57 protein-coding genes, 1 tRNA gene and 1 pseudogene (1 of these 59 running past the window's edge) are annotated in these 56594 nt (G+C 64.8%); 38 read left to right on the top strand and 21 right to left on the bottom strand.

The window, feature by feature from the left end; translation table 11 throughout:
• Positions 1-105 precede the first annotated feature (105 nt).
• Positions 106-1914 carry a 2-isopropylmalate synthase gene (gene leuA / locus ACFWO3_RS17315; protein ID WP_378579944.1) on the bottom strand — a complete coding sequence of 603 codons (1809 nt, stop codon included), beginning with the start codon at positions 1912-1914 and terminating at the stop codon, positions 106-108.
• A 217-nt stretch (positions 1915-2131) separates the two neighbouring features.
• Here leuA and ACFWO3_RS17320 point away from each other — a divergent pair, with 217 nt between their 5' ends.
• Genes ACFWO3_RS17320 through ACFWO3_RS17330 form a run of 3 tightly spaced genes read left to right on the top strand, consistent with a single transcriptional unit; the run spans position 2132 to position 4042 of the window.
• On the top strand, positions 2132-3121 hold the full coding sequence (locus ACFWO3_RS17320; protein ID WP_378579946.1) for a hypothetical protein: 990 nt from the start codon (positions 2132-2134) through the stop codon (positions 3119-3121).
• 1 nt (position 3122) lies between these two features.
• Positions 3123-3494, top strand: coding sequence for a hypothetical protein (locus tag ACFWO3_RS17325; protein ID WP_378579948.1), 372 nt, complete (start codon positions 3123-3125; stop codon positions 3492-3494).
• Positions 3495-3532: 38 nt separating this feature from the next.
• Positions 3533-4042, top strand: a complete 510-nt coding sequence (locus tag ACFWO3_RS17330) for a hotdog fold domain-containing protein (protein ID WP_378579950.1) — start codon at positions 3533-3535, stop codon at positions 4040-4042.
• Here the strand turns inward: ACFWO3_RS17330 and ACFWO3_RS17335 are convergent.
• From ACFWO3_RS17335 to ACFWO3_RS17350, 4 genes are read right to left on the bottom strand one after another with little or no spacing between them, the layout of a single operon-like run.
• A complete protein-coding gene (locus tag ACFWO3_RS17335) occupies positions 3990-4451 on the bottom strand; it encodes a carboxymuconolactone decarboxylase family protein (RefSeq protein ID WP_378579952.1) in 462 nt (153 codons plus the stop codon). The genes ACFWO3_RS17330 and ACFWO3_RS17335 overlap by 53 nt on opposite strands.
• Positions 4448-4765, bottom strand: coding sequence for a GNAT family N-acetyltransferase (locus ACFWO3_RS17340; protein WP_378579954.1), 318 nt, complete (start codon positions 4763-4765; stop codon positions 4448-4450). Before ACFWO3_RS17340 ends, ACFWO3_RS17335 begins: the two co-directional genes overlap by 4 nt.
• Positions 4766-4786: 21 nt before the next feature.
• A complete protein-coding gene (locus ACFWO3_RS17345) occupies positions 4787-6424 on the bottom strand; it encodes an acyl-CoA dehydrogenase family protein (protein ID WP_378579956.1) in 1638 nt (545 codons plus the stop codon).
• Positions 6421-7032 carry a TetR/AcrR family transcriptional regulator gene (locus tag ACFWO3_RS17350; protein WP_378579958.1) on the bottom strand — a complete coding sequence of 204 codons (612 nt, stop codon included), beginning with the start codon at positions 7030-7032 and terminating at the stop codon, positions 6421-6423. Before ACFWO3_RS17350 ends, ACFWO3_RS17345 begins: the two co-directional genes overlap by 4 nt.
• A 90-nt stretch (positions 7033-7122) precedes the next feature.
• On the opposite strand from ACFWO3_RS17350, the gene ACFWO3_RS17355 reads away from it, so the two are divergent.
• From ACFWO3_RS17355 to ACFWO3_RS17375, 5 genes are all read left to right on the top strand, one after another.
• Positions 7123-8079, top strand: coding sequence for an oxidoreductase (locus ACFWO3_RS17355; RefSeq protein ID WP_378579960.1), 957 nt, complete (start codon positions 7123-7125; stop codon positions 8077-8079).
• A 30-nt stretch (positions 8080-8109) separates the two neighbouring features.
• Positions 8110-9075 (top strand): hypothetical protein, encoded by a 966-nt coding sequence (locus tag ACFWO3_RS17360; protein ID WP_378579962.1) that lies wholly within the window; start codon positions 8110-8112, stop codon positions 9073-9075.
• A gap of 96 nt (positions 9076-9171) precedes the next feature.
• A complete protein-coding gene (locus tag ACFWO3_RS17365; RefSeq protein WP_378579964.1) occupies positions 9172-10437 on the top strand; it encodes an aspartate kinase in 1266 nt (421 codons plus the stop codon).
• Between the two features lie 6 nt (positions 10438-10443).
• Positions 10444-11475: an aspartate-semialdehyde dehydrogenase gene (locus ACFWO3_RS17370; RefSeq protein WP_378579966.1), complete on the top strand. Its 1032-nt coding sequence runs from the start codon at positions 10444-10446 to the stop codon at positions 11473-11475.
• Positions 11476-11594: 119 nt separating this feature from the next.
• Positions 11595-13358 (top strand): multicopper oxidase family protein, encoded by a 1764-nt coding sequence (locus ACFWO3_RS17375; RefSeq protein ID WP_378579968.1) that lies wholly within the window; start codon positions 11595-11597, stop codon positions 13356-13358.
• Here the strand turns inward: ACFWO3_RS17375 and ACFWO3_RS17380 are convergent.
• Positions 13336-13830: an SRPBCC family protein gene (locus tag ACFWO3_RS17380; protein WP_378579970.1), complete on the bottom strand. Its 495-nt coding sequence runs from the start codon at positions 13828-13830 to the stop codon at positions 13336-13338. The genes ACFWO3_RS17375 and ACFWO3_RS17380 overlap by 23 nt on opposite strands.
• A gap of 62 nt (positions 13831-13892) precedes the next feature.
• On the opposite strand from ACFWO3_RS17380, the gene ACFWO3_RS17385 reads away from it, so the two are divergent.
• From ACFWO3_RS17385 to ACFWO3_RS17415, 7 genes and pseudogenes are all read left to right on the top strand, one after another.
• Positions 13893-14528 (top strand): TetR/AcrR family transcriptional regulator, encoded by a 636-nt coding sequence (locus ACFWO3_RS17385; protein ID WP_378579972.1) that lies wholly within the window; start codon positions 13893-13895, stop codon positions 14526-14528.
• On the top strand, positions 14525-15736 hold the full coding sequence (locus tag ACFWO3_RS17390; RefSeq protein WP_378579974.1) for a CaiB/BaiF CoA transferase family protein: 1212 nt from the start codon (positions 14525-14527) through the stop codon (positions 15734-15736). Before ACFWO3_RS17385 ends, ACFWO3_RS17390 begins: the two co-directional genes overlap by 4 nt.
• Complete coding sequence (locus tag ACFWO3_RS17395) at positions 15737-16642, top strand: hydroxymethylglutaryl-CoA lyase (protein ID WP_378579976.1); 906 nt, start codon at positions 15737-15739, stop codon at positions 16640-16642.
• 46 nt (positions 16643-16688) lie between these two features.
• Positions 16689-17291: a TetR/AcrR family transcriptional regulator gene (locus tag ACFWO3_RS17400; RefSeq protein WP_378579978.1), complete on the top strand. Its 603-nt coding sequence runs from the start codon at positions 16689-16691 to the stop codon at positions 17289-17291.
• Positions 17288-18778, top strand: a complete 1491-nt coding sequence (locus ACFWO3_RS17405) for a flavin-containing monooxygenase (protein WP_378579979.1) — start codon at positions 17288-17290, stop codon at positions 18776-18778. Before ACFWO3_RS17400 ends, ACFWO3_RS17405 begins: the two co-directional genes overlap by 4 nt.
• A pseudogene (locus tag ACFWO3_RS17410) lies at positions 18779-19192 on the top strand (GMC oxidoreductase); the annotation flags it as partial. It abuts the gene before it with no gap.
• The gene (locus ACFWO3_RS17415; protein ID WP_378579981.1) at positions 19176-19886 is read left to right on the top strand and encodes a hypothetical protein; all 711 of its coding nucleotides are present in this window, start codon (positions 19176-19178) and stop codon (positions 19884-19886) included. The pseudogene ACFWO3_RS17410 and the gene ACFWO3_RS17415, both read left to right, overlap by 17 nt.
• Positions 19887-19934: 48 nt before the next feature.
• Here the strand turns inward: ACFWO3_RS17415 and ACFWO3_RS17420 are convergent, their stop codons facing one another.
• On the bottom strand, positions 19935-20300 hold the full coding sequence (locus ACFWO3_RS17420; protein ID WP_378579989.1) for a winged helix-turn-helix transcriptional regulator: 366 nt from the start codon (positions 20298-20300) through the stop codon (positions 19935-19937).
• Between the two features lie 107 nt (positions 20301-20407).
• Here ACFWO3_RS17420 and ACFWO3_RS17425 point away from each other — a divergent pair, with 107 nt between their 5' ends.
• The 6 genes from ACFWO3_RS17425 to ACFWO3_RS17450 all read left to right on the top strand — a co-directional run bounded on the left by ACFWO3_RS17425 (position 20408) and on the right by ACFWO3_RS17450 (position 26454).
• On the top strand, positions 20408-21721 hold the full coding sequence (locus tag ACFWO3_RS17425; RefSeq protein ID WP_378579991.1) for an MFS transporter: 1314 nt from the start codon (positions 20408-20410) through the stop codon (positions 21719-21721).
• A 31-nt stretch (positions 21722-21752) separates the two neighbouring features.
• Positions 21753-22190, top strand: coding sequence for a Fur family transcriptional regulator (locus ACFWO3_RS17430; RefSeq protein WP_378579993.1), 438 nt, complete (start codon positions 21753-21755; stop codon positions 22188-22190).
• 46 nt (positions 22191-22236) lie between these two features.
• Complete coding sequence (locus ACFWO3_RS17435) at positions 22237-23700, top strand: catalase (protein ID WP_378579995.1); 1464 nt, start codon at positions 22237-22239, stop codon at positions 23698-23700.
• Between the two features lie 221 nt (positions 23701-23921).
• The gene (locus tag ACFWO3_RS17440) at positions 23922-24395 is read left to right on the top strand and encodes a Dps family protein (protein ID WP_378579997.1); all 474 of its coding nucleotides are present in this window, start codon (positions 23922-23924) and stop codon (positions 24393-24395) included.
• 141 nt (positions 24396-24536) lie between these two features.
• Positions 24537-25526: an LLM class F420-dependent oxidoreductase gene (locus ACFWO3_RS17445; protein WP_378580000.1), complete on the top strand. Its 990-nt coding sequence runs from the start codon at positions 24537-24539 to the stop codon at positions 25524-25526.
• A gap of 124 nt (positions 25527-25650) precedes the next feature.
• Positions 25651-26454 carry a metal-dependent hydrolase gene (locus tag ACFWO3_RS17450; protein WP_378580002.1) on the top strand — a complete coding sequence of 268 codons (804 nt, stop codon included), beginning with the start codon at positions 25651-25653 and terminating at the stop codon, positions 26452-26454.
• On the opposite strand, the gene ACFWO3_RS17455 is transcribed toward ACFWO3_RS17450, so the two are convergent.
• The 4 genes from ACFWO3_RS17455 to ACFWO3_RS17470 form a co-directional block, all read right to left on the bottom strand.
• Positions 26366-27304, bottom strand: a complete 939-nt coding sequence (locus ACFWO3_RS17455) for an ABC transporter substrate-binding protein (protein ID WP_378580091.1) — start codon at positions 27302-27304, stop codon at positions 26366-26368. The genes ACFWO3_RS17450 and ACFWO3_RS17455 overlap by 89 nt on opposite strands.
• Positions 27305-27325: 21 nt before the next feature.
• The gene (locus tag ACFWO3_RS17460) at positions 27326-28015 is read right to left on the bottom strand and encodes a haloacid dehalogenase type II (RefSeq protein WP_378580004.1); all 690 of its coding nucleotides are present in this window, start codon (positions 28013-28015) and stop codon (positions 27326-27328) included.
• Positions 28016-28100: 85 nt separating this feature from the next.
• A tRNA-Pro gene (locus ACFWO3_RS17465) sits at positions 28101-28174 on the bottom strand.
• Between the two features lie 54 nt (positions 28175-28228).
• Positions 28229-29200, bottom strand: a complete 972-nt coding sequence (locus ACFWO3_RS17470) for a metallophosphoesterase (protein ID WP_378580006.1) — start codon at positions 29198-29200, stop codon at positions 28229-28231.
• 67 nt (positions 29201-29267) lie between these two features.
• Between ACFWO3_RS17470 and ACFWO3_RS17475 the strand changes: the two genes are divergently transcribed.
• Entirely contained in the window at positions 29268-29735 is a 468-nt protein-coding gene (locus tag ACFWO3_RS17475; protein WP_378580008.1) for a GatB/YqeY domain-containing protein, read from the top strand.
• Positions 29736-29761: 26 nt separating this feature from the next.
• Here ACFWO3_RS17475 and ACFWO3_RS17480 read toward each other — a convergent pair whose 3' ends face one another.
• Entirely contained in the window at positions 29762-32116 is a 2355-nt protein-coding gene (locus ACFWO3_RS17480; protein WP_378580093.1) for a penicillin-binding protein, read from the bottom strand.
• A gap of 303 nt (positions 32117-32419) precedes the next feature.
• Between ACFWO3_RS17480 and ACFWO3_RS17485 the strand changes: the two genes are divergently transcribed.
• Complete coding sequence (locus ACFWO3_RS17485) at positions 32420-32743, top strand: WhiB family transcriptional regulator (RefSeq protein ID WP_378580010.1); 324 nt, start codon at positions 32420-32422, stop codon at positions 32741-32743.
• Between the two features lie 15 nt (positions 32744-32758).
• Here the strand turns inward: ACFWO3_RS17485 and ACFWO3_RS17490 are convergent, their stop codons facing one another.
• Positions 32759-33898: an ArsA family ATPase gene (locus ACFWO3_RS17490; RefSeq protein ID WP_378580012.1), complete on the bottom strand. Its 1140-nt coding sequence runs from the start codon at positions 33896-33898 to the stop codon at positions 32759-32761.
• Positions 33895-34911 (bottom strand): ArsA-related P-loop ATPase, encoded by a 1017-nt coding sequence (locus ACFWO3_RS17495; protein WP_378580014.1) that lies wholly within the window; start codon positions 34909-34911, stop codon positions 33895-33897. Before ACFWO3_RS17495 ends, ACFWO3_RS17490 begins: the two co-directional genes overlap by 4 nt.
• 54 nt (positions 34912-34965) lie before the next feature.
• Here ACFWO3_RS17495 and ACFWO3_RS17500 point away from each other — a divergent pair, with 54 nt between their 5' ends.
• Genes ACFWO3_RS17500 through ACFWO3_RS17515 form a run of 4 tightly spaced genes read left to right on the top strand, consistent with a single transcriptional unit; the run spans position 34966 to position 36677 of the window.
• A complete protein-coding gene (locus ACFWO3_RS17500; protein WP_378580016.1) occupies positions 34966-35130 on the top strand; it encodes a hypothetical protein in 165 nt (54 codons plus the stop codon).
• Between the two features lie 5 nt (positions 35131-35135).
• Positions 35136-35606, top strand: coding sequence for a RidA family protein (locus ACFWO3_RS17505; RefSeq protein ID WP_378580018.1), 471 nt, complete (start codon positions 35136-35138; stop codon positions 35604-35606).
• Position 35607: 1 nt separating this feature from the next.
• Positions 35608-36408 (top strand): MBL fold metallo-hydrolase, encoded by an 801-nt coding sequence (locus ACFWO3_RS17510; RefSeq protein ID WP_378580020.1) that lies wholly within the window; start codon positions 35608-35610, stop codon positions 36406-36408.
• Complete coding sequence (locus ACFWO3_RS17515; RefSeq protein WP_378580022.1) at positions 36348-36677, top strand: winged helix-turn-helix transcriptional regulator; 330 nt, start codon at positions 36348-36350, stop codon at positions 36675-36677. Before ACFWO3_RS17510 ends, ACFWO3_RS17515 begins: the two co-directional genes overlap by 61 nt.
• Positions 36678-36731: 54 nt before the next feature.
• On the opposite strand, the gene ACFWO3_RS17520 is transcribed toward ACFWO3_RS17515, so the two are convergent.
• Entirely contained in the window at positions 36732-37406 is a 675-nt protein-coding gene (locus ACFWO3_RS17520) for a Crp/Fnr family transcriptional regulator (protein WP_378580024.1), read from the bottom strand.
• Positions 37407-37605: 199 nt separating this feature from the next.
• A complete protein-coding gene (locus ACFWO3_RS17525; protein WP_378580026.1) occupies positions 37606-37878 on the bottom strand; it encodes a hypothetical protein in 273 nt (90 codons plus the stop codon).
• A 30-nt stretch (positions 37879-37908) separates the two neighbouring features.
• Between ACFWO3_RS17525 and nth the strand changes: the two genes are divergently transcribed.
• Genes nth through ACFWO3_RS17545 form a run of 4 tightly spaced genes read left to right on the top strand, consistent with a single transcriptional unit; the run spans position 37909 to position 41323 of the window.
• Complete coding sequence (gene nth, locus ACFWO3_RS17530; RefSeq protein ID WP_378580028.1) at positions 37909-38745, top strand: endonuclease III; 837 nt, start codon at positions 37909-37911, stop codon at positions 38743-38745.
• Between the two features lie 12 nt (positions 38746-38757).
• The gene (locus tag ACFWO3_RS17535; RefSeq protein ID WP_378580030.1) at positions 38758-39408 is read left to right on the top strand and encodes a TlpA family protein disulfide reductase; all 651 of its coding nucleotides are present in this window, start codon (positions 38758-38760) and stop codon (positions 39406-39408) included.
• A complete protein-coding gene (locus ACFWO3_RS17540; protein WP_378580032.1) occupies positions 39405-40136 on the top strand; it encodes an NUDIX hydrolase in 732 nt (243 codons plus the stop codon). Before ACFWO3_RS17535 ends, ACFWO3_RS17540 begins: the two co-directional genes overlap by 4 nt.
• On the top strand, positions 40133-41323 hold the full coding sequence (locus tag ACFWO3_RS17545) for a MarP family serine protease (RefSeq protein WP_378580034.1): 1191 nt from the start codon (positions 40133-40135) through the stop codon (positions 41321-41323). The genes ACFWO3_RS17540 and ACFWO3_RS17545 overlap by 4 nt, the downstream gene beginning before the upstream one ends.
• Positions 41324-41333: 10 nt before the next feature.
• Here ACFWO3_RS17545 and ACFWO3_RS17550 read toward each other — a convergent pair whose 3' ends face one another.
• From ACFWO3_RS17550 to nhaA, 3 genes are all read right to left on the bottom strand, one after another.
• Positions 41334-42266 carry an alpha/beta fold hydrolase gene (locus ACFWO3_RS17550; protein ID WP_378580036.1) on the bottom strand — a complete coding sequence of 311 codons (933 nt, stop codon included), beginning with the start codon at positions 42264-42266 and terminating at the stop codon, positions 41334-41336.
• Between the two features lie 16 nt (positions 42267-42282).
• On the bottom strand, positions 42283-42840 hold the full coding sequence (locus tag ACFWO3_RS17555) for a phage holin family protein (protein ID WP_378580037.1): 558 nt from the start codon (positions 42838-42840) through the stop codon (positions 42283-42285).
• Between the two features lie 100 nt (positions 42841-42940).
• Positions 42941-44134: a Na+/H+ antiporter NhaA gene (nhaA, locus tag ACFWO3_RS17560; protein ID WP_378580039.1), complete on the bottom strand. Its 1194-nt coding sequence runs from the start codon at positions 44132-44134 to the stop codon at positions 42941-42943.
• A 179-nt stretch (positions 44135-44313) separates the two neighbouring features.
• Here nhaA and ACFWO3_RS17565 point away from each other — a divergent pair, with 179 nt between their 5' ends.
• On the top strand, positions 44314-45699 hold the full coding sequence (locus ACFWO3_RS17565) for an MFS transporter (protein ID WP_378580041.1): 1386 nt from the start codon (positions 44314-44316) through the stop codon (positions 45697-45699).
• A 47-nt stretch (positions 45700-45746) separates the two neighbouring features.
• On the opposite strand, the gene acs is transcribed toward ACFWO3_RS17565, so the two are convergent.
• Positions 45747-47681, bottom strand: coding sequence for an acetate--CoA ligase (gene acs, locus ACFWO3_RS17570; protein WP_378580043.1), 1935 nt, complete (start codon positions 47679-47681; stop codon positions 45747-45749).
• Positions 47682-48066: 385 nt separating this feature from the next.
• Between acs and ACFWO3_RS17575 the strand changes: the two genes are divergently transcribed.
• The 5 genes from ACFWO3_RS17575 (at position 48067) to ACFWO3_RS17595 (ending at position 54188) form a co-directional block, all read left to right on the top strand.
• The gene (locus ACFWO3_RS17575) at positions 48067-49680 is read left to right on the top strand and encodes an ABC transporter substrate-binding protein (RefSeq protein ID WP_378580045.1); all 1614 of its coding nucleotides are present in this window, start codon (positions 48067-48069) and stop codon (positions 49678-49680) included.
• Between the two features lie 119 nt (positions 49681-49799).
• Entirely contained in the window at positions 49800-50726 is a 927-nt protein-coding gene (locus ACFWO3_RS17580) for an ABC transporter permease (RefSeq protein WP_378580047.1), read from the top strand.
• Complete coding sequence (locus ACFWO3_RS17585; protein ID WP_378580049.1) at positions 50719-51672, top strand: ABC transporter permease; 954 nt, start codon at positions 50719-50721, stop codon at positions 51670-51672. The genes ACFWO3_RS17580 and ACFWO3_RS17585 overlap by 8 nt, the downstream gene beginning before the upstream one ends.
• Positions 51673-51677: 5 nt before the next feature.
• Positions 51678-53378, top strand: a complete 1701-nt coding sequence (locus ACFWO3_RS17590) for a dipeptide ABC transporter ATP-binding protein (protein WP_378580051.1) — start codon at positions 51678-51680, stop codon at positions 53376-53378.
• Between the two features lie 57 nt (positions 53379-53435).
• Positions 53436-54188 carry an oxidoreductase gene (locus tag ACFWO3_RS17595; RefSeq protein WP_378580053.1) on the top strand — a complete coding sequence of 251 codons (753 nt, stop codon included), beginning with the start codon at positions 53436-53438 and terminating at the stop codon, positions 54186-54188.
• 412 nt (positions 54189-54600) lie between these two features.
• Here ACFWO3_RS17595 and ACFWO3_RS17600 read toward each other — a convergent pair whose 3' ends face one another.
• On the bottom strand, positions 54601-55437 hold the full coding sequence (locus ACFWO3_RS17600) for an HAD family hydrolase (RefSeq protein WP_378580055.1): 837 nt from the start codon (positions 55435-55437) through the stop codon (positions 54601-54603).
• Positions 55438-55783: 346 nt separating this feature from the next.
• On the opposite strand from ACFWO3_RS17600, the gene ssd reads away from it, so the two are divergent.
• A protein-coding gene (gene ssd / locus ACFWO3_RS17605) for a septum site-determining protein Ssd (RefSeq protein ID WP_378580057.1) crosses the window boundary here: on the top strand, positions 55784-56594 show its 5' portion. Its footprint extends 329 nt past the window's final position; 811 of the gene's 1140 nt are visible here — the first part of the coding sequence; it begins with the start codon at positions 55784-55786; its stop codon lies off the right edge, out of view.

Consider the following 56594-nt stretch of genomic DNA (forward strand, 5'->3'; position numbering starts at 1 on the left):
CGGACGCCCCACCCGGCCGCCCTAGCGCACATGCCCCCGGCCGGCGGCGCGTGGGTGTGGTTTGCGCGTCTCGGCCCTCCCACACCACTCACAGGGCCTGCGGCGCTAATGTGCGCGGTTGACCGCGGACACCACGGCGCGCAGTGACGCGGTGGTGATCGAGGTGGCGATTCCCACGCCCCACACGACCTTGGTTTCGCCCTCGGGCATCGTGACCGCGCATTCCACGTAGGCCGCGGCCTGCGCGTCGTCACCGGCGGACATCGCGTGCTCGGAGTAGTCCAGTACACGGACATCGAGGTCGATGGCGGACAACGCGTCGACGAACGCTGCGAGTGGGCCGTTCCCGGCGCCCGATATCTCGTGCTCCTTGCCGTCGAGCTTGACCGTGGCCACGATCGAGTCGGTGCCACCGTCCTCCTCGGCAGCGGTGACCGTCTGCTTCATCCGCTCGAGCGGGCGGATCGGCGCCAGGTACTCCTCGTGGAAGACGTCCCACATCTCCTTGGGCGACACTTCGCCGCCCTCGCCGTCCGTGATCTTCTGAACGGCCTGCGAGAACTCGATCTGCAAGCGACGCGGCAGCGCGAGCCCGTGATCGGCCTTCATGATGTATGCGACGCCGCCCTTACCGGACTGCGAGTTGACGCGGATGACAGCCTCGTACGTACGGCCGACATCCTTGGGGTCGATCGGCAGATACGGGACCGCCCACGCAATGTCGTCGACGTCCGAGTCCTGCGAGTCGGCGTCCACCTTCATGGCGTCGAGGCCCTTGTTGATGGCGTCCTGGTGGCTTCCGGAAAACGCGGTGTAGACCAGGTCGCCGCCGTACGGGTGGCGCTCGTGGACGGGCAACTGGTTGCAGTACTCGACGGTGCGGCGGATCTCGTCGATGTTCGAGAAATCGATCTGCGGGTCGACGCCGCGGGTGAACATGTTGAGTCCCAGCGTCACCAGGCACACGTTGCCGGTGCGCTCACCGTTACCGAACAGGCAGCCCTCGATGCGGTCCGCGCCCGCCTGGTACCCCAGTTCGGCGGCGGCGACGCCGGTGCCACGGTCGTTGTGCGGGTGCAGGGACAAAATCACGCCCTCGCGGCGAGCCAGGTTGCGGTGCATCCACTCGATGGAGTCGGCGTAGACGTTGGGGGTGGCCATCTCGACGGTGGCCGGCAGGTTGAGGATCACCGGCTGGTCGGGGGTAGCGCCCAGGATCTCGGTGACCGCGTCGCACACCTCCTTGGCGTATTCGAGTTCGGTGCCCGTGTAGGACTCGGGGGAGTACTCCCAACGCCATTCGGTGTCGGGGTACTTCTTCGATTCGGCCAGTGCGTACGACGCGGCGTCGGTGGCGATCTTCTTGATCGCATCACGATCGGCTTTGAACACGACGCGGCGCTGCAGGATCGACGTGGAGTTGTAGAAGTGGACGATGACCTTGTTGGCGCCCTCGCAGGCCTGGAAGGTGCGCTCGATCAGTTCCTGACGAGACTGGGTGAGCACCTGGATCGTGACGTCGTCCGGGATGGCGCCGTCCTCGATGATCTCGCGAACGAAATCGAAATCGGTCTGGCTGGCGGACGGGAAGCCGACCTCGATTTCCTTGTAGCCCATACGAACCAGCAGTTCGAACATGCGGCGCTTGCGCGCCGGGCTCATCGGGTCGATCAGTGCCTGATTGCCGTCTCGGAGATCGACGGCACACCACTGCGGTGCACGGTCGATGGTCTTGTCCGGCCAGGTGCGCTCCGGCAGCGACACCGGTTCGACCTCTTCGGAGAACGGGCGGTAGCGGAACGAGGGCATCGACGAGTTCTTCTGCGTGTTCCAGGCCGGTTGGTCGGCGGGCGCAGGCTTCGTCGGCGGCGTGATTGTGCGCGTTCCGGATGTGTAAGCGTCGGCGGGGGACATGGGATTGATCTCCAGGTTCGGTTTGGACTTCGTGAGTCCTGCGGCTGATTCGACCGGCGCACGAAAAACCCCGCGACGGGAAGCCAGTCTGGATCAGACCCCGTCGCGGCAACCAAGGAGGAGTGCGCGCTGCATGAAATGCACTCTACTCCTGATGACGATCTTTGCGTGTCGGGGTCGATTTCCGTGACATCATGCGTCGACGGATCGGGGAGTGATGACACATCGAAGAACGGCCGCCGGCTGTGCTCTTGCGGTCTTCGCTGCCCTGGTCAGCGGGTGTGCGTCGGTTATCGACGGATCTCCACGAGTGGTGGGCGAGGGCCCTCCGATTCACGGTGAGCCGGTCAGTTCCCTCGACCGCGCGGAGTGGGAGTCGGCGGACGCCACGCGGATGATCGACCCCTGTCTCGCGTTGGACCCGGTACCGCTCGACGGATTCGGTGACGTGATCGCTCACGGCCCCGTCGGCGACCTCTCCACCTGCCGTGCGGAGATCGTGCCGCCCGGCGGATCGTCGGAGACGCCTGCCTGGGTGGAGGTGAACATCGGCGTTCTCGAGCCCTCGGCCGAGTTGGGGGCGGCGGAGGAGATCGCAGGAAAGCAGGTGCGGGGTTCGGCGGTGACGCTGCCGGGCAGTTGCGCGCTGTACTTCCCGCTCGCCCCGTATCTGGCTCTCGGGCAGCAACTTCCGGATACCTCGGAGCGGTGGGGGTATGTGTCCTACCTGGACAGCGGCGCTTCCGACTGCGTGGCGGCCCGCAGGGTCACCGCGTCGGTTCTGGGCAAACTCGAGCGGGGTGAAACTGTGGCCGGGGCCAGGGGTATTCCACTGGCGCAGCAGGATCCGTGCCGGGTTGTGGAGGAGTTGCACGGTCGAGTGGAGACGTTCGGCCCTGGTAGCCGACCGTTCGAGTGCCGGATCGGACTGAAAGGTGCCGTATCCGCATCGGTGGCCTTCTCGTTGACCCCGCCGCCCGAGACTCGGGACAACGGGCTGGACGAAGTCGTGCTCGGAGACCGCCGCTTCATGCACTTTCAGGACGCCATGGCGTGCAACTACTACTTCTATCCGGGTGAGGTGGTCGAGACCGGGCGGCCGGACGAGGATGTGCTGCCTCTGACTGCAGCTGTCACCGCTTCCGCTGCGAACTGCGAGGATGCGGAAGTTGTGGCCAGTGTCGCCGCTGCCATGTTCGACTATTGAGATGAATCCCCGAGTCGATGTCGCACAGGCCTATCTGGACGCACTGCTGAGCCATGATGGCAACACGGTGCCGATCGCGCCGGGGGCGGTGAGGTACGAGGTCGGCCTCAAGACGGCACTCTCCGGGAATCACCTTCGGCGCAGTCTTTCCGGCGGCCCGCAGTACCACCTGGTTCGCGCGATCCGTGACGTCACCTGGACCGAGGACGGTGACCACGTCACTGCCGAGTATCTGCTGGACGCGGGCCTCTTCGGGCGGACGTTGACGACAGTTCGAGTCACCGAGACATTCCACATTCCGGCGGACGATCTGCGTATCCACCGGATCGACGCCTCGATCCGGCCGGGTGGTAAGCGGCCGTCGGTCGAGTAGCTGTGTACTTCGAACTTACTCGAGAGTAAGTTGCCGGTATGAATGCTGAACAGCCGGTACCCAAGACACTTGAGCTGTGGCGAAAGCTGTCCGGCAACCCCGTCGGTCGACTCGCCTTCTCGGTTGGCCTGTGGGCACGGGCTCCGTATTTCGCCACGGTGCTGCCGACGGTCCAGAGCGCAGAACCCGGCAAGGCCGTGGTCGCCGCCCCAAAGTGGTTCGGGGTGCACAACCACATCGGCACGTTCCACGCGATCGCCGCGTGCAACCTGGCGGAGACCGCAATGGGGATGGTGATGGAGGCGTCGACGCCGCACACCCATCAGTGGATCCCCAAGGGTATGGACGTCCAGTACCTCGGTAAGGCCGTCTCGAGTCTCCGTGCCGTGGCCACTCTCGATCTCGACATCGCGTCGATCATCGCAGGCCGCGACGTGCCCGTCGACATCGCGATCTACGACACCGACGGCAAAGAAGTGGTGCACGCGCAGATCGTCACCTGGGTGCGGCCGAAACAGGATGTCCACTCAGGATCGACACGCGGTTGAACGCATTGATCGTGATCGCCGCCCAGATCAGCACCGAGATCTGATCGTCGGACAGCGCGGAACGCGCAGCGCCGTAGGTGTCGTCGTCGATGTGTTCGGTGGCGACTTTCGTGACCGCTTCCGCGATCTCGAGCGCGGCGCGTTCCTGTTCGCTGAAAAGCGTGGATTCCCGCCAGGCCGGCAGGACGGCGATCCGTTGGTTGGATTCGCCAGCCTCCACTGCGCGGCGTGAGTGCAGGTCGAGGCAGAACAGGCACTGGTTGATCTGGGAGACCCGAACGTTGACCAATTCCATGATCACCCGGCCCAGCTCGACGTCGGTTGCGCGTGCGGCGATTTCGAGGGCGACGCCGTTCATCGCCTTGAACACCGACGGGGTGCCCTTGTCGACGTAGACCCGCTTCGTCACGACCGTTCCTTCACAGCCTGTTCTGTCTCGGGAGTGACGGCATCGACGCTGTCGGCGAAATCGTCGTGCTTGCCGACGTAGCGTGCGACGAAGGAGCAGATCGGAACGATACGGAGCCCGGCAGAGACCGCGTCCGTCAGCGCCTCCCGGATGAGAGTGCTGGCCAGGCCGCGCCCGCCGAACTCCTCACCGATCTCCGTGTGGAAGAAGATTCGTTGCCCGCCCTTGTCGACGTACTCGGTGAAGCCGGCGAGCGTGCCGTCCTCTTCGATCTCGTAGCGATGCAGGTCGGTGGCATTACGCACGGAAGTCATACGACCACCATATGTGCGAAATCAGGAGCTCACCTTGGGAGTGGCGCGATCGATGATCGCGGCCGTGTCGATGCCGGTCGGAAGGGTTCCGAACACGCTTCCCCAGTTGCCCGCCAAGCGGGTGGACGTGAAGGCGTCGGCGACGGCGGGGTGTCCGAAGCGAACCAGCAGTGATCCCTGTAGGGCCAGCGCCATGTCTCCGACGATGGTGCGGGCTCGGTGTTCGAGGGAATCCATGTCCGCGAAGTGCGCCTTCACGCGAGCTACCGCGGTGTCGAGTTCGGCGTCTGCGCCGGCGCTGCGATCGAGTTCTTCGAAGAACACCTGCAACGACTCCGGTTGCTTCGCTATCGCACGCAGGGTGTCCAGCGCCGCCACGTTTCCGGAGCCTTCCCACACGGACAGCAGGGGTGCCTCCCGGTACAGCCGGGGCATCCGAGATTCTTCTACGTACCCGTTGCCGCCCAGGCATTCCAATGCTTCGGCGGCGTGGATCGGTCCGCGTTTGCACACGAAGTACTTGCTCACCGCGAGGGAGATTCGGCGAAGGGCGATTGCCTGCTCGTCGCCGGACGTTGCCCGGTCCGTGAGTGCGGCCAGCCACATCGCCACCGTGGTGGACGCCTCCGACTCCACCGCCAGATCGGCGAGGACGTTGCGCATCAACGGTTGATCGACGAGATGCTTGCCGAACGCGCTGCGATGAACGGCGTGGTGGGTGGCCTGCGCGGTTCCGGCGCGCATCCCGATGCTCGTGCCGATCGTGCAGTCGAGCCGCGTCATGTTGACCATTTCGATGATGGTGGGAACACCTCGCCCTTCTTCGCCGACCATCCAAGCGACTGCCTCGTCGTATTCGACTTCGCTGCTCGCGTTGGAGTGATTTCCGAGCTTGTCCTTGAGCCGCTGCAGGTGCATGCGGTTGAGGGTGTCGTCGGGCAGAACCCTGGGGAGGAAGAAGCAGGAAAGCCCGGATTCGGTCTGCGCGAGTACGAGAAAGATGTCCGACATCGGCGCCGAGGTGAACCACTTGTGGCCGGTGAGGACGTAGCTGCCGTCGGCCTGCGGGACGGCGCGGGTGGTGCCGGCCCGAACGTCCGAGCCGCCCTGCTTCTCCGTCATGGACATTCCGGCGATCAGTCCGGGCTTGGTCAACGGTGCGCGGAGTTTCGGGTCGTAGGTGCGTGTGGCGAGTAGGGGCTCGTACTGCGCGGACAGTTCGGGGTTGTGGCGTAGGGCCGGGACGACGGCGTAGGTCATCGAGATGGGGCACTGGTGACCCGCATCGACCTGGCCCCACACGGCGAGCTTCGCGGCGCGAATCAGGTGCGAGTGCGGGTTCGGGTCCGTCCACGGTGCGCCGTGCAGGCCGAGTTCGACGGCGGTCGACATCAGCTGGTGGTAGGCGGGGTCGTAGTCCACCTCGTCGATGCGGTGCCCGTACCGATCATGGGTGCGCAGCACCGGCGGATGCTCCTCGGCGAGGTCGCCCCACTTCTGAGCTTCTTCGCTTCCGGCCATCCGGCCGACGCGGTGCACCTCTTCCAGTGCGTCGTGCGCGCCCTCGCGTTGCAGTGCCTCGAGGATGGGAGCGAACTCCGCGGCGTCGTAATCCACCAGTGGTGGAACCTGATTGAAGACTTCGTGGGTTGCGCTCATGACGGACTTCCTAGCGATCGGAGGGTGAACGTGCGAAGTGCGGGAAGAATTCTCGGGTCTGCCGTTCCTCGAGCGAGTGGACGCACGAGTGCTTCGGCGATGGCGCCGACGAGGCAGGCTGCCGTCACTTCGGAGTCCTGTTCGGGGATCTCGCCGGCGGCAACGGCTGCGGAGACGGCGACTGCGAGTGCGTCGCGAAACGACTCGCGGAAGAGCAGCCTCTCGGTGTCGACTGCGGGATCGACCGGTTCCGCGAGAAGCGCGTAGGCCATGGTCGGGGCCCGCAGGGCGCGCTCAGCGAAGGTGATGACGAGGGCTGAGACAGCCTCGACGTTGTTGCCGCCCGCGTCCTTGGCGCGGTTGCCGGCATCGACGGCTGCATTCACCTCACGACTGCAACTGATGCGAAAGACCTCTGCGAACAGCTCGCCCTTGTTCGCGAAGTGGCGGTAGACGGTGCCCGTGCCGACGTCGGCATCCGCGGCGACTGCCGCAATGGAGCAGCCTGCATAACCGTGCCGACCGACCAGGTCCGTTGCGGAGGCGATCAGCCGCGCACGCAATGCGTCGAGGCGATCTTGGACGGCCGGAGTTCTCCGATAGGCCACACCAAGAACTGAACACCGATTCCGTTCTTGTGTCAACGGCACCTACTCGACGTGGATACTGGGTGCGGACAGCCATCACCGTTCTCAGGAGTGTTCACCGTGTCGGATCGAAAGAACTTCGATGTCTCATCCATTCCGGATCAATCGGGGAAGTCGATTCTGATCACGGGAGCGAACAACGGTCTGGGACTGCGATCGGCCACCGAACTGGCTCGCGCCGGTGCGCGAATTCTGCTGGCTTGCCGCAACCAGGACAAAGCGGCAACCGCGCTCGAGAAGGTCGTCGCAGTGTCACCCGGAAACGCGGACCACCGCGTCATCGCGCTCGACCTTTCGGATCTGTCCTCGGTGCGAGACGCCGCCGAGCGTGCCCGCGACACCGCACCCGTTCTCGACGTGCTCGTCAACAACGCCGGTCTGATGGCCATACCTTTCGCCCGCACGGTGGATGGCTTCGAGATGCAACTCGGCACCAACCACTTCGGGCACTTCGCGTTGACGGACGCGCTTCTTCCCTCCCTCATGGCGGCACCTGCACCGCGGGTCGTGAGCCTGGCGAGCGTCGCGCACCGCCGCGGCAGCGTGGACCTGGACGACCTGAACTACGAACACCGCGAGTACGACCGCATGGGCGCATACGCTCAGTCGAAGCTCGCAAACCTACTGTTCAGTGGCGAGCTCGCGCGACGTAGCGAACGAGCAGGCGGGCATCTGACGGCTGTCGCCGCGCACCCCGGAATTGCGGCAACGAACCTGTTCGACTCGATGGTCCCGCCGATTCCAGGTGCGCTCGCACTCACACACCTCGGCTTGAAGATCTTCGGCAACGACGAACTCGGCGGCGCGCTCAGTCAGCTCTACGCCGCCACGATGCCCGACGTTCGTAACGACGACTACCTGGGGCCCAACGAGTTCGGCGGCGCGCGCGGTCCGGTGCGCAGGTCCCCGAGAACCAAGGCGGCGGCCGACACGGAGCTGGCTGCCGGCCTGTGGGAGAAATCGGTGGCGGCGACGGGCGCGACGTATGAAGGACTCTCGTCGCTGTAGGGTCGCGCGGAACGTCGGGGGGAGGAATCCGTGATTCGGTTCGGTGGTGGGGTGCGAGCGGCCGCCCTGTGCGTGTCGGTGGCGGCCTTGGCTGCGTGTGGCGGAGTGGACGGCGCGCCGGCGGCGCAGCCCGACAAACCACTGAGCCCCGCCCAGTCGCTGCACGTCGAAGTGGAGGACGCACTTCGCGCAGCGGACCCGTGCGGTCTTCTCGACGAAGCATCCCTGCCAGGTGCTGTGCTGCAGTACGGATCCGCTGTGCAGGCGTCCGTGTGCTCGGCCCTCATACGTGGAGACGACAACGAACTCACTTCGGTGGACGTGTCGTTGTTGCCGTCGATGCTGTCCGATTCCGCGAAGACGAATCGCACCGAGGTCGGTGGCGTCACGGTGTTTCGGGGCACGGGCCCGGATCTGGGGCGTGGAACCTGCGAGCGGGTGTTCGCATTGAATCTGGGTGGTCTCGACGCACTGCAGTACGCGACCGTTCGGACGGGTGCGAACGCCGGTCAGGATTCGTGCCCGCTCGCGGACGATGTCGTCGCCGCCGCGATCGAACGGATGAGGCCCGGTCTTCCGCTGCGGGTCGACGCCTCGCCGTGGGCGGTCGACCTCGTCGGCGCAAACGCCTGCGATGTTCTGACCGCGATTCCGGAAGGCGTCCGCGTCGTCGACCCGAAACAGCCGCCGACCCCGTTCGACTGCACCTTCCACCCGGACGGGGTCGAGACACGGGGAAACGAGGTCTCCGTGACCCTCTCGGTGAAGGCATCCGGAGGCCCGGACCAGAACGCCGAGAACGGGCCGAAACAGGTCGGCGATCGATGCCGATGGGAAGCTCGAACCGGCGAAGAGATCGACGTCACACGTCCAGGAGCGGAGGTCGACGAGTACGCCCGAACACTCGGACGCGCTCGCGGTGTCGTCACTGTTCACGGTCCGGACTGCGACTCCGTGCGGAAAGTCGCGGACACGGCCCGCCTGGTGTTCGGCTGACGGCCTCCAGCCCCCGGTGGCTGGGGTTTCGGACACCTCCTCGGTAGGCTCGTCACCTGGATAAGTTCATTTTTGTCGACCTGGAGGTAGAAACGCGTGGCTCTCGTCGTCCAGAAGTACGGCGGATCCTCGGTGTCATCAGCCGAGCGGATCCGACGAGTCGCGGAACGAATCGTAGAGACCAAGAAGGCCGGCAACGATGTCGTCGTCGTGGTATCGGCGATGGGCGACACCACCGATGAGTTGCTCGATCTCGCGCAACAGGTGTGTCCGTCCCCGCCCGCCCGTGAAATGGACATGCTCCTCACTTCCGGTGAGCGCATCTCCAACTCTTTGGTAGCTATGGCCATCCACTCCCTCGGAGCGGAGGCCCGTTCCTTCACTGGTTCGCAGGCAGGTGTCATCACCACCGGCAGCCACGGTAAGGCCAAGATCATCGACGTCACCCCCGGTCGTGTGCAGGATGCACTCGACGAGGGTTCGATCGTTCTCGTTGCAGGATTTCAGGGTGTCAGTCAGGACAGCAAAGACATCACCACCCTCGGTCGTGGCGGCTCCGACACGACCGCCGTGGCGTTGGCCGCTGCACTGAACGCCGACGTCTGCGAGATCTACACGGACGTGGACGGCATCTACAGTGCCGACCCACGCATCGTGAAGGATGCTCAGCGTCTGGAGAAGGTGTCCTTCGAGGAAATGCTCGAACTGGCCGCCTGCGGCGCGAAGGTTCTCATGCTGCGGTGCGTCGAATACGCCCGCCGCTACAACGTGCCCGTGCACGTTCGCTCGTCGTACACCGCCAAGCCCGGCACGATCGTGTCCGGATCGATGGAGGATATTCCCGTGGAAGAGGCCCTGATCACCGGTGTCGCGCACGATCGCGGCGAGTCCAAGGTCACCGTTGTCGGCATACCCGACACTCCTGGCTACGCAGCGCGGATCTTCCGTGCCGTTGCGGACTCCGAGATCAACATCGACATGGTGCTGCAGAACATCTCGAAGATCGACACCGGCCGCACGGACATCACGTTCACCCTGCCGACCTCGGACGGCCCGCGTGCCGTCGAGATGCTGACCAAGCTGCAGGAGGACATCGGGTTCACGCAGGTCCTCTTCGACGACCACATCGGCAAGGTGTCGCTCGTCGGTGCCGGCATGCGCAGCCACCCGGGTGTCACGGCCACGTTCTGCGAGGCGCTGTCCGAGGCAGGCATCAACATCGACCTGATCTCGACGTCGGAGATCCGCATCTCGGTTCTCGTCGACGACGACGAACTCGACGACGCAGTTCGGGCGATCCACAACGCATTCGATCTCGGCGGCGATCAGGAAGCTGTCGTGCATGCGGGAACAGGGCGGTAGATTCTCATGACCACCATTGCTGTAGTAGGTGCCACCGGTCAGGTGGGCATCGTGATGCGCACCCTGCTCGAGGAGCGCAATTTCCCCGCCGACAAGGTCCGGTTCTTCGCCTCCGCGCGTTCGGCGGGCAAGAAGCTGTCGTTCCGCGGTGAGGAGATCGTCGTCGAGGACGCGGAAGCGACGTCCGACGAGGATCTGAAGGGCATCGACATCGCCCTGTTCTCCGCCGGTGCCACGCTGTCCCGTGCGCAGGCTCCGCGTTTCGCGGCCGCCGGTGCGACGGTTGTCGACAACTCTTCGGCATGGCGCAAGGACCCCGAGGTTCCCCTCGTGGTCAGCGAGGTCAACCCGGAAGCCACCAAGAACCTGGTGAAGGGGATCATCGCGAACCCCAACTGCACCACGATGGCCGCGATGCCGGTGCTCAAGGCGCTGCACGACGAAGCCGAGCTGAAGCGTCTCGTGGTGTCGAGCTACCAGGCCGTGTCCGGCAGTGGTGTGGCCGGTGTCGAGGAACTCCTCGGCCAGGTCAGGGCGGTCGTCGACGACGCCGAGAAGCTGGTGCACGACGGTAGTGCCGTCGATTTCCCGGCTCCGAACAAGTACGTCGCGCCCATCGCGTTCAACGTGCTCCCGATGGCCGGTGCGATCGTCGACGACGGCAGCGGCGAGACCGACGAGGACCAGAAGCTGCGTAACGAGAGCCGCAAGATTCTCGGGCTTCCCGAACTCTTGGTCTCCGGCACGTGTGTGCGCGTTCCGGTCGTCACCGGACACTCGCTGTCGATCAACGCGGAGTTCGCGAACCCGCTGTCGGTGGAGCGTGCCCAGGAAATCCTGAAGGGCGCACCCGGCGTGAAGCTCGCGGACGTCCCGACTCCGCTGGGCGCAGCGGGCGGCGACGAGTCGCTGGTCGGCCGCATCCGTCAGGATCCGGGTGCACCGGAGGGGCGTGGACTCGCGCTCTTCGTGACGGGTGACAACCTGCGCAAGGGTGCAGCACTCAACACCATTCAGATCGCGGAATTGCTCGTCTAGCAGTCGGCTTCGCCGCCCGTGAGTGGTTGACGAGTCCAGGGACTCCTTAACCACTCACGGGCCTTGGCGTCTCGGAGTAGGGTCCCGAACGGACGACACACTCCGGGGCAGGGGAGCCGATGAGCGGACGCGTATCGCGGCGGACCATGATGCGGGGGCTGGCGATCGGGGCCGGCCTCGGCGCGGTGGGTGTGGGTGCAGCGCGCGCCTTTCCGTTCGACGTCGATCCGGCCAATCCTCTGGTCTTTTCGTCGCCGCACCTCGAGCCGTTCCGGCAGTCGTTGCCGATTCTGCCGGTGCTCGGCGGCTCGTCGATCGAGTTGCAGGCCCGCAGCACGATGCACAGTTTTCATCCGGATCTGCCGTCGTCGCCGGCGTTGGCGTACGGCGGCGAAGACTATCTGGGGCCGACTGTCGAGGCGGAGGTGGGCACGGCGACCACGGTCGCGTACCGCAACGACATCGCGGACAACCCTTTTGCCGATGATGTCGACACCAGTTTGCACGGGTTGTCGGATCATGACCGGACGGACGTGCCCACCTCGTTGCATCTTCATGGCGGTTCCACACCACCCGAGTCCGACGGGCACCCCGAGCTCACGCAACGACGGGGTCAGGAACTGGCGCACCGGTTTCCGAACGGGCAGGAGGCGTCCGCGCTCTGGTACCACGATCACGCGATGGGCGTGACGCGTCTCAATCTGTATGCCGGTCTGGCGGGCATGTTTCTGTTGCGCGACCAGTACGACACCGGCGCCGTCGGCAATCCGCTCGGGTTGCCGGCTGGAGAGTTCGAGATCCCACTCGTGTTGCAGGACAAGATATTCACCGAGTCGGGTAGGCAGAGCGTCCGGTCGTACGTGCTTGCGCCGCAGGGGACGTGGGATGTCGCGACGCCAGGCGACGTCGGTGTCGTGAACGGGAAGGTGTGGCCGGAACTCGAGGTCGCCCGTGGCCTGTACCGTTTCCGGGTTCTGAACGCGGCTTCTTTCAGTGTGTGGAACCTGCATTTCGGTAACCGCATGCGGTTCTGGGTGATCGGAATGGAGGGTGGTCTACTCGACTCGCCGGTGCCCACCGACCATGTCCGTCTCGGACCCGGAGAGCGCGCGGACCTCGTCGTGGACTTCGGAGGGCTGGCGGCGGGGGACACGGTGGAGTTGTGCAATGACGAACCGGTCCCCTTGGGGGTGGCGCAACGGGGCGTCCGGGTGATGCCGAGGTTCTGTCGCTTCCTGGTAAGTGGTGCAAGGGGATTCACCGCGCCGGTGCCGGAGACGCTACGTGGACGGTCCGGCGCGCCGTCGCGTCTGGCGGAGATCGCGCGGCCGCAGCGCGTGCGCAACGTGTCGGTGATGCAGTTGTCCGATCTGCTTGCGTCCCCGTCGATCACGATGTCGCTCAACAACTTGCACTACACGACCGAGGACATCGAAATGCCTCGGCAGGGCACGGTCGAACAGTGGAACATCGTCAACATCACGGCGGAGCCGCATCCGATTCACCTGCACCTGGTCATGTTTCGGGTGCTGGGCCGTCAGACGATCGATACGACAGGGCTAATGGAAGCGCACCCGATTCCGGCCGTGGGTACCCGTTGGACGCCCGACCCGGACCCTTTCGTCATCGGGCCGCAGTCCGCGCCAATGCCGTGGGAGACCGGATCGAAGGACACCGTGATCGCGGACCCGAACTCGGTGACGCGCATCGTGGTTCGATTCCCCACGGCAGACGAACTCGGATTCGACCCCGATGCGGTGTTCGGTGCGGGAACACACCATCACGGGGGCCATGCGGCGCCACTGCAGGGCTATGTGTGGCACTGCCACATGCTCGACCACGAGGATCACGACATGATGCTCAGATACCGACTCGTGCAATGATTCGCAGCAGTGTTCGTTGGTACGGGGTGCGGCGATACGGTGTGCGAACCTCCCCGGTGATCGCCATTTCTGCCTTGTCGAGGCATTCCTCGAGCAGGGCGTCCTGCAGGGTGCGGAAGAAGAGTGGCCAGGTGAGGTGTGCGCGGCCGCGTGCCTCCATGGCGAGGAGATGGTTCAGTTCGGTTATCCCGGAAGGGCATTCGTCGACCCGAAACTCGTGGTAACCGTCGAACCCTTTCGGGGCGTCGAACCGAAATCTCACTCGGCGGCCCGGCTCGTACTCGGCGACGGTGTACCGGATCGGACCGTGCCCGCCACGGGCGCCGATCGAGAGCGTCCGGTCGAATCGCATGGGCGGCCAGGATGCCCACGGCCACAGCCGATCGTCCTCGCTCGAGAGCGAGTCGAGCAGCGCGGCGACGTCAGCGGTGTCAGCGGCAAGTCTCCGGGTGTGCAGATTGCGTACCAGCATGATTCCTCCAGTCGATAATAGAGTACGATCTCTAATATAAATCAGAGACTACTCTCTTGTTCGTGGGTAGGAAACCGTTGTATGACGAGAACACGCTGCTGGACGCTGCCGTCCAATTGGTACGAGAAGGCGGGCCCGCAGCGGTCACGATGTCCGCAGTGGCACGCGGGGCAGGTGCCCCGAGCGGGTCGGTGTACCACCGGTTCGCCGAGCGCCCGCAGCTTCTGGGCGCGCTCTGGCTGCGGAGCCTCACCCGGTTCCACGAGGTCTTTCTCGGTGCGATCGAGGGTGGTGACGCCAGAGAAGGGCTCGTTCGAGGCGCCCGGGCCGTCGTGGCGTGGTGCGGTGATCACCGCGGCGACGCCGAGATTCTGTCGTTCGGACCCGAGAGCTTCGGCTACTCGGACTGGGATCGGCAGGCCCGCGCTGCGCTCGACGAGGCGAACGAGAGATTGGTCGAGGGACTGCGGCGGGCAGGTGAACGGATGGGTGCGGTCACCAAGCGGGACTTCGAAGGTATAACGATCGCGGTGGTGGATGTTCCATACGCGTCCGTGCGGCGATACTTGCGTGGAGACGCACCGATGCCCGACTACGTCGCAGATCTGGTCGCGGTTGCCGCTTCCGCGATGCTGGGCGAAGTGGCGGGCGAGAATTCTCGCGCGTCGACCGGCGAATCCGAGGAGGAACTGTCGTGACCGAACCGGTGGCGGGCCCGCTGGACGGCTACCGCGTGATCGAGCTGGGCACGCTGATCGCCGGACCGTTCGCCGGCAAACTCCTCGGTGACATGGGCGCGGACGTCATCAAGATCGAGTCCCCGGACCGGCCGGATCCGTTGCGAACATGGGGTCAGGCCGAACAAGACGGTCACCGATTCTTCTGGACCGTCCACGCCCGCAACAAACGCTGTGTCACTCTCGATCTGCGGGTGCCGGAGGGGCGAGAAATGTTCCTCGACCTCGTGGAACAGGCCGACGTCGTGGTCGAGAACTTCCGGCCGGGCACGCTCGAGAAATGGGGACTCGGATTCGACGAGTTGTCGGCGCGAAATCCGGGCCTCGTGCTTGCTCGGGTGTCGGGCTACGGCCAGACCGGCCCCAAGGCGAGCAGCGCCGGCTACGCGTCGGTGGCCGAGGCGGTCAGTGGGTTTCGGCACCTCAACGGCTATCCGGGCCAGGCGCCGCCGCGTATCGCCCTGTCGCTCGGCGACTCCCTCGCCGGAATGTTCGCCGTGCAGGGGATTCTGGCTGCGCTTATCTCGCGGGAGGAGACGGGACGTGGTCAGGTCGTCGACGTCGCACTCACGGAGTCGTGCCTGGCCGTGCAGGAGTCCACGGTCCCGGACTACGACCGCGGCGGCATCGTGCGCCAACCGTCGGGAACACGACTGGACGGCATCGCCCCGTCGAACATCTACGCCACCGCGGACGGCAGCTGGGTGGTGATCGCGGCCAACCAGGACACGCTGTTCGCCCGATTGTGCGAGGTGATGGGGGTGCCCGAGCTCGCCGAGGATCCGCGGTTTCGCACCCACGTCGATCGCGGCCGCAACCAGGACGTACTCGACGAGATGATCGGAGCTTGGGCCGCGAGTCAGGACCCCGCGGCGATCGTCGACACGCTGACGGCGGCGGGTGTCGTCTCCGGGCCGATCAACACGGTCGAGGAGGTCGTCCAGGATCCGCAACTGCTGGAGCGGGGGATGCTGGTTCCGCATCACGACGACCGCATCGGCGAGGACGTTCTCGGGTTCGGAATCGTGCCCACGTTCAGCGACACTCCTGGTTCGGTGCGGCGGGCCGGTGCGCCGAGACCCGGAACGGACAACGACGACGTGTGGGGCGAACTCCTCGGTAGGTCGCCGGAGGAACGAAAGGCGTTGCACGAGAAGGGTGTGATCTGAATGATTCCCGAGGCGGTCAGCATCAGGGAGGTCGGGCCTCGCGACGGCCTGCAGATCGAGGATCCGGTGCCGCTGGACGCGAAGATCCGGTTGCTCGACGCGCTCGCCGCGACGGGTGTGCCGCGCATCGAGGCGACGTCGTTCGTCTCGCCGCGGGCGGTTCCGGCGTTGGCCGATGCTGCCGACCTTGCCGCCGAGTTGTACCGGTGGCCGAACATCGAGTTCTCCGCACTGGTGGCCGGAGTCGGCGGCACGAGGCGGGCCCTGGAGGCGGGGATCCGCACGGTCGAATACGTGGTGTCCGCCGCGGACGGTCACAGCCAGGCGAACACCAAGTCCTCGACCTCGGAAGCTGTCGCGCGGATCGAAGAGATAGTCGGACTCGTTCACGACGCGGGCGGAAAGGTCGAGGTGATCATCGCGACCGCGTGGGACTGTCCATTCGACGGCCCCACCGATCAGGAGCGCCCGCTGTGGATCGCAGAGCACGCGGTGAAGTGCGGCGCCGATCAGATCTCGTTAGCCGACACCATCGGGACCGCGACGCCCGGTCGTGTTGCGCGTCTTGTGGATTCGGTGCACTCGCGCCTCGGTGAGGTGAATCTGGGCGCGCACTTCCACAACACGCGAGGTGTCGGACTTGCCTGTGCACTCACGGCCGTGGAGCACGGTGTGCGGTACCTCGATGCCTCGGTCGGTGGGCTCGGCGGCTGCCCGTTCGCCCCCGGTGCCAGCGGAAACATCGCCACCGAGGAGTTGGCATTCATGCTGGCGGACCTCGGCGTGGACACCGGGGTCGACGTCGCCGAAGCGATAAGGGCTGCCGGAGTGGCCGAGGACGTCGTCGGGCACGCGGTGCCGAGCAACCTCCTGCGCGCCGGCCTGCCGAGGCCCGCCGCGGAGTGAACCAAACGTAAAATCAGTCTGGACTGTTTTCATTTTGGCGCCTACAGTGCCGAGTGTGACACCAGACACACACCCGTCGACCCAGTCCAGGCAGACGCGAACCCAGGCAGAGCGCACCGCCACCATGCGGAACACCCTCCTCGACGCGACTGTCGACAGCTTGGTCGAGCTGGGGTACGCGCGTACCACCACGCAGGGGATTGCACGTAGAGCCGGCGTCTCTCGCGGGGCTCAACTTCACCACTTTCCGACCAAGGAATCACTCGTGGTGGCGGCAGTCGAGCACCTCGTCGAAAAGCGTATGGGCGAGATTCTTTCCGTCGACAAGTCGAGGCAGCGCGGTATCGAGATTCTCGCCGACGCGTTCTCCGGGCCGCTCTTCCTTGCTGCCCTCGAACTGTGGGTCGCCGCGCGCACCGATCCTGCGCTGCACGAAGCGATGGTCCCGTTGGAACGCAAGATCACCGAGACGCTCCACAGTGGGTGTTCGGACGTGTTCGGAGACGGATACACGTCGGAGTCGATCGAGCTCAGCATCGAACTGGTGCGCGGATTCGCGGTATCCGCACTGTTCCGGTCGCCGGATGCGGATCGTGCCTTTCGCGACAGACTTCTGCCGGTATGGGAATCGAAGATGGAGCACTCGTGACACTTCCCGAGCACGTACGGACACTCGTCGTCGGTGCAGGATTCGCCGGAATCGGCCTCACCTCCCGGCTTCTTCGAGACGATCCCACCGCAGACGTGGTGATCGTCGAACGAGGTTCCGACGTGGGCGGAACCTGGCGTGACAACACCTACCCGGGGTGTGCGTGTGACGTACCCACCTCGCTCTACTCGTTCTCGTTCGCTCCGAGTGCGGGTTGGAGTCACACCTTCGCCCGACAGCAGGAGATCTACGCCTACCTTCGGAAAGTTGTGCACGACAGCGGAATTGCCGACCGGGTAATCACCGACTGCGAACTGCTCGAGGCGGGCTGGGACGATGTCGAAGCAACCTGGCGGGTGCGAACGAGCCGGGGGCTTCTCACCGCAGACATCCTGGTGGCTGCCACCGGAGCACTGTCGACCCCGAGTATTCCGGACATCCCTGGTTTGGACGGGTTCGAAGGGACGATCTTCCACTCGGCCACTTGGAATCACGATCACGACCTGTCCGGCGAGCGCGTCGCCGTGGTGGGAACCGGCGCCTCGGCAGTCCAGTTCGTGCCCGAGATCGTCGACACCACCGCACACCTCACCGTATTTCAGCGCACTCCCGCGTGGGTCGTTCCGCGGCTCGACCGATCGCTACCCAAGCTCGAGAAGGCGCTCTACCGGGAGTTTCCCTTCACACAGAAGATGGTGCGAGGGTCGGTGTACACCCTGCGTGAGGCTTTGGGGGGAGTGCTCGCCCATGCGACCGGCCTGCTCCCGCTGTTCGAACTGGCGGCGAAGGCGCACCTGTTCGCTCAGGTTCGTGACCCGGCTCTGCGAGCGAAGCTCACCCCCGGGTTCACCATCGGGTGCAAGCGAATGCTGTTGTCCAACGACTGGTTACGGACTCTCGATCGGCAGGATGTCACGCTGGTCGATTCACGACTGGCGTCGATCGAGGGAAACACCGTCGTCGACGGATACGGCACCGCCCGTGAAGTGGACACCATCATCTTCGCGACCGGCTTCACGCCGACCGAACCTCCCGTCTCGCACGCGATCCGAGGAACGGACGGTCGGACGCTTGCAGAACACTGGGACGGCAGCCCGTCCGCGTACAAGGGAACATCCGTCAGCGGTTTCCCCAACCTTTTCCTCATGTACGGGCCCAACACCAATCTCGGACACAGTTCGATCGTCTACATGCTCGAATCGCAGGCCGAGTACATCGCCGACGCGGTGAATCTGATGAGGCAGCGAGAATTCGAATCCATCGAGGTCACCGGAAAAGCTCAGGCAAAGTACAACGAGGAGATCCAGGACGCACTGCGAAGCACCGTCTGGAACAAGGGCGGCTGTTCGAGCTGGTACCACGACGCGCGTGGTCGCAATTCGGTTCAGTGGCCAACGTTCACCTTCGAATATCGTTCACAGCTGGCACGTTTCGATGCCGACCACTACATCACCAGAAGCCGGCCGAAGCGGGCGGTGACGGCATGAGCCGACAAGATCGGCGGTGATCCGGGCGGATCGCTCGCGGACGTGGTGAACATCCCCATGACAGCCCACTTTCTCGGCGGGTGTGTGATCGGTGAATCCGCCGAGACCGGAGTTGTCGATCCTTATCTGAGGGTGTTCGGACACGAAGGACTTCATGTCGTGGACGGGTCGGTGGTGAGCGCCAATCTCGGCGTCAACCCGTCCCTGACCATCACCGCGCAGGCGGAATGGGCGTTCGCGCTGTGGCCCAACAAGGGTGACGCGGACGGCCGACCGAAAACGGGCGAGCCGTACGTACGTATTCGACCCGTGGAGCCGGTTTCGCCGGTAGTGCCCGAGGGTGCACCAGGTGCGCTGCGCCTGCCGACCACCGTTTCGACCAGCGAGGAGCCTGTCCGTGTGGAGCGTCCCTGAATCGACCACGGATCGCGTGAAATGGCCGGAAAGCTCGGCACCGCCTTGGCCTGCAGGAGTTCGTGCCACGTTGTGGTGGCACCGAAGCACTCCGGGGGCGCGCCGGATCGGTGCGGGAACTGTCGGCGCGACCTTGCCGCTGACCCTCGCGATGATGGTGGAGTACCTGGATTCGCCGGTGGGGCCGTACCGCGAGATCCTCGCAAGCCCGGTGCTCCGTGCGCCCGGCAGAGGAATCGGTGTGCTGCCACGGATGTCGGTCCCGTTCATCGCCGTGGACTCCGAGGCGTCGGTGCACGGCGGTCGGGTGCATTGGCAGTTGCCCAAGGTGCTTGCGGTCTTCGTGGGGGAGGTGAACGGTGCCTTCACCGCAGTCTCGGACAGTTGGCGCGTATCGACGTCCGCCCGCCCGATCGGACCGCGACTGCCGATCACAGGGGCACTCGGATTCGCTCAGCCCGACGCCGGTGGTGCAGGGTTGCGCTGCGCGTCCGCTCGGCTGCGAGGGCACTTCCGCTTCGCGCGCGTATCGGTCCAGGCGGCGGGGCCGTCGATCGGGGAGTGGCTCGTGTCCGGTGATCACCTGGGCTTCGTGATCACCGATGGCCGCATGATCACAGGCCGTGCCGTCCTCCACTCACAGGGTCTGGGGTCGACGTCCGTCAAGCGCCTCTCGGCGAGTGGTCGCTCGTAGCGACGAATGGGGTGAGGCCCGGGGCATGTCCGGACGTCGACAGGGGTTTCAACGACGTGGTCGAAGGATTTGTTCCGTGTATCTGTCACCCCAGGTGTTCAGCTCCGTTACGAAGCCGCGGAGATCGGATCCCGTCGACGTGAGTGAGTACTCGACACGGGGCGGAACCTCCGGGTAGGCGGTCCGAATGACGATCCCGTCCTGCTCCAGCTCGCGCAGCTGCCTGGTGAGTACTCGCGGTGTCACGTCACCCACCCGTCGGCGGAGTTCTCCGTACCGAAGTGGGCCTTCGAGCAGGTGTTTCACAACGGTCATCTTCCAGGATCCGCCCAGCACGGCGACCGCGACCTCGACCGGGCACACTTCCATTGCACGCTGGACGGTACTGCGAATCTCGCTCTCGGCAACGGTCACGGCGGGCTCCCAACTGTGGATGGATTTGTCCAATGGTAGCCACATGGTCCATATGGACGAAAATGTACATACTTACGTCAATGGACATTGGGTGTTAGAACGAATCCATGAAGAATTCGAGCGTCGCCCTGGGGTCACCGCCTTCCCGTGCAACCGCCGACTCGTCGCGCAGGCGACGCTTTCATCCGGCGTGGGCGATGGTCGCGGTTGCCTCGGCGGCTCTGGTGGCCGCCGGATCGTTCACCACGCTCGCCGGACTTGTCACGGAGCCGCTCGTCGATTCCAAAGGGTGGAGCCGGTCGGGAATCGGCCTGGGAGTCGCAGTCAACATGGTTCTGTACGGCGCGGTCGCGCCCTTCGCGGTGGCCTTGACGGAGCGCTATGGATTGCGGAGAGTCACCGCGTCGGCGCTTGCAATCCTCGTTTCGAGTTCGATCCTGATGACACAGTTCGCTCCGAGTGTTGTGTGGTTCGTCCTGTGGTGGGGCCTGATGGTCGGAGTGGGCACCGGCTCGATCACGATGGTCTTCGGTGCCACGGTTGCGAACCGCTGGTTCCACGAGAAGATCGGATTCGCGACTGGATTGCTCACCGCGGCAAGTGTCGTCGGTCAGTTCGCCATGCTGCCTCTACTCTCGGTGGTCCTCACACTCACCGACTGGCGTGGTCCGATCCTTGCCGGAGGTGCGCTGGCCGCAGCGGCGCTCGTCGGCGTGGTCGTGTTCTTGCGGGACAGTCCGCAGGCGGTGGGGGTCGTCCCGTACGGCGGCGCGGGCCGTGAGGCGAAGTGCTCGCCTCGGGGACGCAATCCGGTTTCCCGCACGATCGAATCATTGGTGACCTGCACGAAAGATGGGCGATTCTGGCTCCTCGCGATCATGTTCGCGCTGTGCGGCGCCACGACGAACGGCCTCCTGTGGAGTCATTTCACGCCGGCTGCCCACGACCACGGCATGGCGGCGACGGCAGCCTCGAGCCTTCTTGCGGTCGTCGGGTTCGCGAACATCGCGGGCACCGTGACGGCCGGCTGGCTCTCGGACCGGATCGAACCCAGGATGCTGCTCGCGGTGTTCTTCGTCGGCAGGGGTATTTCGCTTGCGGCACTTCCGCTGCTGTTCGCCGCCGACCTCGGTCCGAATCTGGTCGCGTTCGCGGTGGTGTTCGGCATCCTCGACGTGGCGACCGTGCCTCCGACCTTGGCCCTGTTGCGTAGCTTTTTCGGAGCCGACAGCGCCCTGGCGTTCGGTTGGGTCAACGTCTTTCATCAGATCGGAGCGGGCTCGATGGCTCTGTTCGGAGGTCTCGTTCGTGACCTGAACGGCTCGTACACGCCGGTATGGCTGGTATCGGCGGGAGTGTGCCTCGTCGCGGCATTTCTGGGAACCACCACTGCCAAGGTCCACGACAACTCCTTTTCTTGACTAATTCCAAAAAAGGTCCATACTGGTTCACATGAGACACGAAACGGATCCCAAGGCGCTGTTGCGCGGCGTGGGCCTACGTGTCACTGCACCACGGGTCGCGGTGTTGAATGCGGTGACAGCCCAACCGCATTCGGATGTCGAGGACATCGCGACCTGGGTGCGCAGTGAACTCGGGTCGGTGTCGACCCAGGCCGTGTACGACGTCCTCAAGGCGTGTACGGCGGCCGGACTACTACGCCGAATAGAACCGGCGGGGTCCCCGACACGTTTCGAGGCCCGAACCGGCGACAATCACCATCACCTCGTGTGTCGCTCCTGCGCCGCCGTCGTGGATGTGGACTGTGCGGTCGGCCACGCGCCGTGCCTCGAACCGTCGAACAATCACGGCTTCGCGGTCGACGAAGCAGAGGTCGTGTTCTGGGGGCTCTGCGAGAAGTGCACGCCGGCACCGGCCACTGCCCCCTGACCCACACCAAGGTTCTTCGCTCACCCCTCTACGAGGAGGATTTGTCATGCCCAAGACACCCGCAACCACCACGAATTCCGGTATTCCCGTTGCCAGCGACAACGATTCGCTCACCGCAGGCAAACAGGGTCCGATCCTGCTTCACGACCACTACCTGATCGAGAAGTTGGCCCAGTTCAACCGTGAACGCGTCCCCGAGCGCGTTGTCCACGCCAAGGGTGGCGGAGCGTTCGGCGAACTGGTCGTCACCGGCGACGTCAGCAAGTACACGAAGGCGAAGCTGTTTCAGCCCGGCGCCAAGACCGAATCGCTGGTGCGGTTCTCGACGGTAGCCGGTGAGCAGGGAAGCCCCGACACCTGGCGCGATCCGCGCGGATTCGCGATCAAGTTCTACACCGACGACGGCAACTACGACCTGGTCGGCAACAACACTCCGGTCTTCTTCATCAAGGACCCGAGCAAGTTTCCGGACTTCATCCGTTCGCAGAAGCGACTTGCGGGTTCCGGACTGCGTGATCACGACATGCAGTGGGACTTCTGGACGTTGCGTCCGGAGTCGGCGCACCAGGTGACGTGGTTGATGGGCGATCGCGGCATCCCGAAGACGTGGCGTCACATGGACGGCTTCGGCTCGCACACCTACCAGTGGGTGAATGCCGAGGGTGAACGCTTCTGGGTGAAGTACCACTTCAAGACAGATCAGGGCATCGAGTCCCTCACCCAGAGCGAGGCCGACGAATTGGCCGGCAGCGATCCGGATCACCACCGCGCCGACCTGTATCAGGCGATCGAACGCGGTGAGTTCCCGAGCTGGACGCTGAAGGTGCAGATCATGCCCGTCGACGAAGCCGAGGGGTATCGATTCAACCCGTTCGATCTGACCAAGGTGTGGTCCCAGAAGGACTACCCGCTGATCGAGGTCGGCAAGTGGACGTTGAACCGCAACCCGGACAACTTCTTCGCTCAGATCGAGCAGTCCTCGTTCGAGCCGTCCAACATCGTGCCGGGAATCGGTTTCTCCCCGGACAAGATGCTTCTCGGTCGCGTTTTCTCCTACGCGGACGCCCATCGCTACCGGATCGGCGCCAACTACGCGCAGCTTCCGGTGAACGCCCCGAAGGCTCAGGTGAACTCGTACTCGAAGGACGGTGCGATGCGGTACTCCACCGCCTCACCGGAGACGCCCGTGTATGCGCCGAACTCCTACGGTGGACCGCACGCGGATCCGGCCCAGGCAGGTGACGAGGGTCTGTGGGACTACGACGGGCAATCAGAGCGCACCGGATACGTCGAGCATCCCGAGGACGGCGATTTCACCCAGGCCGGAACGCTGGTCCGTGAGGTGCTCGGCGACGAGGAACGCGACCGGCTCGTGAACAACATCGTCGGACATGCCCTCAGCGGCGTCAGCGAGCCGGTTCTGCAACGCGTCTTCGAGTACTGGAAGAACGTCGACGCGGACCTCGGCAAGCGAGTCGAGGAAGGGGTACGTGCCGGTCAGGAGAGCTGACCGGACGACCTCACATCAAGCCGAACCAGTAAATGGCACAGGCGAGAACGAATACGACCACCGTCTCCATGACGACCCTCCTCCAATCGTGAAACGAACACCTCCATCATCCATCGGGGTGGCCGAATTGCCCAATCCGGGCGGAGGATTTTGCCAAGTTGTGGCCGAAGTGACGGCCCGAACGGCCGATCACCCGTCGAACACGAAAGTGAGGCACTCACATGAGTAACCCCATCAGCAGCACACTTGCTCCCGAACAGCAGAAGATCACCGGCGCGGCCCTGCAGGCCACCGTCGTGGACCTCATCGACCTGTCGCTGATCGCCAAGCAGGCGCACTGGAACGTCATCGGACAGAACTTCCGTTCGGTGCATCTTGCGCTCGACGAACTCGTCACCGCGGCGCGTGACTTCACCGACGAGGCCGCGGAGCGGGCGACCGCGATCGGTGTGAGCCCGGACGGGCGAGCCGGCACCGTGGCGACGGATTCCGGAGCCAAGGGATTCGGCGAAGGCTGGACCAAGGACACCGAGGTCATCGCCTCCGTCGTCGGTAATCTTGCGGCTGTGATCGAGCGGCTACGCGAGCGAGTCACCGCAACCGAATCGGCCGACCCGGTCACTCAGGATCTGCTGATTGCCATCACGGCGCGACTCGAGCAGTTGCACTGGATGTGGCAGGCGCAGGTCGTCTGACTCCCTTCCTGTGAACCACCCCCGCACGGCGCTCGCTGTGCGGGGGTCGTCTTGTTTGGCCGTCGGCTTCTGGAGGTAAGCGGTAGGGGGCCAGAAGTGGCCCACACCGTATCGACCACCGCACAGAGGAGTGGTTCCCCTATGACGCGTTTCGGGTACACGCTGATGACCGAACAGAGCGGTCCCAAGCAGCTCGTCGAATACGCCGCGCGCGCCGAGTCGGCCGGTTTCGATTTCGAGGTGTGCAGCGATCACTATTCGCCTTGGTTGGCATCCCAGGGACACGCTCCATACGCGTGGTCCGTCCTCGGCGCCGTGGCGCATGCAACGTCGACCGTCGATCTGGTCACCTACGTCACTTGCCCCACGATTCGTTATCACCCCGCAGTGGTCGCGCAGAAGGCGGCGACGATGCAGATCTTGGCCGATGGTCGATTCACTCTGGGGCTCGGTACCGGCGAGAATCTGAACGAGCACGTCGTCGGGGAAGGCTGGCCGTCCGTGGATGCTCGCCAGGATATGTTCGTGGAAGCTGTGCAGATCATTCGGGAACTGCACACGGGCGAACTGGTCACGTGGAAAGGCGAATACTTCGACGTCGAGTCTGCGCGGGTGTGGGATCTGCCCGACACGCCGATTCCCATCGGGATTGCGATGTCGGGTTCGAAATCCGTCGAGAAGTTCGGCCCGCTCGCGGACAGCTTGATCGCTGTTTCGCCGGATGCCGACCTGTTGACCCAATGGTCTCACGTTCACAGCGGTGCATACGGTTTCGAAGCCGGTGGTCGTTCGATCGGGCAGATCCCGATCTGCTGGGATCGTGACACCGGGGCGGCGACGGCGCGAGCGCGAGACCAATTCCGTTGGTTCGCCGGTGGTTGGGCAGTCAATGCGGAGTTGCCGACACCGGCAAGCTTCGACGCAGCGACGCAGTTCGTTCGCGAAAGCGATGTGGCGGAGAATATTCCGTGTGGACCCGACCTGGACCGGATAGTCGAGGCGGTGCGTCCGTATCACGAAGCGGGATTCGACGACGTCGCGTTGATTCAGATCGGTGGTGACTCGCAGGAAGCCTTCCTGGCGGAGGCCGCCGTGCCGCTGCTCGCGGCGCTCCGGTCTGCCTTCGGCTGACGCATTCCGGCCACGGGCAATTGGTGAAGTGTCGGACCGCATTGCTAGGTTGTCCGCACTGCTGAACGGACGGATGCGCGTGGACGGCTACGCCTCGAACTGCGAGTGAAAGGTGTTGTCCTCCATGGTGATGGGCCCTACCCATGCGATGTCAGGTGCGGCGGTGGGGCTGGTGGTCGCCGATGTTCTCCCCGCTGATTGGGGCGGGCCCACGTCCACGGCAGAGACGTTCACGTTCGCGGCGGTGTGTGCGGGCGCCACTCTCCTGCCGGATCTCGATAGCACACAGTCCACTGTCGCCCGGTCGTTCGGCCCGCTGAGCAAAGCGCTTGCCAGAGTGATCGACTCGATTTCGCTCGGCTATTACACGATCACGAAAGGGAGTAAGGACGGCAAACGCCGTGGCGGCCACCGGACGCTGACTCACACGGCGCTGTTCGCGGCAGGCCTCGGCGCCGGTGTCACGGCGCTGGTGGTGCACTTCGGTAAGCCGGCGATCATCGGCGTCCTGTTCTTCGCGATAGGGCTTGCGCTGCGCGGCCTGGCGGGGGAGTTCGCCAAGGAGAAGGGCTGGCTCGTGGTCTCCCTGCTCGCTGCCGTCTTCTCGGCACTGACCTGGCAGTGGTACCCCACCGAGGCCGGCTCGTTGGGGCTGGGTGTGGCGGTAGCGCTCGGCTGCGCCACCCATTGTCTCGGTGACGCGATCACCAAAGAAGGTGTGCCGTTCCTCGCACCGTTCGTGCCGTGGGCGCGAGAACACTGGTGGGAGTTCCGATTGCCGGCATTCCTGTCGATCCGGGCAGGTGGGCCGTTCGAGAAGATCGTGCTGGGTCCGGCACTCACCATCGCGGTGTTCGCGTTGGGTGTGTGGGCGATAGACGGCGCCCCCGAGGCGATCTACGACGCGTTCGTTCCGTCTCCGTCCTGACCGGTCGGGACGCGAGCATCTTCTCCAGGTCGTCCAGCACGAGCATGGCGCCGGCCGGACCGAGGGCCAGGAACCAGGTCTCGTCACTCACCGCGGTTGCGTGCCCGGACTCGACGGCGTCAAGGGTGCTCCACAACGGTCCGCCGACCACAGACTGTTCGTCGGTCGCCTCGGCGCCGCCGTAACTGGAGTAGAACAGTCGATCCCCGTCGGCCTCGTTGATCGTCTCCGGCGAGACCTCGACGGCGAGTTCGTCGATGTTCTGGATGTCCGGGCGGCGAAGTCCCACGTCGTTCAGGACTTCCTCGGCCCGGGTCTCCTCTCCGAGCGCATCCGCGGCCAGCAGGAAGTCCTCCTTCCACGGGCACCCGGGGCGGATGCCGAAGACGGTGGGTGCGATCTCGGACAGCTGCGGATACAGCTTGTCCGCACGCAGCTTGCTGCCGAGGATCAGATCGGGCTCGAGTGCCTTGATTGCTTCGAGGTTCAGGTTGTTGGTGGTGCCCACCTTCGGGACGCCCTCGAGTTTGTCCTCGAGGTAGGACGGCTGACCGGCGGCACTCTCCGGGCTTGCGATGCCGACCGGGGTGATGCCGAGGGACAGGACATCGTCTAGTTTTCCGCCGTCGACCACGATGACGCGTTCGGGTTTCTCGTCGAGAGTCGCCTCACCATTGGCGTGGACGACGGTCCGAGGAAATGCACCGGGCTCCGCATCGCTGCCGAGCCGTGCTGTCTCCTCGTCCGCAGTGGAGAACAGTTTCCCACCGGTGGTCACATCGCTGTTCCCCGAGCTCTGGCCTGCATCGTTGGTGCCGCACGCGGCGAGAAAAGTGACGGCCAGGGCGATGGCTGCGGCGCGGGTGAACGCTCAGCACCCCAATCGATCGGCGAGGTCGTCCAGTCCGGTGGCGTGAAAATCGTCCAGGTCGGATGCGCCGTTCGGTTTATCGCCGGTGCCGAACTCGTCGGGGCGGTCGATGTACGCGGTCCGCAGGCCGTTCGATCGGGCGGCTTCCAAGTCGGTTGCGTGCGTTGCCACCATCATCACCTCCCTCGGGTCGACCTGCATGAGGTCGGCGAGCCCCAGATACGTGGCGGGGGAGGGCTTGTAATGGCCCCACAGGTCGGAACCTCCGACGAAATCCCATTCGAGGCCGGCGTTCTTCGCCATCTCGGTCAGCAGAGCAACGTTTCCGTTGCTGAGTGCGCATACGACGAACTTCGTCTTCAGGCGACGAATACCGTCCGCTGCGTCCGGCCATCCCGGAATGAGATGCCACGAATGCACGGCCCGGTCGAGCTGATCACTGCTCGCTGTGACGCCGAATTCGTTGCGCAGCAGCTTGTTCAAGGTCTCACGCTGCAGATCGTCCAGGAGGGTCCAGGGCCGTTCTCCGCTCTCGACTTCCGCCATGATCGGCGCGTAGGTGCCTCGCCACCGCCGAGCGAGGTCGGCGCCGTCGAGATCGGAGAAGAGATCGTTCAGGGTTCCACTGACGCCGGAATGCCAGTCGGTGACCGTTCCGAAAGTGTCGAACGCCAATACTTTCACCGACATGATCGCCCCCTGCTCACCAACGTGAAGAGACCCCGTCCGGACTGATTTCTCAGCCGGAGGGGGTCTCCTGTGCTTCAACTCGCTGTCGGGGTGGCGGGATTTGAACCCACGACCTCTTCGTCCCGAACGAAGCGCGCTACCAAGCTGCGCCACACCCCGTGTTGAACCTCGGCCAGCTTACAGTATCGAAGGAGCGGGCATTAAATCCGCAGGTCATCCTCGAAGTGCGGTGGATTCGGACGGGGTGTTCCGGACCCGATCCGAACCTGCCTCCGGCCCGCGATTCTTCGAAGCCACAAGGGTCAGAAGCGTGGCCTCCGGTCGGCAGCAGAAGCGCAGCGGAACCCACGGCGACGTGCCTACGCCGGCGGAGACGTGGAGTTGGGTGTGTGCACCCCACTTCGACGGACCCTTCACCCGCGAACGGTCGAGTTCACAGTTGGTGACGAGGGCCCCGTAGAACGGCAGGCACAACTGACCGCCGTGCGTGTGGCCGGCGAGGACCAGGTCGTAACCATCGTCCGCGAAGCGGTCGAGCACGCGTGGCTCAGGGGAGTGGGTGATACCCAGACGGAGATCGGCCAACGGGTTCGGCGGGCCCGCAATGGTGTCGTAACGGTCGCGCTTCAAGTGCGGATCGTCGACGCCCGCCGAAGCGATGCGAACGCCCGCGACCTCGAGGTCGCGGCGCACGTGCGTGACGTCGAACCAACCACGCTCGGCGAAGGCTGCCCGGAGATCACCCCAGGGCAATGGGTCCCCGAGGACGCGCTTGTTGGCCTTCGTCAGATAGTGAACCGGATTCTTCGGCCTCGGCGCAAAGTAGTCGTTGCTGCCGAACACGAACAACCCCGGCCGAGCCAGTAGATTGCCCATGGCCTGCACGACGGAGGGAACCGCGCGTGCGTGCGACAGATTGTCGCCGGTATTGACCACCAGGTCGGGGTCCAGGCGGTCCAGTTCACGCAGCCAGTTCTGTTTGAGCCGCTGCCCCGGCATCATGTGGAGATCGCTGATGTGCAGCACACGCAGCGAGGATGCGCCTGGTTCGAGGACTGGCATCGTCACCTCGCGCAGCGCAAACGCGTTGCGTTCCACGAGGGCGGAGTAGCCGATCCCGAGTGCGGCAGCGCTCGCCGATGCGACGGCAGCGCGGGTCAGATTGTTTCGGAGCTGGTCGGACACCACTCCAGGATACTGATGGACGCAATCGAGATGCCGATTGTGACCAAGGGCGCGTAGCGTTCCGCTCATGCCGGACTCACTCAAAGATCGCCTTCGCGCTGATATGACCGCTGCGATGAAGGCCAAGGATGCGTTGCGCACCTCGACCATTCGGATGCTCATGGCCGCCGTACAGAAAGAAGAGGTTTCCGGAAAGGAGGCTCGGGAGCTCACCGACGACGACGTCTTGAAGATTCTGTCCAAGGAATCGAAGAAGCGCGGTGAGGCCGCCGAGATCTACACCGAGAATGGGCGCGGTGAGCTCGCGGCCAAGGAGCACGCCGAGGCTCAGATCATCGACGAGTACCTGCCGACCCCACTCGACAACGCCGAACTTGCCGAGGTCGTCGACACCGCGATCGCGCAGGTTGCCGAGGAACTCGGACACCGCCCAGGCATGAAGCAGATGGGGCAGGTCATGAAGGTGGCCACCGGCCTGGCCGGAGGCAAGGCCGACGGCTCCCGAATCTCGGCAGCCGTCAAAGCCCGCCTCTGACCTGTTCGATCAACCGCCCAGGCCCGCTATCGAGGGATAGGGGGCAGTTGGATCGGTGGGAGCCCCGGAATCTGAATCGGTGGCGGGGCCTCACCGCCTCCTTGGCGCGGCGCCGGGTTCTGTGACGGTGCCCGAACCGATCCGTCGCTGATGTAGATCGTGATGGTCGACCCCGGAATCGCCGAACCCGAAGGCGACGCTCCCGTGACGGTGCCCTTCTTCGCGTCGCTCTCGGTGGTCACCGCGTTCACCTGGAATCCACTCTCCTGCAGACGCGAAGTCGCGGTGGCCTGGGTCAGACCCGACACATCGGGTACCTGTCCGTTCTGGGACCCGCGGACGTACTTGTCGGAAACGGGAGGCAAGTTCGTCGGGCCGAAGTTGTTCACGATCGGGTTCATGGCCGAATACCAGGTCTGGGCGGGTTCGGTGCCACCGTAGAGATTGCCGTCCCCGCATGGACGCAGCGGCGCCGTGCAGATCTCACCGGGTGTCGGTGAGTCGCCGAAGATGTAGACCGCCGCGGCGAGGTTGTTGGTGAAACCGAGGAATCCCGAAGACATGTGGGACTCGGTGGTACCGGTCTTTCCCGACATCGGGAGGGTCCAGCCGGCCGCATTGGCGGCTCCTGCCGAAGTACCGCCCGGTTGATCGTCCTTGCTCATCGCGTTTGCGAGAGTGTCTGCCAAACCGGGATCGACCACCTGCTCACAGGCCTGCTGGGTGAGCGATACGGGCTTGCCCTCACGGTCGAAGATCGAATCGATCGGCGTAGGTGGGCACCACTTTCCGTGCGAAGCGAGGGTGGCGGCCACATTCGACAGCTCCAACGGATTCACCCAGGTGGGACCTAGGGTGAACGAACCGAGGTTCTGGTCCTTCTGGAAGTCGGCCATGCTGCGATCGTCGAAGCCGGACGTGCCCGGGTTCGCGTACGAGCGCAGCCCGAGCCGGACGGCCATGTCCACGGTCGGCTCGACACCGGTTGCTTCGATCAACTTCACGAACGCCGTGTTCGGGGATTGGGCCAGCGCCTGGGTGACCGACATGGACGCCGGGTAGTTACCCACGTTCTCCACGCAGTACGTGGCCACAGGACACCCTTCGGCGCCACCGCTACCCATGCCTCGCGCGTCGTACCGCCTGGGCACGTCGAGAGTGGCACTGGTGCCCAGCCCCTTCTCCATCGCCGCCGCAGTCGTGAAGATCTTGAAGATCGATCCGGCACCCGCGCCCGCCATCGAGAACGGCTGCGGCTGTACGGTCTCGTCGGCGTTGGCGTCGAGACCGTAGGTGCGGCTACTGCCCATCGACAGCACGCGGTGCTGATCCTGGCCCGGTTGCACCACGTTCATCACGTTGGCGACACCGTCGAGATGTGGCGACGCCTTCTCCACGAGGGCCCGCTTGGTCGAGTCCTGCACAGCGGGATCGAGGGTGGTCTTGATCAGATACCCACCACGTTCGATCTGCTCGCGGCTGATACCCGCGCTGGCGAGGTACTGGAGTGCGTAGTCACAGAAGAACCCTCGGTCACCTGCAGCGATGCAGCCTCGCGGCAGGCGGTTCGGCTCCGGGAGAACACCCAGAGGCTCTTCCTTCATCGCGCGGAACTCGTCGGCGCGATCAGGGATGTTCGAGATCATCGTGTCCAGGACCACGTTGCGTCGATCGACGACGCCGTCCGGGTTCGTGTACGGATTCAGTGCCGAACTCGACTGCACCATGCCGGCGAGCATGGCCGACTGCTTCGCATCGAGCTCGGACGCGTCGATCCCGAAGTAGGTGCGTGCAGCGTCCTGGACACCGAACGAGCCGTTACCGAACGGAACCAGGTTGAGATACCGAGTGAGGATCTGCTCCTTGCTCAGCTCCTTGTCCAGCGTCAACGCCATCCGGATCTCACGGATCTTGCGGGCGGGTGTCGTTTCGATCGCAGCGCGGCGCTCGGCGTCGGTCTTGGCCACGACGAGCAGCTGGTAGTTCTTCACGTACTGCTGGTCGAGGGTCGACGCGCCCTGCTGGACCTCACCACTGCTGGTGTTGGTGAGGAACGCGCGGAGCGTGCCCTGCCAGTCCACGCCCTGGTGCTCGGCGAAACGGCGATCCTCGATCGACACGATCGCCAGCTTCATCTGGTCCGAGATCTGCTCACTCGGTACCTCGAATCTGCGTTGGTCGTACAACCACGCAATCGGGTTGCCGGCGACGTCCGTCATCGTGGAGACGGCGGGGACCGTACCTTCGACCAGCTCTGCCGAAACGTTGTCGACGGTGTCCGCCGCACGATTCGAGGCATAGCCGAACCCACCGGCCAGCGGAAACATCACTCCTGCGAGCAGTACACCTGCCAGGGCGGAGCAGCCTGCGAGCTTCGCCACCGTTTTTGCGATCGACACGCGCTACAGAGTACGTGCAGTTGCTGCGAGTGAGCCGGGCGGATGCCCCCAGCAAACCCCTTTTTTTCCTCGAAAACCGCCCTGAACACGTCTGATGCACGGTCGTACCAAAAACAGCGATCGTCCGTCTTGCGCGTTGCGGCTTCTTTACCTAAATTATGTGAACAGTGTGATGGAGATAACACTTCATTGCCGATGTGGTGCAGGTTGCTCGTGTTACGAGCGGAATGCCTGCGCGGATACTCCGTGCGCCGGACACGCGCACGGACTCGGAGAGGGGAAAGAATGCATATGACCACCCCAACCAGTCGTCTCGACGTCGAGCAGGCCGAAGCTCGAATTGCCTGGGTCACTCAGGCTCGGTGCCGAGAAGTAGATCCGGATCAGCTGTTCGTGCGGGGGGCAGCACAACGCAAGGCAGCAACCATCTGCCGACACTGCCCGGTACTGATGCAGTGCGGCGCGGACGCGCTCGACAATCGTGTCGAGTTCGGCGTCTGGGGTGGAATGACGGAGCGTCAGCGCCGTGCGCTCCTCAAGCAACATCCGGAGGTCGTGTCGTGGTCCGACTTCTTCGAAGCTCAGCGCCAGCACAAGTCTGCGGTGTGATCGTGCGGGTCGGGATCAGTTGGTTCGAGTGAGCTGATCCCCGACCGCCCTCAGTGCCTCGAGGTCGGAGACCTCGAACGGCAACGACGGAACTCCCACGATCGGAACTCTCGGGTGCGCCGCGGTGAAGCGGGTCAACAATTGCACCTCGCGTTTCGCGATCACCGCGCGGTGAGCATGGACCCGAAGAACTGCCGCAGTTAGTGCGTCATCGGCTTCGTCTCGCTGCTCGGCCACTGTGAGCGCATGGTCCGCCGACAGTGCGCACAGCGTCGGATGGGTCCGATTGAGTACCAAACCGGCAAGCGGCATGTCCTCCGAAGAGAGCCGGTCGACGAAGAAGGCAGCCTCACGCAACGCGTCCGGTTCTGCCGCGGCAATCACGAGGAACTCGGTACCCGGCTGCCGAAGCAATTCGTACGTACGGGTGGCGCGTTCGCGGAAGCCGCCGAACATCGAGTCCAGGGACTGAACGAAACTGGACGCATCTGCGAGCATGCTGCTCCCGACGATCGTCGACACTCCCTTGAGTGCCAACCCCATGGCCCCGGTGACCAACCGGGTGATACCCCGACCGGGAGCGGTCAGGAGGCGAATCATCCTGCCGTCCAGGAATGCCCCGAGTCGTTGCGGAGCGTCGAGGAAGTCGAGAGCATTGCGCGACGGCGGCGTGTCCACCACCACGAGGTCCCATTCGGCGCTCGTGGCGAGCTGACCCAGCTTCTCCATCGCCATGTACTCCTGCGTTCCCGAGAACGAGGTGGCCACGGTTTGGTAGAAGGGGTTGGCCAGAATCTGCTCCGCCTTCTCCGGCGGCGAATGCTCGATGACCATTTCGTCGAACGTACGACGCATGTTGAGCATCATCGCGTGCAGTTCGCCCTTCGCGTCCGGACCCAACGGAACCGGCTGCGGGGAGTTGTCCAGGTCTTGTACACCGAGAGCCTGCGCCAGACGCCGTGCCGGATCGATCGTCAACACCACGACTCGGCGGCCCTGCTCGGCTGCGCGCAAGGCCAACGACGCGGCCGTCGTCGTCTTGCCCACGCCTCCGGCACCGCAGCACACCACGACGCGAGTCCTGGTGTCGGAGAGGATGCCCGCCACGTCGAGTGCGGGTGCGGTTCGGCGGTGGCTGTCACCGGATTTGGTCATCGGACACCCTGTTCCTTCAGGTATTCGGCCAGCTCGTACAGACCGCCCAGGTCCACTCCGTCGGCGAGAGCCGGCAGTTCGAGTCGCGCGCCGTCCACCTCACCCAGCTGGCCCGCACTCTCTTCCTGTGCCCGCAACACGGCGGCATGCTCGATGTTCTCGGTGAGCAGCCCGGCGAACTCGTCGTCCGGGAGCTCGACCCCGCTGCCCTTCAGTCCGTTGCGAATGGCCTCCGCGTCCACGTCGCCGGCGGCGATCGCGTCGATGGCGTCCTCGGGCAGGAACTGAGGGCTGGTGCGGTTGACGACGATCGAACCGAGGCGCAGATCCGATGCAACGAGCTGGGCTGCCGCATCAGCCGTTTCCTGGACCGGCAACGCCTCGAGCAGCGTCACGAGATGGACCGCCGTCTCGTCCGAATGAAGGAGTCGAACCACGCCCTCGCTCTGCGCTCGCACGGGGCCGCCCTTCGCGAGATCAGCCATCGCCTTCGTCACGTCGAGGAAGTTGTTGATTCGTCCTGTGGGAGGGGCATCGACGACCACCGCGTCGTACACCCGATTTCCCGAGGTGTCCGAACGGACCACGCACTCCTTGATCTTGCCGGTCAGAAGGACGTCCCGGAGGCCCGGTGCGATCGTGGTGGCAAACTCGATGGCCCCGAATCGGCGCATCGCACGACCCGCGAAGCCGAGGTTGTAGAACATGTCGAGATATTCGAGGAATGCCGTCTCGATGTCGACGGCAAGAGCATTCACCTCGCCGCCGCCGTCGACGGATGCGACCTTCGTCTCCTGAGGGGGGAGAGGTGGAACGTCGAACAGTTGCGCGATGCCCTGCCGGCCTTCGACTTCGACGAGCAAGACCCGTCGTCCGCCCTCGGCGAGCGACAGCGCCAAGGCGGCTGCAACCGTGGACTTCCCGGTGCCGCCCTTGCCCGAAACGAAATGCAGACGGGCCCGTGCGGTCTTGTCCGGCCATGCCGAGCTCTGCTGCTCCGATGTTGCAACCACGCGACGAGCCTATAAGTCCGGAGACACCGATGTGCGCGGGATAGGGTCAGCAGCATGAGTGAAATGATTTCCTGGGAGTACGCAACCGTTCCGCTGCTCACCCACGCGACCAAGCAGATTCTCGATCAGTGGGGCGGCGATGGATGGGAACTCGTGTCCGTTCTCCCCGGCCCCACCGGAGAGCAGCACGTGGCCTACCTGAAACGTCCGAAGAGCTGAACGGCGTGGCAGACAACCCGCAGAGCTGGTCCGCTCGACTCACCGAACTCGGCATCACGCTGCCGCCCGTCGTTCCTCCGGTCGCGGCTTACGTCCCGGCCGTGCGGACGGGAAACCACGTCCACACGTCCGGTCAGTTGCCCATTGCCGACGGAAACCTTGCCGTCACAGGCAAGGTCGGCGCCGGTGTGTCGGAAGACGCGGCGAAGGCTGCCGCTCGTACCTGTGCGCTCAACGCTCTTGCCGCCGTCCACGATCTCGTCGGGATCGACTCGGTCGTTCGGATCGTCAAGGTGGTGGGATTCGTTGCCTCCGCCGAAGGATTCACCGGGCAGCCGGGCATCGTCAACGGTGCCTCCGAATTTCTCGGTGAGGTGTTCGGTGACGCAGGCGTGCACGCCCGATCCGCCGTCGGCGTCGCCGAGCTCCCGCTCGGTGCGCCCGTCGAGGTCGAACTGATCGCGGAAGTGCGCTGACATGACTCCGACCCACCCCGCCTACGCGCAGCTCCGGCAGGCGACACCGCTTGCCGCAGTGATGTTGGAGAACAACCCGGGCATGATGACCCTGGACGGCACCAACACGTGGATTCTTCGGGCGCCGGGAAGCGACCGCATCGTCGTGGTCGACCCCGGCGACGAGGACGACGAAGAACACCTGCAGCGCGTAGCGGGCGTGGGCTCGGTGGAATTGACGTTGATCACCCACCGTCATCACGACCACACCGGCGCCGTGGACCGATTTGCCGAGATCACGGGTGCGCCTACCCGTTCGGTAGACCCCGCGTTTCTCCGTGGCGGTGCGGCCCTCGAGGCGGGCGAGACCATCGAGGCCGCCGGCACGAGACTGCACATTCTGCCGACTCCTGGGCACACCGCGGATTCGGTGTCCATTCACGTCGAGGCGGACGGGCAGCCCTCCGCAGTCGTCACCGGCGACACGATTCTCGGCCGGGGGACGACGGTTCTCGACGACTCCGACGGAGACCTGGGCGACTATCTCGACTCTCTTCGTCGCCTCGTCGCGCTCGGTGACGGCCTGACGGTTCTGCCCGGTCACGGTCCGGATCTGCCTGACCTCGCCGCCGTCGCGCAGTACTATCTCGATCACCGCGAGGAGCGCCTCGCGCAGGTGCGAGCAGCGCTGGACACGCTCGGCGCGGACGCGTCCGCCCGGGCAGTGGTCGAACACGTGTACTCGGATGTCGATCCGAGCCTGTGGCCGGTTGCGGAGAGGTCGGTCAACGTCCAGCTCGGATACCTGCGCTCGCGCGGCTGAGGTCAGCTCGCCAGGAGGAAGGGCGCAGAACCCGGTACGAGTACCGGCTCACCGATCAGGGACGCGACCTCTACCCGATCCAGATCGCGTTGCTGCAATGGGGCGATCGATACCGTACGGACGACGAGGGTCCGGCGTTGAAGGTGACGCATCGCGACTGCGGTGCGCCGGTGGAGGCCGTCGTTCGATGCGCGAGCGGGCACGAACCCTTGCGGCAGGCGGACGTCGAGGCGGAACCGGGGCCCGCAGCGACCCTCCTCCCCCTGTGAGTGGTTAGCGAGTCCCTGGACTCGCTAACCACTCACAGTGGGAGGAGCCGCATGTCATCGAGCGCGGCGTGCGAGACGCTCGGAATCGGAGATGAGGACGCTCTTGCCCTCGAGTCGCAGCCATCCCCGGTGTGCGAAGTCGGCGAGTGCCTTGTTGACCGTCTCGCGGGAGGCGCCGACGAGCTGGGCGATCTCTTCCTGGGTCAGGTCGTGGGTGACCCGGAGCGAGCCTGCCTCCTGGGTGCCGAAGCGCTGCGCGAGCTGCAGAAGCGCCTTTGCGACACGGCCGGGGACGTCCGTGAAGATGAGGTCGGCGAGGTTGTTGTTGGTACGACGCAGACGGCGTGCCAGCACGCGCAGCAGCTGCTCGGCGATCTCGGGGCGGTGGTCGATCCACTGCTTGAGCGCTTCGCGATCCATGCACACCGCACGAACCTCGGTGACCGTCGTCGCCGTGGACGTACGGGGGCCGGGGTCGAAGATCGACAGTTCACCGAACATGTCGGACGGGCCCATGATGGTCAGCAGGTTTTCGCGACCGTCGGGGGACCGGCGTCCGATCTTCACCTTTCCGGAGGCGATGATGTAGAGGCGGTCTCCGGGTTCACCTTCGTTGAAGATGACGTGACCGCGGGGGAAGTCGACAGGCTGCAGCTGCTTGGTCAGCGCTGCGACTGCTGAGGGCTCGACTCCTTGGAAGATGCCGGCTCTTGCCAGGACGTCGTCCACGTGCGCTCCTTGGGAATTGTTCGTCTGTGTCACTCGACACCCGCCGGTGGGTACACCGGCAGTTGTGCGGTGAAATGGCCGTGCTTGTGCCATGCGTAACTGGTACGGCACAGAAGTCTACGTCGATACACCCACCGGTGAGTGACCGATACCACCGGAAGTTCCGAAAGTCGGCCCCGGAACACCGACGATCAGACGGTCAACTGGCGCGCCTCGAGTCGGCGCTCTCGAGCTCGGTCGCGGCCACAGCGGGGCTCGAACCGCCCTTTTTGCGCAGGTGGAGGCGTTCTTGGGCATGTGGGAACCCCTTGTCGGCCAGGGTGGCCACGTCGTCGTGGCCGGCCTGGTCGAGGAATTCTTCCACTTCCTGTTCGCGCACGGTGAGTCGGCGAAGCCGGTATTCCACGCGCTCCATCGCCAGCGCGAAGAGCATCAGCAGCACTGGGAAGAGGATCACAGCGAGACCTTGCATACCGGGAAGTAAACACGGCGAAGGTCTCAGATGCGACACAGGTGTAAATCGGATCGTGCCGGTATCCGTATTGTCGATGGGGTGAATCCGACGCGATCCGAGGGACAGGCAGGGCGTCGGCGGCGCCGCTCCGGGGCCGCCGACGAGCCCGAATCTCGCCTCGCTCTGGTGCGGAGGGCCCGGCGGATGAACCGGAACCTCGCCGTGGCGTTCCCGGACGTGTATTGCGAGCTCGACTTCACCACTCCACTCGAATTGGCGGTCGCGACGATCCTGTCCGCGCAATGCACGGATGTCCGGGTCAACCAGGTCACGCCCGCACTTTTCGCCCGCTACCCGGATGCGAAGTCCTACGCCGAAGCGGATCGCGTCGAACTCGAGGAGTACATCAGAAGCACCGGGTTCTATCGGAACAAGGCGAACTCGTTGATCGGTCTGGGACAAGCGTTGCTCGAGCGATTCGACGGCGAGGTTCCCGCGAAACTGAAGGATCTCGTCACGTTGCCGGGAATTGGTCGAAAGACAGCCAACGTCGTTCTCGGCAACGCGTTCGATGTGCCGGGAATCACGGTCGACACGCATTTCGGTCGACTGGTCCGGCGCTGGAAGTGGACGGCAGAAGAAGATCCGGTGAAGGTCGAGCACGCTGTCGGAGAGTTGATCGAACGCAGGGAATGGACGCTACTGTCCCACCGCGTCATCTTTCACGGCCGCCGAGTGTGCCACTCTAGGAAGCCGGCCTGCGGTGTGTGCGTACTCGCGAAGGACTGCCCCTCCTACGGGCTCGGCCCGACCGATGCCGTGGAGGCCGCGAAGCTCGTGAAAGGGCCCGAGACGGACCACCTGCTCCAGTTGGCGGGGCTGTGAGGGTGGTCGAGCGTGTCTAGTTCTGCGCGATGGAGCCTTGCCGCCCTGCTCGTGGTGATCGGGCTCGTGGTGGCCATCTGGCCGAGGGGCGACGACGGTGTCTCGGATTCCGGGCCGCGTAGCGGCGCCGATTCGTCCTTACAGGCGCCTTCGGTGGACACCGGTGATCTGGCTGCTCTACGGGCCGATGCTGCACTCGCCGCCTGTCCGCAGCCGTCGGATTCGACGGGTCCCGAGGCGGCACTCGCAGGTCTCGTGCTCACGTGTTTGGCGGACGGTGCACCCGTCGACGTTGCCGCGGCCGTCGCCGGCACCCCCACGATCGTGAATCTGTGGGCCTACTGGTGCGCGCCGTGCGCCGAAGAACTGCCGTACCTCCAGCAATTTTCGGATCGCGCAGGCGATGCGGTTAACGTGCTTACAGTGCACACCGACCCGAACGAATCCGCTGCGCTCTCGAGGCTCGCCGACTACGACGTGACGTTGCCCGGAGTGCAGGACGCCCGTGCCCAGATTCGTTCGGCGCTCGGCGCGCCGGCGGTGCTGCCGGTGTCGGTGTTGATTCGGGCCGACGGCACGGTGGCGCGCATTCTGCCGCAGCCGTTCCACAGCGTGGACGAGATCGCCGACGCCGTCGAGCGGGACCTCGGGGTGGCCGTATGACCGGCAGGCTCGACGCCGCAGCCCCCGCATGGTTGCGCGCGGTCGTGGACCAAGTTCCCGCTGATCCGCTGAAGATCAATCCGGTGATCGAGCGTCGTGCCCCCGAAGGTGCCGCGACGCGCCCGGCAGCCGTTCTCGTGCTGTTCGGTGGGTCGGACTCGCCGGAACCCGATGCTCCTGCCGGTCTGCCGTCCGACGCCGACATCCTGCTCACCCAGCGTGCCTCCACGATGCGGCAGCACCGGGGACAAGTGGCCTTTCCCGGTGGCGCCTCCGACCCCGGTGACGACGGCCCGGTGGGTACGGCGCTTCGCGAGGCGCGCGAGGAAACCGGTCTCGACCCGGAGGGCGTTCGTCCTCTCACGTTGCTGCCGGAGATCTTCATTCCGCCGTCGGGCTTCGACGTCACGCCGGTGATCGCCTACTGGGAACGTCCGAGCCCGGTCGGCGTCGTGGATCCGGCCGAGGCCGAGCGGGTCGCACGAGTGCCACTGAGCGCATTGATCGACCCGGTCAACAGGTTCCAGGTACGGCACCCCGCGGGCTACCAGGGCCCTGCCTTCTCGGTCGACGGCATGTTGGTGTGGGGTTTCACCGCCGGCATCCTTGCTGCACTGCTCGCCGTGTCCGGCTGGGAACAGGCCTGGGATGTCGACGACGTACGTGACCTCGACAGGGTGCTCGCACGGTTCGGGCAAGACCTCGACGCGCCGGCGGTCGAACGATGACCGGCTCGACGTGGATCGACATCGCGATCTGTCTGATCGCCGTGGTTGCCATGACGTCGGGGTGGCGCCAGGGCGCCGTCGCGTCCATTCTCGCGTTCGTCGGCGTCGTGCTCGGTGCCCTTGCCGGCATCTTGCTGGCACCGCACCTGCTCGTTCACATCGAGGAGGGGAGGGGCCGGATTCTCGCCGGAGTCACCCTCATCGTCGTGCTGGTCGTCATCGGTGAAGTGGCAGGCATGGTTCTCGGCCGGGCGGTGCGCGGCAGCATGCACAGTCCCACGACCAGGTCGGTGGACAGCGTCACTGGCGCCGCAGTTCAAGCTGTTGCGGTGTTCATCGCGGCCTGGCTGCTCGCGGTGCCACTCACCACGTCCTCGCAACCGCAGGTGGCGGCAGCGGTGCGCGGGTCGACGGTCCTCGAGAAAGTGGACGGACTCGCACCGGACTGGGTGCGGCGGTTGCCGACCGAGTTCTCCGCACTGTTGGACACCTCGGGACTGCCGGATGTGATCGGACCGTTCGGCCGCACCCCCATCACCACGGTCGACCCCCCGGACGACAGCGTGCTGCAAAGCCCCGTCGCCTCCTCGTTGCAGGAGAGCGTGCTCCGGGTGCGCGGTGTCGCGCCGAGCTGTCAGCGCGCCCTGGAAGGGTCGGGGTTCGTCATCGCACCCCAGCGGGTCATGACGAACGCGCACGTCGTGGCCGGCACGGAAGGACTCGTCGTCGATACCGCTGCCGGACCGCTCGAGTCGACCGTGGTCGTCTTCGATCCGTCCGCGGACGTTGCCGTTCTCGACGTCCCGGGACTCGATGCCCCCGTCGTGCCGTTCGCGCCCGAGCCCGCCGAAACCGGCGACGATGCACTCGTGCTCGGATACCCGGGCGGCGGGCCCTACACGGCCAGCGCGGCCAGAGTCCGCGAGACCCTGAACCTCAGCGGCCCTGATATCTACCGGTCGGGCACGGTCGAGCGTGAGGTCTACACCGTCCGTGGCTCGATCCGGCAGGGCAACTCCGGCGGGCCCCTGGTGGACAGCTCCGGTCGTGCGGTCGGCGTCGTGTTCGGTGCGGCGGTGGACAACAGCGACACCGGGTTCGCGCTCACGGCGAGCGAGGTGTCACGGCAATTGGAAGCCGCGTCACGGGCCACGGCCCCAGTCCAGACCGGGGCCTGTATCTCCTGAGTCTCGGCGCCTAGTGCGCCGCGAGGAATTCGGTCAGCGCCGCGTTCACGAATTCCGGGGATTCCCAATGCGCGTAGTGTCCCGCGCCGCCCACCGAGACGAGCTTCTGTCGCGGTGCATACCGATGACCCCGACGGATCGTGCCGGACAGCACGAACGGGTCGAGTGCCCCGTGCAGTTGCATGACCGGCAGGGTCAGAACCTTGTCCATCGCGTTCAGGAACCTGCGGCCGTCGGGCCGGAACTGACTGCGGAACGCCCAACGCTGATATTCGAGGGTGCAGTGAGCTGTTCCCGGAATGCGGATCGCTGTTCGCATCTTGGCGATCACGTCGTCGTATTCGAAACTGCGCTGCCAGTCGGGACCCGAACGTGTGCGGACGATGCGTTCGACCTCGGCGCCGCCATCGCGGGTGAGGCGCCGCTCGGGGCGGAACGGAAGCTGGCACGCCACGAACGACGGCATCAACGCACTTCGCTGCCGCCGATCCCGCAGCACACCCTGGCGCAGTGCGATCGGGTGCGGAGAACCGATCGGCACGATCGAATGGACGAGGTGCGGGTGCAGGACCGCCGTCGCCCAGCAGACGAGTCCGCCGTCGGCGTGCCCGACGAGGGTCGCCTTCGGGTATCCCATCGCCCGGATCAGGCCGGCGACGTCACCGGCCAGAGTCCAGCCGTCGTATCCGCGCGGGGGCTTGTCGGTGTCACCGTACCCACGCAGATCCACGGCCACCGCGCGGTAGCCAGCCTCGGACAGGGCGGCGAGCTGGTGCCTCCAGGACCACCAGAAGTCGGCGAAGCCGTGGAGGAGCACCACCAGCGGTGCACCGTGTGCGGCGCCCCCGACCTCCACGGTGTGGAACCGAATGCCGTTGGCATGGATGTCGCGGTGAGTCCACGTCCCGGCGAAGCGAACGGTGGACGGATCGGGTGGCGCCATGAAACGAGGGGGAGTGTCAGCGAGCGTGGCGGCCACTGGGTGCTTCCACCCTCGGTGCGGCCTGCCCTGCTGGGTGCGATCCCTGGTGCGACGTCGGGAGCACGGTCTTCGCCTGCTTCAGTGAATCGATGGTGCGCTCCGGCGCGCGCAGCTTGCGCACTCGCAGATAGCCCACGAGAGCCAGGATCGCAGTCGCCAGGATCATGATGCCGAAAACGATCAGGAACGCGGCCCAGCGAGCGAGCCACACGGAGAGCAACTCGCCGAGGAAGAAAAAGAAGAAGAACGAACTGAACAACAGCACGGTCAACGCGAGAATGAAGAAGAGGCTGCCCTGCAGGCCCTTCTTGACCTCGCCGGTGACCTCGGCCTTGGCCAGCTCGACCTCGGCACGCACGAGCGTCGAAACCTGGGCGGTGGCGTCCTTCACCAGGTTGCCGATGCTCGCATCGGCAGGTGTTCGCGCATCCACATCCGTCAGCGGAATCGACGAGACCGTGTTCGGAACGCCGTCTCCGGTGAACCGGGCACCGTCTCCCGTGCCGCGGATGTTGCTGCCGTGGGTGTTGCTCACTTGTCGACCCCTCCAGGTAGCTCTTGCATGTCCGAGTCCTCACTGGCCGGGCCGCATGCACCCGGCAGTATCACAACCGGGCTGCATGCACCCGGCAGTATCACAACCGGGCCGCATGCACCCGGCCGCGACGTAACAGTAGCGCTGATCCGATCAGCGACGCCGCCAAGGAGGTGACGAGCACCGCGGCTTTCGCTGTTTCGGCTTCGCTTCCGTCGCCGATCCCGGCCAACGCGAGATCTGCTACGAGAAGGCTAACGGTGAATCCGATGCCGCCGAGCACCGACAGGGCAAAGAGGTCACGGATTTCCAACGATCCGGGTTTCGTGGCGATACCGAGGCGGATCGACAGCCACGAAATCCCGAAGATGCCGACGGTCTTGCCGATCAGAAGTCCCGCCATCACCGATTGCGCGATCGGGTCTGTGAGCAGGCCGCCGAGCACGTCCGCACCCAGTGGCACACCGGAGGCGAACAGCGCGAAGAGCGGGACGCACAGTCCGGCGGACAACGGCTGGATTCGGTGTTCGAGCCGAGCCGCAGGTGCGGTGTCCTCGCCCGGGTCTGCTCGGACTCTGGTCAACAGGCCGAGTGCCACCCCCGCGATCGTGGCGTGAATGCCGGCCTCGTGAACGCAGTACCACGTGAGAAGGGCGAGAGGGACGTACAGGAACGGCGTGGTGATTCGTCGGCACTGACCCACGGCATAGACCACAAGGCACGCGGCCGCGCCCACCAACCAGGCCATCGCGATCGAGGCCGTGAACAGAACGGCGATCAGGCCGATGGCGAGCAGATCGTCGACGACGGCCAAACTCAGCAGGAAGACTCTGGCACCCGCCGGGATCCGGGAACCCGTGAGGGCCAGGACGCCGAGGGCGAAGGCGATGTCGGTAGCGACCGGTATGGCCCATCCCCGATCCATTCCGGGTGTTCCCCAGCCGATCGAGGCGGCGATGATCGCGGGAAGGATGACGCCGCCGCACGCCGCGAGGATCGGCAGCAGCGCCTTCTTTCGGTCGGCGAGTTCGCCGATCACGAGCTCGCGCTTGAGCTCGAGACCGGCCACGAAGAAGAAGACGGCGAGAAGGCCGTCCTGCGCCCACGTCCCGATCGAGAGGTTCAAATGGAGGGCCGTCGGACCGATCTGGAAGTCACGAATGTTCGTGTACACGTCCGACAGTGGGGAGTTCGCCCAGATCAGAGCGAGTGCGGCGGCGGCGAGTAGGAGTGTCCCGCCGACTGTTTCGGTGCGCAGATACCGCGCGAACTCGGAGCGGAGCGGTGTTGTCACGATCTCGCTTTCGTCGTGATTCGGGTACGACAGTCGTATTCGCCGACCAGACTTCCCGGCACACCGCCCGTTAGCCTATCGAACTTGCTTGTCGAAAGTCGCGAGGTGTTCAATTCCTGATAAATGGGCAGTCGTCCCACCTTGTGGAATTGGTTTCGTAAGCCGTAGGAGCAGTGCACGTGAGTACCGTTGACACAACCAGGCCCGACGACGGGGACACCGTCGACGGCGTCCCCCGCAGTCGGATCGTCGTGGCCAGCATGGTCGGCACGTCGATCGAGTTCTACGATTTCTACATCTATGCGACTGCGGCCGTGTCGGTGTTCCCCCACTTGTTCTTCCCGAAAGGGAACGGGACCACTGCGTTGCTCGCCTCGCTGGCCACCTTCGGTCTCGCCTTCGTCGCACGTCCCCTCGGGTCGATCCTGTTCGGTCACTTCGGTGACCGGATCGGCCGCAAGGCGACTCTGGTGGGCTCGCTGCTCACGATGGGTATCGCGACGTTCGTCATCGGACTGCTTCCGACGTATCACCAGATCGGTATCGCCGCGCCGGCCTTGCTCGCTTTGATGCGGTTCTGTCAGGGCCTCGGTCTGGGTGGCGAGTGGAGCGGTGCCGCGCTTCTGGCCACCGAGACCGCTCAGAAAGGCAAGCGAGCCTGGGCCGCTATGTGGCCGCAGCTCGGCGCACCCATCGGATTCTTCCTGGCCAACGGGCTGTTCCTGATCATCACGCTGTTCATGAATCACGACAACGGCAGCCCGGACTTCGACGGGGCGTTCCTGTCGTGGGGATGGCGAATCCCGTTCCTTCTCAGCGCGATCATGGTCATGATCGGCCTGTACGTGCGGCTCAAGCTCGAAGAGACCCCGGTATTCGCGCGTGCGGTCGAGCGAGGCGAGAAGGTGAAGACTCCGCTCGCCGAAGTGTTCAAGACGAGTTGGCGTCAGCTGGTCATCGGCACGTTCGTGATGCTGGCGACCTACACGCTCTTCTACATCATGACCACATGGGTGCTCAGCTACGGCACGGCCAAAACTCCCGCGGAAGGCGGTACCGGCGCCGGATTCGAGTACACCGACTTCCTGGTGCTGCAGCTGATTGCCGTCCTGTTCTTCGCAGCGGCGGTCCCGGTGTCCGGGCACCTGGCGGACCGCTACGGCCGACGCGTCACCTTGCTGATCATCACCGGCGCCATCATGGTGTTCGGACTGACCTTCTCGGTGATGCTGGACGCCGAGGGTATGGGCAATGTCCGCATGGTGGTGTTCCTGGCCATCGGAATGCTGCTGATGGGCATGACATTCGGCCCGATGAGTGCCGTACTGCCCGAGCTGTTTCCGACCAACGTGCGATACACCGGTTCGGGGATCGCCTATAACACCGCGAGCATTCTCGGTGCGGCCGTGGCACCGTTCATCGCGACGTGGCTCGCCACCACCTATGGCGTCGGCTGGGTGGGCGTCTATTTGCTCGTTGCGGCAGCGCTGACCTTCGTTGCGCTGCTGGCGATGCGGGAAACTCGAGACGATTCGCTGGACGAAGTGGGGGCTCCGCCCCTGTGAGTGGTTGACGAGTCTCTGGACTCGTCAACCACTCACAGGCCGAAGGCCTACTTGCCTCGGATTGCGTCGAAGACCTTCGGGTCGACGAGGGTGCTGGTGTCGCCGAGATCACGGCCCTCTGCGATGTCCCGCAGGAGTCTGCGCATGATCTTGCCCGAGCGGGTCTTGGGCAGCTCGGGCACGACGGTGATCTGTCGCGGTTTGGCGATCGGGCTGATGTCCGTCGCGACCTGTGCTTTGAGTTCGGCGATCAATTTATCGCCGGTGTTCTCGATGCCTTCGCGCAGAATGACGAACGCGACGATGCCTTGGCCGGTCGTTTCGTCCGAGGCGCCGACGACTGCCGCTTCGGCGACGCCGTGGTGCCCCACGAGCGCCGATTCGACCTCGGAGGTCGAAATGCGGTGGCCGGAGACGTTCATGACGTCGTCGACGCGTCCGAGGACCCAGAGGGCGCCGTCCTCGTCGTACTTGGCGCCGTCGCCGGCGAAGTACCAGCCTTCTTCCGCGTAGCGGGACCAGTAGGTGTCGCGGTAGCGGTCCATGTCACCCCAGATGCCGCGAAGCATTGCGGGCCAGGGCTTGTCGAGGACGAGGAATCCGCTGTCGCCCTCGGCGACCGGCTTGGCTTCGTCGTCGACGATGTTGGCCGAGATGCCGGGCAGTGGTGCCATGGCCGAACCTGGCTTGGTGGCGGTGATACCGGGCAACGGAGACACCATGATGGCTCCGGTCTCGGTCTGCCACCAGGTATCGACGATGGGGGCGGAATCGCCTCCGATGACTTCCCGGTACCAACGCCAGGCCTCCGGGTTGATCGGCTCACCGACGGATCCGAGGACACGGATCGAGGACAGGTCGTGGGCATCGGGGATCTCGCGACCCCACTTCATGAACGTGCGGATCAGCGTGGGTGCGGTGTAGTAGATGCTGACGCCGCGACGTTCGATGATCTCGAAGTGGCGATGTTCGTTGGGGGAGTTGGGCGTTCCCTCGTAGACGACCTGGGTGGCACCGTTCGCCAGCGGTCCGTAGACGATGTACGAGTGGCCGGTGACCCAGCCGATGTCGGCGGTGCACCAGTAGACGTCTTCGCCGGCCTTGTGGTCGAACACGTTGTGGTGGGTGTACGAGGTCTGGGTTAGGTAACCGCCCGAGGTGTGAATGATGCCCTTCGGCTTTCCGGTGGTTCCGGAGGTGTAGAGCACGAAGAGTGGGTGCTCGGAGTCGAAGGGTTGCGCTTCGTGTTCCGGCGATGCCTTGTCGACGGTCTCTTCCCACCAGAGGTCGCGGCCCTCGGTCCACTCGACGTCGATGCCGGTCCTCTTGACGACGAGTACGTGCTCGACCGACTCGGCACCGTCCACTGCCTCGTCCACGGACGCCTTCAACGGTGCCGCCTGGCCGCGGCGCCACTGGCCGTCGACGGTTACGACCAGTTTGGCCTGCGCGTCGTCGATGCGAGAGCGCAGGGCGGCGGCCGAGAATCCTGCGAAGACCACCGAATGGGTCAGACCGAGGCGGGCGCACGCGAGCATCGTGACGATGGCCTCGGGGATCATCGGCATGTACACGGCAACTCGGTCTCCGGCGACGAGGCCGAGCTCGGTGAACGCGTTGGCGGCCTTGGACACCTCGGCGAGCAGGTCGTTGTAGGTCAGGTCGCGGGTGTCGCCCGGTTCGCCTTCGAACGCGATGGCCACACGGTCGCCGTTGCCGGCGAGGACGTGGCGGTCGACGCAGTTGTAGGCGACGTTGAGTTTGCCGCCGACGAACCACTTGGCGACCGGCGCATCCGTCCAGTCGAGGACTTCGGTGAAGGGCTCGTGCCAGTGCAGGCGAGCGGCTTGGTCGGCCCAGAACTGCAAGCGGTCCTCGTCGGCGGCTGCCTGTAGCTCGGGTCCGGCGTTCGCGGTCGCCGTGAATTCGGCGGTGGGCGGGTACGTCTGAGGAACGGAGTCGACGTCGGATGCGCTGGTCATGTGGCCGGCCTTCTTTCGAATCGAATCGGCGGTACTGCTTTCACTCCAGTGTGAGGGTAGTCACAAGCGCGTGGGTGTGCAGGAAGCGGTCCGCCCGGCAGCAGGGTGCCTGCGCCGATCGGTCGTGATCGCGCGACGGGCGGTAGACGGTGTCGGCGAGCGGGTGATCGCGTTGCGCCGAGGTTTCGATCTTGTGCCGATTCGAATCGGTTTGATCTTTCCTCCCGACAGAAGTTGGACGTATGTCTATTGTCAACTCATTATTCGATCGCGCCTCGGTCGTCAGTCGTCTCGGGGTGAACGATCGCCCACATCGTCGTGCGGCCATTCGGTCGTACGGCCGGTTTCGGGTGCGCCCGACTCCGAACCTTCTGGGAGGACTGCTTTGCGCATCACACGTGTGGCAACAGCGGCGTTCGCGGTGGCGTTGGCCGCCGGGCTCGTCACGGCCTGCTCGTCCGGTGATTCTTCGTCGGGTGGCGGCGACGGGATCGTCAACGCCTGGGCGGGCGAACCACAGAATCCGTTGATCCCGACGAACACCAGTGAGAACATGGGCGGTCGTATGGTCGACGCGCTGTTCGCCGGTCTCGTCTCGTACGACGCCGAAGGCAACATCGAGAACGAGGTCGCCGAATCGATCGACACCTCCGACGGCAAGTTCTTCACCGTGACGTTGAAGGACGGCTGGACGTTCACCGACGGCTCGCCGGTCACGTCGAAGTCGTTCGTGGACGCCTGGAACTACGGAGCGCTGTCCACCAACGCTCAGTTGCAGGGTTCGTTCTTCGACCCGATCCAGGGCTACGACGAGGTTTCCTCCGAGGTTCCGACCGCCGAGACGATGTCGGGCCTGAAGGTCGTGGACGACAAGACGTTCACGATCGAGCTCAAGCAGCCGGAGGCCGCTTTCCCCGATCGTCTGGGCTTCTCGGCGTATTCGCCGTTGCCCGAGGTCGCCTTCCAGGACATGGCGGCGTTCGGTGAGAACCCGATCGGTAACGGTCCGTACAAGATGGCCGGACCGGGCGCCTGGCAGCACAACGTGCGCATCGACATGGTGACCAACGAGGATTACCAGGGCAACAGTGTCCCGAAGAACGCCGGCGTCTCGTTCATCTTGTACAACAACCTGGACACGGCGTACACGGATCTGCTGTCCAACAACCTCGATGTGCTCGACCAGGTGCCGCCGAGCGCTGTCACCACCTTCGAGTCGGACCTGCCGGGACGCACCGTCAACCAGCCTTCGGCGACCATCGAGACGTTCACGATCCCGGGTCGTCTCGCGCACTTCTCCGGTGAGGAAGGCGAACTTCGTCGTCGAGCGATCTCGATGTCGATCGACCGTGGACAGATCACCGAGCAGATCTTCAACAACACCCGCACTCCGGCCAAGGAGTTCACCAGCCCGGCACTCCCCGGTTACTCGGATTCGTTGGAGGGCAACGAGAACCTGAGCTACAACCCCGACGAGGCCAAGAAGCTGTGGGCGGAGGCCGACGCGATCGCTCCGTGGTCCGGTAGTTTCGAGATCGCGTACAACAGCGACGGCGGACACAAGGACTGGGTCGACGCGACTTCCAACAGCATTCGCAACACCCTGGGAATCGACGCGAAGGGTAAGGAATACGCGACGTTCGCGCAGATCCGTACCGAGGTCACCGAACGCACCATTGCTTCGGCCTTCCGTTCGGGCTGGCAGGGCGACTACCCGCAGCAGTACGGCTTCCTCGCACAGAACTACCAGACGGGGGGTAGCTCCAACGACGGTGACTACTCGAACCCCGAGTTCGATCGTCTGCTGCGCGAGTCGGCCGCGGAGACCGATTCGGCGAAGGCTCGGGAACTGACCGATCAGGCTCAGGAAGTGCTGTTGAAGGACCTTCCGGCTGTTCCGACGTGGTACCGCAACGCTGCGGGCGCGTGGTCCGAGAACGTCTCCAACGTGGCGATCGACTGGAAGGGCATTCCGGTCTACACGGACATGGAGAAGTAGTTCTCGAACGCCGCAGGTCGTAGCCGCCTGTACATCACTTTCGACGACAGGGTGGGGAGCGCGGGCGTCCGTCCGCCTCCCCGCCCTGTTCCACCTGAAACGGAACAGGAGGTGACTCGATGCTCTGGTACATCGGTCGCCGTTTGCTCCAGATGATCCCGGTGTTCATCGGAGCCACTTTCTTGATCTATGCGATGGTGTTCCTCCTGCCTGGAGATCCCATCGCCGCGCTCGCGGGCGACCGGGCCGTGAGCCCCGGTGTCGCTGCGCAATTGCGTGAGCGTTACAACCTCGACGAGCCCTTCATCGTGCAGTACCTGCTGTATCTGAAGGGGATATTCACACTCGACTTCGGAATGTCCTTCTCCGGGCGGCCGGTCAGTGAAGTGCTGGCGCAGGCCTTTCCCATCACGATCAAGCTTTCGCTGATGGCGCTGGCGATCGAAGGAATCTTCGGTGTCGGCTTCGGCCTCTGGGCAGGACTGAAGAAGGGGGGCTTGTTCGACGGCACCGTGTTGGTCGTCAGCCTCTTCATCATCGCGGTCCCCATCTTCGTGATCGGCTTCGTCGCGCAGTTCTTCATCGGTGTGAAATGGGGGATCGTGCCCCCGACAGTGGGTGGCAACACGAGTTTCGTGAATCTGCTGCTTCCGGCCTTCGTTCTCGGCGCGGTGTCCTTCGCGTACGTGCTGAGGCTGACTCGAACGTCGGTGGCGGAGAATCTGACGGCCGACTACGTACGCACTGCCACGGCCAAGGGGCTGTCCAGGCGACGGGTGGTCGGGGTGCACGTTCTGCGCAATTCGCTCATCCCCGTCGTCACCTTCCTCGGTGCGGATCTCGCGGCTCTCATGGGCGGAGCGATCGTCACCGAGGGCATCTTCAACATCAACGGTGTGGGCGGAACGATCTATCAGGCGGTCACGCGAGGTGAGGCGCCGACGGTCGTCTCGTGCGTCACCGTACTGATCGTCATCTTCCTGTTGGCGAACCTTCTCGTCGACCTGCTGTACGCCGCGCTCGATCCGAGGATTCGATATGTCTGACAATGAAATCGCCGTGAAGGTCGGCCAGGCCCGTTACGTCGCTCCCGCCGAGGTAGCGGCCCCAAGTGAGATCGATGCGGTCAAGGTCGATTCCGCTCCTGCGGGAATGTGGACGGATGCGTGGCACAACCTGCGCAAGCGGCCGCTGTTCATAGTTGCCTCGATCATCATCCTGGTGGTCGTGGCGGTGGCGGCGTTCCCCGGTTGGTTTACCAGTACGGATCCGCGCTTCTGTGACTTGGGTATGAGCATGAAACCGCCGTCGTCGGGTCACCTGTTCGGATTCGACAGGCAGGGCTGCGACATCTACGCGCGGACGATCTACGGCGCGCGGGCGTCCGTGCTCGTCGGAATCGGTGTCACCACAGCAGTTCTGATCGTCGGAGTTCTGGTCGGATCGATCGCAGGCTTCTACGGCGGCTGGGCGGACTCGCTGCTCTCCCGGGTCGCCGACATCTTCTTCGGGATCCCGCTGATCCTCGCTGCCATCGTCCTGATGCAGCTGTTCACCGACCGGACCATCTGGACGGTCGTCGCGGTTCTCGCCCTGTTCGGCTGGCCGCAGATGGCCCGAATTGCCAGGGGCGCAGTGCTTTCTGCGAAGAACAACGACTACGTGATGGCTTCGCGGGCGCTGGGTATGTCGAGATTCAAGACCCTGACCAGGCATGTCCTGCCGAATTCGTTGGCTCCGATCATCGTCATCGCCACGATCTCGTTGGGCATCTACATCGTCGCGGAGGCCACGCTGTCGTTCCTCGGTATCGGTTTGCCGTCCTCGGAAATCTCGTGGGGCGGTGACATCAGTTCGGCGCAGTCGACCTTGCGCCAGGGCTCGGCGATTCTGTTCTACCCGGCTGCGGCGCTGGCGCTGACGGTCCTGGGTTTCATCATGATGGGCGACGCTCTGCGTGACGCTCTCGATCCCAAAGCCCGGAAGAGGTGAACGCGATGTCCGACACACCACTTCTCGAGATTCGCGATCTCGACGTGTCGTTTCGATCCGGCAAGGAACTCGTACCCGCCGTTAGTGGGGTGAATCTTTCCGTGTATCCGGGCCAGACCGTAGCCATCGTCGGTGAGTCCGGTTCCGGAAAGTCGACAACCGCACATTCGATCATCAATCTGCTGCCCGGAACAGGCACGGTGACGGGCGGCCAGATCCTTTTCGAGGGAACAGATCTCGCGAAGGCGCCGGAACGTGAGTTCGTCCGGGTTCGCGGCAGTGAGATCGGACTGGTGCCGCAGGACCCGATGTCGAACCTCAACCCGGTGTGGAAGGTCGGCTTTCAGATCGAGGAGACCCTGGCTGCCAACGCTGTCGCCAAGGGGAAGGAAGCGAAGGCTCGCGCAGTCGAACTGCTGAAGGAAGCGGGTCTGTCCGATGCCGAAGACAGAACCGGTCAGTATCCACACGAGTACTCCGGCGGCATGCGCCAGCGCGCACTCATTGCAATCGGTCTCGCGGCGCGACCGAAGTTGCTGATCGCGGACGAGCCCACGTCTGCGCTGGACGTCACTGTGCAGCGTCAGATTCTCGATCATCTCGACGGTCTCACGAGCCGGCTCGGCACCGCAGTGCTGCTCATCACGCACGATCTGGGTCTGGCCGCCGAACGTGCGCAGCACCTCGTGGTGATGAGCAAGGGGCGGGTCGTGGAGTCCGGGCCCGCCCTCGAGATTCTGAAACAGCCACAACACCCGTACACGCGAAAGTTGGTTGCGGCCGCCCCGTCGCTCGCGTCGAAGCGGATCAGTTCCTCGGTGGCGCGGGCCGAGGTGCGCGAGCACGCGATCGAAGCGGTGGACGAAGCGAAGGCCGGAAACGAACTGGACGGGTTCGGCAAGGTCACCGACAACATCCTCAGCGTCGACGGGCTCGGCAAGGTCTTCTCGTTGCGCAAGGGGTTCCGAAAGAAGACGGATTTCGCGGCGGTGAAGGACGTGTCGTTCGGCGTGCGTCGTGGGACGACGACCGCCATCGTCGGCGAGTCGGGATCGGGCAAGTCGACCGTGGCCCAGATGGTGCTGGGCCTGTTGCCACCGACATCCGGGGCGGTGCACTTCGACGGCAAGGATGTCGCGAACCTGACCAAGCCCGAGATGCTGGCATTCCGGCGCAGAGTCCAGCCGATCTTCCAGAACCCGTACGGCACTCTCGATCCGATGTACTCCATCTACCGCACCGTCGAGGAGCCGTTGCGGGTCCACCAGGTCGGTACCAAGCAGGAGCGGGAAGCGCGAGTGCGTGACCTGTTGGACAAGGTGTCCTTGCCGACCTCGGTGATGCGGCGATTCCCCAACGAACTGTCGGGCGGTCAGCGCCAGCGCGTGGCAATTGCTCGTGCATTGGCGTTGGAACCACAGATGGTGGTGTGCGACGAGGCAGTGTCGGCGCTCGACGTACTCGTGCAGGACCAGATTCTGACTCTGCTCAACGATCTGCAGGCGCAACTCGGTCTGACCTACCTGTTCATCACCCACGACCTCGCGGTGGTGCGGCAGATCGCCGACGACGTGTTGGTGATGCGTTCGGGCGAAATCGTGGAGAAGGCGACGACGGACGAAGTGTTCCAGGGACCGAAGGAGGAGTACACGCGCAAGCTGCTCGAGGCGATTCCCGGTGGGGCCATCTCGTTGGGTGCGGGCTGAACGGAACCGAGTGGGCTAGCGGCCTGGGGTGGGGTGGTTCGGGGTACGGTCGTGGCCGTGAACGACCCACTCGCACCCTTGGCCGACCTCCCCGGAGTCCGTGAAGCGGCGGACCGAGCGCGCGAAGCACTCGGAGCCGTCCACCGTCATCGGACCAACCGCAGGGGGTGGCCGACGACCGCGGCCGAGGCGTCGGTCCGGGCGGCACGGGCTTCCGCATCCCTGGCAGGGGGCTCGACCGAACTGCCGGCAGAGGGGGAGGCCGCCGACCCGATCTTGACGGGTGCCCTCAGGGTGGGGCAGGCTCTCGACGGAGAATCGCTGACCATCGTCGAGTCGACCTGGACACGGGCGCCTCTGCAGGCGTTGGCCCGGCTGCACCTGTTGGCAGCAGCGGGACTCACCGAGGACTCGGAGCAGTTGGGACGTCCGCGAACCGATCCGGGAGTGGGAGAGCGACTCGATGCGTTGTCTCAACTCGTCACGGGTGGAACCGAGGTCCCTGCACCGGTTCTCGCGGCGGTCGTGCACGGCGAACTCGCCACCCTCCGGCCGTTCGGTGTGGCAGACGGCGTCGTCGCACGGGCGGCGTCGCGGCTGGTCGCGGTATCGACGGGACTGGACCCGCACAATCTGGGCATGCCCGAAGTGAGCTGGCTGCGCAGGCCCCAGGCCTACGTCGACGGGCTGGCAGCATTCACGTCCGGCACCGCGCAGGGAGTTGGAAGTTGGGTCGTGCTGTGTTGTGGCGCGATGGAAGCCGGCGCGCGCGAGGCAACGTCGATCGCGGACGCTGCTGCGGAGAACTGACCTGGACGATGTGCCCGGCCGACAGGTCCGGACACGAAAACGGGCGGCGCTGCCGACTGCTGTCGACTTCGCCGCCCGTCAGCACGGACATCGGTTACCAAGCGTGCTCGGTGGGTTGTGTGGGTGGCCTCGGCGAGAGTTCGTGTGTCGCCGGTTCGTCTCTGCAACCCGTGCAGAGTCCTCGCCGACGAGTACGCGAGTCTCGCAGGCCCACAACGCTTCTGCCCTTATAGTGGCTTGTGCTCCGCGTGGGTGCCTCGTGCCCGTGCTGGGAATCCGGGTCGGGAGATCGATCCTTCTCTTCCGGGTCGACCTTGGCCTTCCGTTCTTCCGTAACTCCTTTGTACTCTGTGACTCCCGTCACATCAAGTATCAACTTGGCTTTGTGACCGAGCGTGTCGAGGCCTTTCTGTCACCGTTTGCGGCGTAGCACTCCGTACGTGATGGCGCCGGCCATCGCGGCACCCACGCTGACGGCCGCCGTTGTTGCCACGGTGCGCGTCGCGGCTGCGGGCAGCCGTGCTCGGAGTGAAACCGGGTTGGAGAAAGTCAGTATGGCCCAACCATTTTCGGATGCCGCCTTGCGTAGAGCCCGGTCGGGGTTCACGGCGGTGGGATGCCCGACCGCCTCGAGCATCGGGGCGTCGGTGAACGAGTCCGAGTACGCGTAACTCGAGGCGAGGTCGTAGCCGTATCGCTCGGCCAGAGTCTCGATCGCGGTGACTTTGCCGGGCCCGTAGCAGTAGAACTCGACCTCTCCCGTGTATCGGCCGTCGGCCACCGACATTCGGGTTGCGGTGCTGTGGGTCGCACCGAGTAGTTCCGCAATCGGTGCGACGACCTCTTCGCCCGAAGCGGACACGACGACGATGTCGTGACCGCGGAGCTTGTGATCCGCGATCAGATCCGCAGCCTCGGCGAACACGAGTGGGTCGACGATGTCGTGGAGAGTCTCGGCCACGATTGCCTTCACCTGTTCGACGTTCCAGCCGGCGCACATGCTGGTGATGTAGGCCCGCATGCGTTCCATCTGATCGTGGTCGGCCCCGGAGAGCAGGAAGAGGAACTGGGCGTAGCTGCTCTTGAGGACCGATCGTCGGTTGATGAGGCCCTGGTCGAAGAAAGGCTTGCTGAAGGCCAGCGTGCTCGATTTGGCGATGATGGTCTTGTCCAGGTCGAAGAACGCGGCCACTCGGCCTGACTGAGCGGCGGCCGGAGCATTCACGGCGTTTTGGAAGTTCGCGGTCACGTGCCCAAGGATAGGTCGCGCCGGTCACTTCGGCTCGATGACCGAGGTGAGAACGCTGCCGCGTAACATTTGTCCGACTTTGTAAGAAAGTTGGACAAACTTCGACAGTTGAACTTGCAAACATCATCTTGCAGAGGTGTAGTATTGCAATGTCCGGTTGTTACCGGATGTGTTCAGCCCGACCCCCCGGGGCTGAACATCTGACGACCCCCGCCTCCTCCCCCCCTGGCGGGGGTCGTCCTTTGTCTGGACACGGTGTGTTCGGTTCTTCCACAACCTGGATGTTTGTCCACAATTCTCGGATCGACACTTCCGCCGGCTGATCCGGCCGAGCACGCTGTCGGGCATGGACAACGAATCCAATTCGGCCGCCCCCGCTCGACCGGTGGTGTTGTCGTTGGTGGCGGAAGCGGCAATGGTCGCGAGCGTGCGCCGCGTCGCCGCTGCGGCAGACCGCGTGTTGCACGAAGCTCACGCCACCGAGGCCTGGCAGTCCTGGGATACGGCGTGCGCGGTGGTGTTGGATGCCCGTGCCGTGACCGCGATTCAGGGGCAGCTTCGTCGACGAGCAGGAGTGATACTTCTGTGCGACGGACCTCCGGATCTGGTGGACTGGAAGGCTGCGGCCACCGTCGGAGCCGAGCACGTTCTCTGCCTACCGAAAGACGAGGGCAGTCTGGTCACCATTTTCGGTGAACGAGATCTGCGTCCGGATGCAGACGGTCTCTTGGTTGCGGTGGTCGGCGCCTCCGGTGGTGCGGGCGCGTCCACCATGGCTTCCGCCCTCGCGTTCGAGTCCTCACGTGCCGCCGGTTCGCCGACGACTCTTCTCGTCGATGCAGACGAATTCGGGTCCGGTATCGACGTCTTGCTCGGAATCGAGAACAACCCTGGACTTCGCTGGCCTGGGCTCACGGTGGAGGGTGGGCGGATAGCCGCCGATGCACTTCGGGATGCCCTACCCGAATGCGGGCCGGCGCTGCGGGTGCTCTCGTGCGGCGGCGTACGACGTACCTCGGTTGGTCCGGTCGCCGGGGATACGGCGAACGGACCCACGCCGGCCGCGATGCGTGCGGTGATCGAATCAGCAGGGCGCGCGGGATACACCGTCGTCTGCGACGTGCCCCGATCGCCCTCCGCAGTAACCGATCTGGTGC

Source organism: Rhodococcus sp. NPDC058521, from assembly GCF_042719695.1.
GTDB lineage: Bacteria > Actinomycetota > Actinomycetes > Mycobacteriales > Mycobacteriaceae > Rhodococcus_F.

Coding starts and splice junctions, on each gene's coding strand:
- ACFWO3_RS17395 (WP_378579976.1), top strand. CDS start 15,737: ATGATTCCCGAGGCGGTCAGCATCAGGGAGGTCGGGCCTCGCGACGGC.
- ACFWO3_RS17585 (WP_378580049.1), top strand. CDS start 50,719: ATGTCTGACAATGAAATCGCCGTGAAGGTCGGCCAGGCCCGTTACGTC.
- acs (WP_378580043.1), bottom strand. CDS start 47,681: ATGACCAGCGCATCCGACGTCGACTCCGTTCCTCAGACGTACCCGCCC.
- ACFWO3_RS17525 (WP_378580026.1), bottom strand. CDS start 37,878: ATGCAAGGTCTCGCTGTGATCCTCTTCCCAGTGCTGCTGATGCTCTTC.
- ACFWO3_RS17430 (WP_378579993.1), top strand. CDS start 21,753: ATGAGACACGAAACGGATCCCAAGGCGCTGTTGCGCGGCGTGGGCCTA.
- ACFWO3_RS17510 (WP_378580020.1), top strand. CDS start 35,608: ATGACTCCGACCCACCCCGCCTACGCGCAGCTCCGGCAGGCGACACCG.
- ACFWO3_RS17320 (WP_378579946.1), top strand. CDS start 2,132: ATGACACATCGAAGAACGGCCGCCGGCTGTGCTCTTGCGGTCTTCGCT.
- ACFWO3_RS17460 (WP_378580004.1), bottom strand. CDS start 28,015: ATGTCGGTGAAAGTATTGGCGTTCGACACTTTCGGAACGGTCACCGAC.
- ACFWO3_RS17445 (WP_378580000.1), top strand. CDS start 24,537: ATGACGCGTTTCGGGTACACGCTGATGACCGAACAGAGCGGTCCCAAG.
- ACFWO3_RS17435 (WP_378579995.1), top strand. CDS start 22,237: ATGCCCAAGACACCCGCAACCACCACGAATTCCGGTATTCCCGTTGCC.
- ACFWO3_RS17450 (WP_378580002.1), top strand. CDS start 25,651: ATGGTGATGGGCCCTACCCATGCGATGTCAGGTGCGGCGGTGGGGCTG.
- ACFWO3_RS17475 (WP_378580008.1), top strand. CDS start 29,268: ATGCCGGACTCACTCAAAGATCGCCTTCGCGCTGATATGACCGCTGCG.
- ACFWO3_RS17325 (WP_378579948.1), top strand. CDS start 3,123: ATGAATCCCCGAGTCGATGTCGCACAGGCCTATCTGGACGCACTGCTG.
- ACFWO3_RS17375 (WP_378579968.1), top strand. CDS start 11,595: ATGAGCGGACGCGTATCGCGGCGGACCATGATGCGGGGGCTGGCGATC.
- ACFWO3_RS17500 (WP_378580016.1), top strand. CDS start 34,966: ATGAGTGAAATGATTTCCTGGGAGTACGCAACCGTTCCGCTGCTCACC.
- nth (WP_378580028.1), top strand. CDS start 37,909: ATGCGACACAGGTGTAAATCGGATCGTGCCGGTATCCGTATTGTCGAT.
- ACFWO3_RS17340 (WP_378579954.1), bottom strand. CDS start 4,765: ATGACTTCCGTGCGTAATGCCACCGACCTGCATCGCTACGAGATCGAA.
- ACFWO3_RS17550 (WP_378580036.1), bottom strand. CDS start 42,266: ATGGCGCCACCCGATCCGTCCACCGTTCGCTTCGCCGGGACGTGGACT.
- ACFWO3_RS17485 (WP_378580010.1), top strand. CDS start 32,420: ATGCATATGACCACCCCAACCAGTCGTCTCGACGTCGAGCAGGCCGAA.
- ACFWO3_RS17490 (WP_378580012.1), bottom strand. CDS start 33,898: ATGACCAAATCCGGTGACAGCCACCGCCGAACCGCACCCGCACTCGAC.
- ACFWO3_RS17380 (WP_378579970.1), bottom strand. CDS start 13,830: ATGCTGGTACGCAATCTGCACACCCGGAGACTTGCCGCTGACACCGCT.
- ACFWO3_RS17580 (WP_378580047.1), top strand. CDS start 49,800: ATGCTCTGGTACATCGGTCGCCGTTTGCTCCAGATGATCCCGGTGTTC.
- ACFWO3_RS17330 (WP_378579950.1), top strand. CDS start 3,533: ATGAATGCTGAACAGCCGGTACCCAAGACACTTGAGCTGTGGCGAAAG.
- ACFWO3_RS17540 (WP_378580032.1), top strand. CDS start 39,405: ATGACCGGCAGGCTCGACGCCGCAGCCCCCGCATGGTTGCGCGCGGTC.
- leuA (WP_378579944.1), bottom strand. CDS start 1,914: ATGTCCCCCGCCGACGCTTACACATCCGGAACGCGCACAATCACGCCG.
- ACFWO3_RS17440 (WP_378579997.1), top strand. CDS start 23,922: ATGAGTAACCCCATCAGCAGCACACTTGCTCCCGAACAGCAGAAGATC.
- ACFWO3_RS17345 (WP_378579956.1), bottom strand. CDS start 6,424: ATGAGCGCAACCCACGAAGTCTTCAATCAGGTTCCACCACTGGTGGAT.
- ACFWO3_RS17590 (WP_378580051.1), top strand. CDS start 51,678: ATGTCCGACACACCACTTCTCGAGATTCGCGATCTCGACGTGTCGTTT.
- ACFWO3_RS17370 (WP_378579966.1), top strand. CDS start 10,444: ATGACCACCATTGCTGTAGTAGGTGCCACCGGTCAGGTGGGCATCGTG.
- ACFWO3_RS17425 (WP_378579991.1), top strand. CDS start 20,408: ATGAAGAATTCGAGCGTCGCCCTGGGGTCACCGCCTTCCCGTGCAACC.
- ACFWO3_RS17545 (WP_378580034.1), top strand. CDS start 40,133: ATGACCGGCTCGACGTGGATCGACATCGCGATCTGTCTGATCGCCGTG.